Source organism: Oribacterium sp. oral taxon 102 (assembly GCF_013394775.1).
In the GTDB taxonomy this organism is placed as follows: Bacteria; Bacillota; Clostridia; order Lachnospirales; family Lachnospiraceae; genus Oribacterium.
The window spans coordinates 1,933,536-1,982,500 of record NZ_JABXYT010000001.1 but is presented as its reverse complement, the minus strand read 5'-3'; the positions used below and the strand labels follow the sequence as shown (position 1 = coordinate 1,982,500).

The window sequence follows — 48,965 nt, the reverse complement described above, 5'->3', positions numbered from 1 at the left end:
ACTGTGAAGGAAAGGTGAAAAGAACCGAGGGATCGGAGTGAAAGAGAACCTGAAACCCTATGTTTACAAGCTGTGGAACACCGAAAGGTGAACCGCGTACTTTTTGTAGAACGGTCCGGCGAGTTATATATACTGGCAAGGTTAAGGGCTTAAGGCCTGAAGCCGAAGCGAGAGCAAGTCTTAAGAGGGCGTAAAGTCAGTAGGTATAGACCCGAAACCGGGTGACCTATCCATGTCCAGGATGAAGCTAAAGTAAAATTTGGTGGAGGTCCGAACACACATCCGTTGAAAAGGGTGGTGATGAGGTGTGGATAGCGGAGAAATTCCAATCGAACCCGGAGATAGCTGGTTCTCCTCGAAATAGCTTTAGGGCTAGCCTCGTGGTAAAGTCTTATGCAGGTAGAGCACTGAATTCTTGAGGGGGCGTCAAAGTCTACCAATAGATATCAAACTGCGAATGGCATGAAGATATACACGGGAGTCAGACTGCGGGATATAAATTCCGTAGTCAAAAGGGAAACAGCCCAGATCTACAGCTAAGGTCCCCAAGTGCATGTTAAGTGGTAAAGGATGTGGGATTTCACAGACAACTAGGATGTTGGCTCAGAAGCAGCCACACATTCAAAGAGTGCGTAATAGCTCACTAGTCGAGAGGTCCTGCGCCGAAAATTAACGGGGCTGAAACATGACACCGAAGCTTAGGGATGACGAAAGTCATCGGTAGAGGAGCATTGAAAGCTCACAGAAGCGGTACCGGAAGGAGCCGTGGAGGGCTTTGAAGAGAGAATGCCGGAATGAGTAGCGAGATGGAGGTGGGAATCCTCCAGGCCGAATATCTAAGGTTTCCAGGGTAAAGCTGATCTGCCCTGGGTAAGTCGGGGCCTAAGGCGAGGCTGAGAAGCGTAGCCGATGGACAACTGGTTTAGATTCCAGTACCTTACTGTATCAGAACTGTGGGGACACATGGAGGAGGAGAGAGCCGGGAAAGAAAAGACCGGTGCAAGCGTGGGAGGAGCCAGGCAGGAAAAGCCGTCTGGCAATCCGAGGACGCGATGCGGAGCGAAGAAAAGTAGCGAAGCTCTCAGAGTCCGTGGCGAGAAAAGCCGCTATTGTGTACAGTAAGCCCGTACCGCAAACCGACACAGGCAGATGAGGAGAGAATCCTAAGGCCGGCGGGAGAAGCATTGTTAAGGAACTCGGCAAAATGACCCCGTAACTTCGGGAGAAGGGGCGCCCACGAGAGTGGGCCGCAGAGAAAAGGCTCAAGCAACTGTTTAGCAAAAACACAGGTCTATGCGAAACCGTAAGGTAAAGTATATGGGCTGACGCCTGCCCGGTGCTGGAAGGTTAAGAGGAGAGGTTAGCGAAAGCGAAGCTTTGAATTGAAGCCCCAGTAAACGGCGGCCGTAACTATAACGGTCCTAAGGTAGCGAAATTCCTTGTCGGGTAAGTTCCGACCCGCACGAAAGGCGTAATGATTTGAGCGCTGTCTCAACAATGCACCCGGTGAAATTGAAGTGCCAGTGAAGATGCTGGTTACCCGCGCCAGGACGGAAAGACCCCATGGAGCTTTACTCCAGCTTGACACTGGGATTCGGTAGTGAATGCACAGGATAGGTGGGAGACTAAGAAGGAAGAACTTCGGTTTTTCCGGAGTCGCTGTTGGGATACCACCCTTTTGCTATTGGATTTCTAACCGGGAGCCGTGAACCGGCACCGGGACACTGTCAGGCGGGGAGTTTGACTGGGGCGGTCGCCTCCGAAAGGGTATCGGAGGCGCTCAAAGGTTCCCTCATAATGGTTGGAAACCATTAGAAGAGTGCAAAGGCAGAAGGGAGCCTGACTGCGAGGGTGACGGCCCGAGCAGAGTAGAAATACGGACTTAGTGATCCGGTGGTATGAAAGTGGGATTGCCATCGCTCAACGGATAAAAGCTACCCTGGGGATAACAGGCTGATCTCCCCCAAGAGTTCACATCGACGGGGAGGTTTGGCACCTCGATGTCGGCTCATCGCATCCTGGGGCTGAAGTCGGTCCCAAGGGTTGGGCTGTTCGCCCATTAAAGCGGTACGCGAGCTGGGTTCAGAACGTCGTGAGACAGTTCGGTCCCTATCCGGCGCGGGCGCAGGAGATTTGAGAGGAGCTGTCCTTAGTACGAGAGGACCGGGATGGACTGACCTCTGGTGGACCTGTTGGGAATCAATCCCATAGCAGGGTAGCCAAGTCGGGGAAGGATAAACGCTGAAGGCATCTAAGCGTGAAGCCTGCCTCAAGATGAGATCTCCCATCGAAAGAGTAAGACCCCTTAGAGAGAATGAGGTAGATAGGGCTGAGGTGTAAGTGCTGCAAAGCATTCAGCTGACAGCTACTAATAGGTCGAGGGCTTATCCAATGTGGAGATGTTTCGCTGGATACAGGATGAATATGCAGGTATGTGGTTTTCAAGGCACGAAAATAAGGCCTGGTGGCTCAGTTGGTTAGAGCGCCGCCCTGTCACGGCGGAGGTCGTCGGTTCGAACCCGATCCGGGTCGTAAAGAAAGAGTGCAGTGGTTTCCGTCAGGGAGCTGCCGCACTTTTTTCTATTTTCTAATATCCCGACGGGAATAGGATTCAGAGAATAACAAGATTGGCGAAGCACGGATCCTCCAGCTCATAGACTGTCCCGGAACGGAGACCGAGCACGGTCGGGCGCAGCTTAAAATGCGCTCCCTGTGCGATCACCCGCGCATATTCTCCGTTGCTCAGCTCGACGACGGTATCGACCGGGTAGAGCAGCATGGAATCGATAAAGGCGTTCATGATTTCAACATCCAGCTCCTCATACATGGACATCAGGATTTCGACGCATTCTCGGGGCGTCTTGGCATTTTTGTAGGGACGGCTCGTGGCGAGCGCGTCATAGACGTCTGCGACGCCGAGAATCCGTGAATAGGGGAAGATGTCAGACTGTGAAATTCCGTAGGGATAACCGGTTCCGTTCAGCTTTTCGTGATGCTGGAGCACGGCGACCGCAGAAGCAATCGGTATATCAGGGTTGTCCTTTATCATTTCGAAGCCGTAAAGCGGGTGTTTCTTTATGATTTCGAACTCCTCCGGTGTGAGTCGGGAAGGCTTGTTCAGGATGGAATCCGGAATCCTGATCTTGCCGAGATCATGCAGAAGTCCGGCGGCTCCGAGCTCGTGGAGCTCCCGTGCCGTCATTCCCAGCTTCTTTCCGATTACCATGGAGAGCGTGGCAACATCAACGCTGTGCTTGTAGGTATACTCGTCGGAGACCTTCAGCGCGCTGATGTCCACCAGCATGGATTCATGCTCCTCTACTGCCTGCAGGAGTACGTCTGCGATGCTGCTTGTCGTGGAAGCGAGCTCCCTCGGATCCGGCGTATGATAGATGTTCTGGATGCCGGTGAGGATATGCTCCCGCATACTGTCGGTGAATTCCACTCTGGCAGGATCCGAACGATAGAGCCGCTCTGCCGTTCGTGCCTTAGCGGAATTCGGTCTTGCGCCTGAGGGAGGGGCTTCTCGTTTCTCGCCCTCCTTCTTCGGCTGTGCTCTTCGGATATAGACGACAGTGATGCCCTTTCGGAGCAGACCGTTGATAATGAAGCTGCTGAGGATGGTGCCGGGCTCAAGCAGAGCCCTGCCATACTGATCGAGAATCGGGCTGTCTGTCATCATGCCCGGCTTCAGCGAACGAGTAGCGATCTGCTCCATTTGCTTCATCTCCGTACCCTTTCCATATATTGAATGGAATATGCGCTGAAACGGCATATACTGCATAGACACTGCGCTGCTTTGTTTCCTAGCGCTTCCTGTAGCATCAATAAGAATCTTATGTATCAAATTTTAAATGAATCAATAAGATTCGTCAATATAAAATGAGAATAATTCTTAAAATTTTTGCAATGTAAATGGGAATTCTATCTCCGTGAGCCTGTACAATATGACGAAAGAGACGGAACTCGTGCAGGGATAATTCTTACAGACAGGAGGAAAGTTCTTTTACCATTCGTCCTGTTTTCTGCTATGATAGGAAACGGCGGAGGGGCAATACCGTTCTGTGAAACGTACGAATCCCCGCCGGCGGATTATCGCGGGCATGGAACTGCGGTTATCTGCGCGGCTTCTGCGGTCAATGATCGCAGGCAGGTTAGGAAACGACAGGTGGGAAAGAGCCTGCAAAGGAGATTGCATGGGTGGATTTTTCGGCGTAGCTTCAAAGGAAGATTGTGTGTTTGATCTGTTTTTCGGGACGGATTACCATTCCCACCTGGGAACGCGACGAGGGGGGCTGGCGACCTACTCGCGGGAAACAGGCTTTGATCGTACGATTCACAATATTGAGAATTCTCCGTTTCGTACGAAATTCGAAAAGGAGATCAATGGGATGAGGGGAAATCTGGGGATCGGCTGTATCTCAGACTATGACCCGCAGCCGCTGCTGATCCGTTCTCATCACGGCACCTATGCTCTGACCACTGTGGGCAGAATCAACAATATCGAGGTGCTCCTCAAGCAGGTGTTCCGGGAGAATCGGATGCACTTTTTCGAGATGACCAGCGGCGAAATCAACCAGACGGAGCTGGTCGCGGCGCTCATCAACCAGAAGGATAATCTGATCGAGGGGATTCGCTATGCGCAGGAGCTCGTCGACGGCTCCCTGTCATTGCTCTTACTGACACCGAAATGCGTCTATGCTGCGAGAGATCCGCTAGGGAGAACGCCGGTCGTGATCGGAGAGAAGGAGGAGGGGTACTGTGCGTCCTTCGAGGCATTTGCTTATCTGAATCTCGGGTATCACGATTATAAGGAGCTGGGGCCGGGAGAGATCGTGGCGATGCGTCCGGAGGGGGTCGTGACGCTGCATGCACCGGGAAAGAAAATGAAGATCTGCACCTTTCTCTGGGTTTATTACGGCTACCCCTCCTCGAAGTATGAGGGAGTTTCCGTCGAGGAGATGCGCTATCGCTGCGGAGAAAATATGGCGAAGCGTGATGGCATGACGAGAGAGGAGATCGACATTGTCGCCGGTGTGCCGGATTCCGGTACGGCGCATGCCGTCGGATATGCCAATGCCTCCGGCGTGCCGTTTTCGAGACCCTTCATCAAATACACCCCGACATGGCCGCGTTCCTTCATGCCGCCGACGCAGAAGAAGCGGGATATGATCGCAAGAATGAAGCTGATACCGGTGCATGAGCTGATTAACGGACGCCGCATCCTGCTGATCGACGATTCTATCGTCCGCGGGACGCAGCTTCGGGAAACCACGGAGTATCTCTATGATACCGGCGCGACGGAGGTACACGCCCGCCCGGCGTGTCCGCCGATTCTTTTCGGCTGCAGGTATCTGAATTTTTCCCGCTCTACGGGCGAAATGGAGCTGATTGCCCGCCGTGTTATCGCGGAGGCGGAGGGAGAGAAGGTGGAACGGGTTTTGCTTGAGGACTATGCCGCTCCGGATTCCGATCGTTACCGGAGGATGCTGGAGGGGATCTGCAGGAAGATGAAATTCAGCTCACTGAAATTTAACCGTCTTGACGATATGCTGGATGCCGTCGGGATTGACAGGGAGAAGCTCTGCACCTACTGCTGGGATGGAAGAGAGTAAGATTTGGTGCAGATGAAAAAAACATGTAAAGTGAAACAGGAGCTGATTTTCTCCGATGTGCTGCTTCGCTGGTATCAGGAGAACCGCCGTATCCTGCCGTGGCGGGAGGATCCGACACCTTATCATGTCTGGATCTCGGAGATCATGCTGCAGCAGACGCGGGTGGAGGCGGTGAAGTCCTATTATGCGCGATTCCTCGCGGAGCTGCCTGATATCGCATCCCTTGCCGCATCGGAGGAGGATCATTATCTCAAGCTCTGGGAGGGACTGGGCTATTACAGCCGCGTGCGGAACCTTCACAGAGCGGCGGGGCAGCTTATGGCAGAGCATCAGGGCAGGATGCCGGATACCGCGGAGCAGCTCCTTCGGATTGCCGGCATCGGCCCCTATACTGCGGCGGCGGTCGCATCCATGTCCTTCGGAGAGCGGATTCCGGCGATAGACGGGAATCTGCTGCGCTGCTTTTCCCGTCTCAGCGCTTATTCCGGAAGCCTGCGGGATCGGAGCGGACGGCAGGCGGCATACCGTTTCTTTTTGGACAGAATGCCGCCGGAGAGCCGCGGCGGGATGCCGCGCAGGAATGAGGACGGTATACTGCAGGATGCGCTCTGGAATCCCTGCGGTGCGTTCAATCAGGCAATGATGGATCTCGGCGCGATGATCTGTCTTCCGAACGGACAGCCGAAGTGCGGGGCTTGCCCATTGGCGGTTTTTTGCATCGCGCATCGGCTCGGTCAGGAGGGGGATTTTCCCGTAAAGGAGGAAAAGAAGCCGAGAAGGGTCGAAAAAAGAACGGTCTTTCTGCTCCGGCGGGGAGAGGAAATCGCGCTTCGGAAGCGTCCGGCGCGGGGGCTTCTGGCAGGGCTTTATGAGCTCCCGAATACGGAGGGAACGCTGACGGAGACGGAAGCCCTGCAGTACCTTTCGGGGCTGGGGATCGCTCCGCTCCGCCTGCGGCGGCTCCCCCCGGCAAGGCATATCTTCACGCATAAGGAATGGGATATGAGCGGCTACGAGGTATTCATAGATGAGCTCGCGCCGCTGGGCGCTCCGGGGAAGGGGGAGGTGCGGTGCGAGGACAGTGCGGCATGGGCAGACAGAAAGAAGCAATCACAGGCGATTGCTCTGAACCGCTCAAAGCCGCGTGTCTCCCCTGCTCAAAGATCGGGGGCAGAGGAGACGGCGGGCGGGATTTTCTTCGCCCCGCGCGCGGCAATACGGGAGCGGTATCCCGTTCCCTCCGCCTTTTCCGCATATACGGTATTGTTCTAGGAATGTACCTGGATAAGTCCCCCGTCAAGAGCACGAAGCGATGCGTAAACATCGCAAGAATGATTCGGAGGCTTCTTTATGGTATACTGAAAAAGAGACGGATGAGCATGGGAAAGGAAGGAAACAATGGCAGAGAACCGGGAGGGGCTCCCGCGGTATCTCGAGATCTACCGGCGGCTCCGGCAGGATATCACAGAGGGGCGCTACCGCTTCGGGGAGCGGCTTCCGTCCAAGCGGCTGCTCGCGTCGGAGAATGCTGTCTCCGTTATTACTGTGGAGCACAGCTATGACCTCCTGCTGGAGGAGGGCTATGTCGAATCAAGGGAACGGAGCGGCTATTTCGTCTGTTATCGGGAGGACTTTTCCTTTCCGGTGGCAGAGTACGGCGGAGCTGCCTGCTTCGGGGCGGCAAAGCCGGAGAGCGGATCGGAATGGGATCGTATGGATATGGAGCGTCCGGAGGAGGAAAGCACAGAAAATGCAGAGGGAATCCCATTTACGATCCTCGCGAAGACGATCCGCCGCGTGCTTTCCGAGTACGGGGAACGGATCTGTCTGCGCTCTCCGGGCAACGGCGTGACAGAGCTTCGGGAGGCGATCTCGGAGTATCTCCGCCGCAGCCGCGGCATCAGCGTAGCATCGGAGCAGATCCTGATCGGCGCCGGCGCGGAATATTTGTACGGTCTGCTCGTGCAGATGCTGGGACGGGAGCGGATCTATGGACTGGAGCATCCGTCCTATGAGAAGATCGAGCGGATTTACCGGAGTATGGGCGCGGTCTGCGAAAGGCTCGCGCTGGGAAAGGACGGGATACTTTCGGAGGAGCTGAAGCGGACGAGGGCGGGAGTGCTCCATGTGACACCCTTTAACAGCTTCCCGAGCGGAATCACGGCGAGCGCCTCGAAGCGGAGGGAATACATCCGCTGGGCAGAGTCCAGGGGGGCGCTGCTTGTGGAGGATGATTTCGATTCCGAGTTTTCGATGTCCAGCAAGGCGGAGGACACGCTTTTCTCGCTGGAGCCGGAGCATACGGTGCTGTATATGAACAGCTTCACGAAAACGATCGCGCCCTCTTTCCGAATGGCATATCTGCTGCTCCCGAAGGCACTGCTCAGGGAGCTTCGGGAGCGGATCAATTTTTATTCCTGCACGGTGCCCGTTTTTGAACAGTTCCTGCTGGCGGAGCTGATACGAAACGGGGATTTCGAGCGGCACATCAATCGGGTTCGAAGACGCCGCCGGCAGAGAAGGGAAGGAGAATAGTATGAAATGGAAGCAATGGATACGGACGCTGGCGGCGCTTCGCCTGGTTTTCAGCTGCGCCGGAGAGTTTTCCCGTCTCCTGGGGGGCGCAAGCGTTGTCTTTCTCTGGGATCAGCTCTTCAAGCATTCGATCGATGCGGAGCCGGAAGAGAATTTCCCGCGGGAGCTCCCTCTCGGCAGGGGCAGGGTCGGTATTGTCCGCGCACATAACAGGGGCTTCTCCCAGGGGCGGCTGGAGCACTTTCCGGAGTTTGTGCGCCTCTTCTCTTTCGGACTGACTGCATTTCTGGCAGGGGTCATGCAGGCCTACTGCATGGTATTCCCGCGGAAGCATCGGATCGAGAAGCTGGGCGCTATGCTCCTTCTCGGCGGAGCGATCTCCAATACCTATGACCGCATTGCACACGGCTTCGTGACAGACTACCTGCATATTCGTGTCGGCGCGCTGAAGAAGTCTATTGTGAATCTCGGAGATATCGCCATTACGGGCGGTATGGCGGTCTACCTGCTCGGCACGCTTCTGTCGCTTCTCCGCGGAGAGGATCATGGAGAAGCGTAGGGCTTTCCCTTGTATCCTTTGGACGGCTATGCTAAAATACTATGCGCCTGTGCTTTATGCTCTGAGAGCGGCACAGAATTCAGAGAAAAAGGAAGTATGAGATGAACAGGAAAGTAAAAGGGCTTCTGGGGCTGCTCGTCCTGCTGGCGGTCACCGCAGGCTTCTGCCTGCTCGGCTATCGCGGGGCGAAGGACATCAAGCTGGGCCTCGACCTGAACGGCGGCGTATCCATCACCTATCAGACGGTGGAGGAGAACCCTACCAACGAGCAGATGTCGGATACGGTGTATAAGCTCCAGCTGAAGGCGCAGAGCTATTCCACGGAGGCGCAGGTCTATCAGGAGGGCGCAAACCGGATCAATATCGACATTCCGGGCGTGACGGACGCGAATAAGATTCTCGCCGAGCTCGGGGAGCCGGGCACGCTTCAGTTTATGGACAGCGCGGGAACCGTGCTTCTGACCGGTGACGATGTGAAGAACGCGCAGCCGCGGATGTCGAATGGGAATGGCACGAAGGAGTATTCCATCTCGCTGACCTTTACAGAGGCGGGAGCCGCGAAGTTCGCCTCCGCAACAGAGGCGAATCTCGGCAAGCCGATCTATATCGTATACAACAACCAGCTGGTTTCCGCACCGACTGTACAGGCGGTGATCACCGGAGGCGAGGCGAGCATCACCGGGATTCAGGGCTATGAGGAGGCGACGACGATCGCATCTACAATCCGTATCGGCGCGCTGCCGGTACAGCTCACGGAGCTCCGTTCCAATGTAATCGGAGCGACCCTCGGCCAGGAGGCGATCTCGACCTCCTTAAAGGCTGCGGCGGTCGGTATCGCGTTGGTAATGCTTTTTATGCTGCTGCTATACCGGCTTCCGGGGCTTGCGGCGTCAATTGCGCTGCTGCTCTATATCGGGCTGGAGCTCGTGCTGCTGCAGGCGTTTGAGATCACGCTGACGCTACCGGGGATTGCCGGTATTATCCTCTCTATCGGAATGGCAGTGGATGCGAACGTCATCATCTTCACTCGCATCAAGGAGGAGATCGGTCTCGGCAGCAATGTAGAGGATGCGGTTAAGGCGGGCTACAGTAAGGCGCTCTCCGCGATTCTGGACGGAAATATCACGACCCTGATTGCAGCGGCGGTGCTCTACATAAGAGGCTCCGGCACCGTCAAGGGCTTCGCCTCGACGCTGGCGATCGGTATCGTGATTTCTCTGATTACCGCGCTCTTTGTGACCCGCGGCATCATGAACGCTTTCTTCGCGATGGGCGCGGACAAGCCGCTTTTCTACGGCAGCAAGGGCAAGAGCAGGGTCTTTGACTTCATTGCATTCCGTAAGCTCGCGTATACGATCTCCGCGATCGTTATTCTCGGCGGCTTTGTGTTCATGGGCATGAACCGGCAGAGAATCGGAAGCGTATTCAACTTTGATCTTGATTTTCAGGGCGGTTCCAGCACGAATATCACCTTCAATGAAGATATGCCGATGGCCGCGATCGACAGCGACGTCATTCCGGTCTTCACAGAGGTGACCGGCGGAGATTCCTCCACGCAGGCATCCAAGGTGGCGGGCACCAACGAGGTCATCATTAAGACCCGTACGATGACGACGGAGGAACGGACGGCGCTCTACCAGAAGCTGGTGGACAGGTTCTCGGTGGATGCGGAGAAGATCACGACGGAGAATATCTCCGGTGCGGTTTCCGCGGAAATGAAGAAGGATGCTGTTTGGGCGCTGCTGCTCTCGATGGTATTCATGCTTCTGTATATCTGGATTCGCTTCAAGGATCTCAAGTTTGCAGGGGCGTCCGTCTTTGCCCTTTGCCATGACGTATTGGTGACGGTCGCGTTTTATGCGGCGCTTCGCTGGGCGGTCGGCTCTACCTTCATTGCCTGCATCCTGACAATCGTCGGCTATTCGATCAATGCGACCATCGTCATATTCGATCGGATACGTGAGAATCTTGCGAAGCCGAACGGGCGGAGGGATCTGAAGCTCGCGGTCAATGATGCCGTTTCGACGACACTGACCCGCTCTGTCAATACCTCGCTCACGACCTTTGCAACAGTGCTGATGCTCTATCTCTTCGGCGTGAGCTCCATCCGGGACTTCACGCTCCCGCTGATGGTGGGCATTATTTCCGGAGCATGGTCCTCCGTATTCATTGCGGGGCCGCTCTGGTATGATCTCGTACAGCTTGCCGGGAAAAGAAGCGCCGCAAAAAAGGCGGCGGCGAAGTCCCCGGCGAAGAAAAAGCAGTAAATGTACATGCCGTCCGGAGAACGGGCGGCATGCCTTTTTGACAGGCGGACAGCCTGCCTGAATGCCTGCGCAGCAGGGCAGTGCAGGATCGGATACGGATGCCCCGGGAAGCCTTGACAGGAGAAGAGAATGAAATACGAAATTGTTGCCGAAGCGGGACGGGCGAAGTCGGCGCACATGGAGACGGTGCACGGCAGTATCGAGACGCCGGTCTTCATGAATGTCGGGACGGCAGCGGCGATTAAGGGCGGCGTCTCTACGGATGACCTCTATCAGATCCGGACGCAGGTAGAGCTGTCCAATACCTACCATCTTCATGTGCGGACGGGAGACAGGCTGATCCGCGAGTTCGGCGGGCTGCATCGCTTCATGAACTGGAATCGTCCGATCCTTACGGACTCCGGCGGCTTTCAGGTTTTCAGTCTGGCAGGAACCGGCAGGAAGATCCGGGAAGAGGGCGTGACCTTCCGCTCGCACATCGATGGACAGAGGATTTTCATGGGGCCTGAGGAATCGATGCGGATTCAATCGAATCTGGGCTCGACGATCGCGATGGCGTTCGATGAGTGCCCGCCGGCATTGGCAGATCGGGACTATATCGTTCCCTCCGTCGAGCGGACGACTCGCTGGCTGAGACGCTGCCAGACAGAGCTTCGGCATCTGAACTCGCTTCCGGACACGGTGAACCGGCAGCAGCTGCTCTTCGGCATCAATCAGGGCGGCATACTCGAGGATGTGCGGATCCGCCATGCGGAGGAGATCTCCGCACTGGAGCTGGACGGATATGCGGTCGGCGGACTCGCGGTCGGGGAGTCGCATGAGGAGATGTATCGGATACTGGATGCGGTTGTACCGCATCTTCCGCGAAAAAAGCCCACTTACCTGATGGGGGTCGGGACACCGGCGAACATCATTGAGGCGGTGGATCGCGGTATCGATTTCTTCGACTGCGTCTATCCGTCCCGGAACGGCAGACATGGACATGTCTATACGCACAGCGGGAAGCTGAACCTCTTCAACCAGAAGCATGCGCTCTGGCATGGGCCGATCGAGGAGGGCTGCGGCTGTCCCGCCTGCGCAGGGCTTCGCCGTCCGGACGGAAGCGTCTCCGGCGGCTACTCCAGAGCTTATATCCGTCATCTCCTGAAGGCGAAGGAGATTCTCGGGATGCGTCTCTGCGTACTGCATAACCTCTATTTCTACAATCATCTGATGGAGGAGATCCGCGCGCACATCCGAGATGGGAGCTGGGACAGATGGAAGACGGAGGCGCTTCGCGCGCTCCGTGCAGAGGAGCGGCTGTGATAGGAATATCTTCCGGAAGCACTGGAAATCCGGCGTCTAATGTGATAAACTTCACAAAGTAATCAGACAGATCGAGGAGGGTTCTATGCAGAATATTGGGATTATTGTCGTGTATGTGCTCATGCTGGGGGGATTGTATTTCCTGTTCATGCGCCCGCAGCAGAAGGAGAAGAAGAAGCACGAGGAGATGCTTAGGAGCGTCGCGGTCGGAGATACCGTTCTGACGAGCTCCGGCTTCTATGGGGTAATCATCGATATCACAGAGGATACGGTGATCGTGGAGTTCGGGAGCAATAAGAACTGCCGCATTCCGATGCAGAAGTCTGCGATCGCACAGATTGAGAAGCCAAATGCTTAACTGGGACCGCCTCGAGGCTCTGCTTCGGGGCGCTTCTCATGCTGCCTGAAACCCGGGGGAAAGGTGAGAAAATGAAACAGACGGTGCTGGCGATTTTCGGCGGGAATTCCACAGAACATGAGGTCTCCTGCAGATCCGTGGTGAATATCGTGAAGAATATTGATACAGAGCGCTATGAGATCCTCCTTGTGGGGATCACGAAGGCAGGGGAGTGGCTTCTGGTGAGGAGCCTCTCGGAGATCGAGAGCGGCGTGTGGCTGCATTCGAAGACTCGTGCCTGTCTGCTTCCGGACAGCGGGCTTCGCGCGCTCTGGATCGAGGAGGAGGGCTGCAGCAGATTGCGGCGGATCGACGTGATCTTCCCCGCACTGCACGGCAAGAACGGAGAGGACGGCACGATACAGGGACTCTTCGAGCTTGCCCGAATTCCGTATGTGGGCTGTGGTGTGCTTGCCTCCGCGGTTTCCATGGACAAGCTCTATACCAAGCTTGTCGCGGAGAAGCCGCTCCGGGAGCTCGGCGTGCGGCAGGCGCGCTATGTTTCTGTTGTCGGGGCGGAGATCGAGCAGGAAGAGGAAAATGTCGCGCGGGTGGAGGCGGCGTTTTCCTACCCGGTCTTCGTGAAGCCGAGCAATGCGGGCTCCTCCTGCGGGGTCACGAAGGCGCATGACAGAGAGGAGCTCCGGGAAGCGATTCGGAGGGCGTACCGCGTGGATCGTAAGGTTTTGATCGAGGAAACCATCTATGGAAGAGAGGTGGAGTGCGCGGTTTTCCGCGGACAGGATCTCCGGATCGAGGCGAGCGGGGTCGGAGAGATCAAGGCGGCGGCGGACTTCTATGACTATGACGCGAAGTACAATAACCCACAGTCCGAGACGGATGTACATCCGCTAATGGCAGAGGAGGACAGGGAGAAGATTCGTGAGGCGGCAAAGGCGGTATTTGCGGCGGTAGACGGCTACGGGCTGTCCCGGGTAGACTTCTTCCTGACAGAGGAGGGACCCGTCTTCAATGAGATCAATACGCTTCCGGGCTTCACGGCGATTTCGATGTATCCGATGCTCTGGGAAGCGGAGGGCATTTCGAAGCGGGTGCTCGTACAGAAGCTTCTGGACGCGGCAGTTGGCAGACCGGGCTTCGGGGAGAACTGAATGAAGGCGGAGATCAGACTGCGGACGCTCCAGCGGGTAGACGGGAAGACAGAGGAGCTTGTCCACAGTGCGAGAGGCATCGTTCGGAGAGAGGGCGGGGTGCTGCTTGTGACCTATCTTCTGGACGGTATACATCATGAGATGCGGATTGACAGCGTGAGGGCTTCCGTGAGCGTGGTGCGGAATTGGCAGGAGAAGGGGCAGCTCTTCTATCAGGAGGGACGGAGGCATACGGTGCTTTATGAGACACCGGTGGGAGAGCTGGAGCTCTCCTTTGATACGAAGCGGCTGCTCCTCTTCGTGCCGGAGGAGGAGACGGAGCGCTCTGTGATAGAGCTTCGCTACGAGGTCTTCCAGTACGGAAGCAGCATTATGGACTGTGAACTCAGGATTGAAATTTCTCCTGTAAAATAGTAAGATAAAGCCTATACGAAGAGAGAAAGACGAGGATTTGTTATGTTACTTGCGTTTAACTGGAGCATTGTGGGAACCGTGCTTTTGCTGATTGCCGTCATTCTGCTGATCGTCATGGCAGTGCTCTACTTTCTCGGCAGGAGGATGCAGGGGCAGCAGGCGGAGCAGCAGGCGATGATTGAGGCGAATACAATGGAGGCATCCATTCTCATCATCGACAAGAAGAAAATGAGCATCAAGGATGCGGTTAAGGCAGGGCTTCCGACGCAGGTGCAGGAGAATACCCCGTTTTACCTCCGCTTCTCCAAGCTCCCGATCGTGAAGGCGAAGGTGGGGCCGAGGATGGTTGCAATGATCGCCGATCCGTCTGTGTTTGACCTGCTTCCCTTGAAGAGGGAGGTGAAGGTCGCGGTTTCAGGCCTTTATATCCGCTCGATCAAGTCGGTTCGCGGCGGAACGGTACCGGTACAGCCAAAGAAGAAGGGCTTCTGGGCGGGGCTTCGAGAGAAGGCGCAGGAAGCGGTCAGGAAAGATCAGGCGAAGAAGTAAACAGGTATTATAAAGATATCTGCAAGAGATAAACAGACCCGGAGGGATGGCATTTCGAGACGGAATGCCATCCCTTTTGCAGGATAGTCCGGAAGAAAAGCGCTTGACAGACACTTCCGGAAATGGTAGCATGAAATTTGCTATTTTGGGCTCCTAGGCGTATTGTGCCCTTTTTTGGGGAAAGAGGGGGCTCTTTAAAATAGGTGCAGCATGGAAATTGGTTCGTAAACCCACATGTGATGAATCACATTATACTGGATGGGTCTCGTCAAATGTCCGGACACCTGTGCAGGTAAGCTTGCCTCGCGTTCGTCCACTTGACAGGGATTTATACAGTGAATTTCGTGGCTTTTTATGAATCCTAGGCATACGGACGGGTGACCGTCCCATAGCAGGGGTGAACAGTCAATGAAAAAAAGCAAAATGCGTCCGGTGAAGGCCGGGAAGAACGTCAGGATGTCGTTTTCGGAGCGGAAAGAAGTTCTGGAGATGCCAAATCTGATTGAGATTCAGAAGGATTCCTATGATTGGTTCCTGAAGGAGGGGCTCAAGGAGGCGTTTGACGATATTTCTCCGATTCAAGACTTTGCAGGCCACATGAGCCTCGAGTTCGTGAATTTCAGACTGTGTGAGGATGAAAAGAAGTACACCATCGAAGAGTGTAAGGAGAGGGATGCGACCTATTCCGCGCCGCTTAAGGTGAAGGTACGACTCATCAACAAGGATAAGGATGAGATCAATGAGCATGAGATCTTCATGGGTGATCTCCCGCTGATGACGGATACCGGCTCCTTCGTCGTGAATGGAGCGGAGCGCGTCATTGTTTCACAGCTCGTTCGTTCCCCCGGCATTTACTATGGCGTAGACCATGATAAAATCGGTAAGGAGCTCTATTCCGCGACCGTCATTCCGAACCGTGGTGCGTGGATCGAGTACGAAACCGATTCCAATGATGTGTTTTTCGTAAGAGTCGACAGAACCCGCAAGGTTCCTGTGTCGGTGTTTATTCGTGCGCTTGGCGTCGGCTCCAATGCGGAGATTATCGACCTTTTCGGAGAGGAGCCGAAGCTGCTCGCTTCCTTCGAGAAGGATTCCTCCGATAACTATCAGGACGGGCTGCTGGAGCTCTACAAGAAGATCCGCCCGGGCGAGCCACTTTCCGTAGATTCCGCCGAGTCCCTCCTGCATTCAATGTTCTTCGATCCGCGGAGATATGACCTCGCGAAGGTGGGACGTTATAAATTCAATAAGAAGCTTCATTTCAAGAACCGGATCAAAGGGCATACGCTGGCAGAGGATGTCGTCAATGAGAGCACCGGCGAGCTGATCGCGGAGGCAGGAGAGGTCGTCAGCTATGAGAAGGCGGTGGAGATTCAGGATGCCGGCGTACCGTTTGTATACCTTGACGGTGCGGAGCGCAGCGAGAAGGTGCTTTCCAATCTGCAGGTAGATGCCGCGAAGTGGCTGCCGGAGGGCTGGGATCTTGCGGAGCTTGGTATTCATGAGCTGGTTTTCTATCCGGAGCTCCGGAGGATTCTCGACGAGAATGAGGGCGCCTCGGAGGATGAGCTGAAGAGCGTGATCAGGAAGAGCATTTCCGCATTGATTCCAAAGCATATCACGAGAGAGGATATCTTCGCTTCCATCAACTACTGCATGCACATCGAGCAGGAGATCGGGCAGGCGGACGACATTGACCATCTGGGCAACCGCCGTATCCGTGCGGTCGGAGAGCTGCTGCAGAACCAGTACCGTATCGGGCTTTCCCGTATGGAGAGAGTGGTGCGGGAGAGGATGTCCACACAGGATATCGAGGAGATCACGCCGCAGTCTCTGATCAATATCAAGCCGGTGACCGCTTCGGTGAAGGAGTTCTTCGGCTCCTCCCAGCTGTCGCAGTTCATGGATCAGAACAATCCTCTCTCCGAGCTGACGCATAAGAGAAGACTTTCCGCACTGGGGCCGGGCGGACTCTCCAGAGACCGTGCCGGATTCGAGGTGCGCGATGTACATTATACGCACTACGGCAGGATGTGCCCGGTAGAGACGCCGGAGGGCCCGAACATCGGACTGATCAATTCCCTTGCGTCCTACGCGCGCATCAACGAGTACGGCTTCATCGAGGCGCCGTATCGTTTGGTGGACAAGCGCGATGCAGCGAACCCGGTCGTCACCGATCAGGTGGTCTACATTGCGGCGGACGAGGAGGACAATTATGTGGTCGCGCAGGCGAACGAGCCGCTGGATGACGAGGGGCATTTCCTGAACAACAGCGTCACCGGCCGTTTCCGCGAGGAGACCGCTTCTTTCCCGCGGGCAAGCATCGATATGATGGATGTGTCTCCGCGGATGGTCTTCTCCGTGGCGACCTCCATGATCCCCTTCCTGCAAAACGACGACGCGAACCGTGCGCTGATGGGCTCCAACATGCAGAGACAGGCGGTGCCGCTTCTGACCACAGAGGCGGCAGTGGTGGATACCGGCATCGCGGCGAAGGCGGCGGTGGATTCCGGCGCCTGCGTGACGGCGAAAAATGCCGGAGAGGTCATCCTTTCCGCTTCCAATAAGATCGTCATCCGGAGAGATAAGGACGGCGTGCTGGACGAATACAGGCTGATGAAGTTCATGCGTTCCAACCCGTCAAACTGCTACAATCAGAAGCCGATCGTCTTTGCCCATGATCATGTGGAGGCAGGTGATGTGATTGCGGACGGGCCGTCTACCAGCAACGGAGAAATCGCGCTCGGCAAGAATCCGCTGATCGGCTTTATGACATGGGAGGGCTATAACTACGAGGATGCCGTGCTGCTCTCCGAGCGTCTCGTGCAGAATGATGTATATACCTCGGTGCATATCGAGGAGTATGAGTGCGAGGCGAGAGACACGAAGCTCGGACCGGAGGAGATCACCTCTGACGTGCCGGGCGTCGGCGACGACGCACTGAAGAACCTCGACGAGAGAGGCATCATCCGGATCGGCGCGGAGGTACGCGCCGGCGATATCCTCGTCGGCAAGGTGACGCCGAAGGGAGAGACGGAGCTGACTGCCGAGGAACGGCTGCTCCGCGCGATTTTCGGCGAGAAGGCGCGTGAGGTCAGGGATACCTCTCTGAAGGTGCCGCACGGCGCATACGGGACTGTCATTAACACGATGGTATTCACGAGGGAAAATTCTGACGAGCTGTCTCCGGGCGTTTCCGAGTCCGTGAGAATTTACATCGCCCAGAAGAGAAAGATCGGTGTCGGCGACAAGATGGCGGGGCGCCATGGAAACAAGGGTGTCGTTTCCCGCGTGCTGCCGGTCGAGGATATGCCGTATCTTCCGAACGGCCGTCCGCTCGATATCGTGCTGAACCCGCTCGGTGTGCCGTCCCGAATGAACATCGGGCAGGTACTGGAGCTGCATCTCTCGCTTGCCTCCCGCGCGCTCGGCATTGACGTATCCACGCCGATCTTCGACGGAGCAGATGAGAATGATATCCAGCAGACCCTGATCCTTGCCAATGATTATGTGAATCTTTCCTGGGAGGAATTCTCCGCGAAGCACAAAGAGGAGCTGAGCCCGGAGGTTTACGACTATCTCGGCGCGCACCTCGAGCACAGAGAAGAGTGGAGGGGTGTGCCGATCGGTGCCGACGGCAAGGTACAGCTCCGCGACGGGCGTACCGGCGAGAACTTCGACAGCCCGACCGCGATCGGCTTCATGCATTATCTGAAGCTGCACCATCTGGTAGACGATAAGATCCATGCGCGTTCCACAGGCCCGTATTCTCTCGTGACGCAGCAGCCGCTCGGCGGCAAGGCGCAGTTCGGCGGACAGCGTTTCGGAGAGATGGAGGTCTGGGCGCTGGAGGCGTATGGCGCAGCCTATACGCTGCAGGAGATCCTGACCATGAAGTCCGATGATGTGGCGGGCAGAGTCAAGACCTACGAGGCGATCATCAAGGGACAGAATATCCCGGCGCCGGGCGTGCCGGAGTCCTTCAAGGTGCTCCTGAAGGAGATGCAGGCGCTCTGTCTCGATATGCGTGTGCTTGACGAGAATCAGAATGAGGTGGAGATCACAGAGGATCTCTATGATGCAAATCAGGATATGCACAGGCTGCTTTCCGGCGGAGAAAACCGCTATGAGCGCAAGGAGGATTATGGCTCCTACGGCTATACGCAGCAGGAATTCAAGGGCGGAGAGCTGGTGGATTCCGATGACGGAGAGTCTGCGGAAGAGCCGGATGAGGCGCTTTCGGAGGAGCTCGACGAGGAGCTTTCGGAGGCGCTTCCGGAGGACGAGTTCGAGGATGAGGAGCTTTTCGACACTTCCGCACTTCTTGAGGGCGACGCGGCGGACGACTACGATAATGACGAAAATTGACATAGGAGGATTAGATGGCACAACTTGAGAATGTAAATGAGCCTGTTCAGTTCGATTCCATCAAGATTGGCTTGGCCTCACCGGAAAAGATTATGGAGTGGTCCTTCGGCGAGGTGAAGAAGCCGGAGACCATCAACTACAGGACGCTGAAGCCGGAGAAGGACGGCCTTTTCTGCGAGCGGATCTTCGGGCCGGTGAAGGACTGGGAGTGCCACTGCGGCAAGTACAAGAAGATCCGCTACAAGGGCGTGATCTGTGACCGCTGTGGAGTAGAGGTCACGAAATCCTCCGTTCGGCGTGAGAGAATGGGACACATCGCTCTCGCTGCGCCGGTATCCCATATCTGGTACTTCAAAGGAATCCCGTCCCGGATGGGACTGATCCTCGACATCAGCCCGCGTACGCTGGAGCGCGTGCTCTATTTCGCCTCCTATGTGGTGCTGGATGCGAAGGACACGGGACTCAGCTACAAGCAGGTGCTCTCCGAGAAGGAATACCGGGACGCCGTGGAGCAGTACGGCTACGGCACTTTCCGTGCCGGTATGGGTGCGGAGGCGGTACTGGAGCTGCTTCGGGCTATCGATCTGGAGAAGGAGTACAGGGAGCTCCGCACCGAGCTGGATGAGTCCTCGGGACAGAAGAGAACCCGTATTGTCAAGCGGCTCGAGGTAGTCGAGGCGTTCCGTTCCTCCGGCAACCGTCCGGAGTGGATGATTCTCACGAATCTCCCGGTCATTCCGCCGGATCTTCGTCCGATGGTGCAGCTGGACGGCGGCCGCTTCGCGACCTCGGATCTGAATGACCTTTACCGCCGCATTATCAACAGAAACAACCGTCTGGCACGGCTCCTCGAACTCGGTGCGCCGGAGATCATCGTCCGGAATGAGAAGAGAATGCTGCAGGAGGCGGTAGATGCCCTGATCGACAATGGAAGGCGCGGACGCCCGGTCACCGGACCGGGGAACAGGGCGCTGAAGTCCCTTTCCGACATGCTGAAGGGAAAGCAGGGACGTTTCCGTCAGAACCTGCTCGGCAAGCGGGTAGACTATTCCGGACGTTCCGTTATCGTCGTAGGTCCGGAGCTGAAGATTTATCAGTGCGGCGTGCCGAAGGAGATGGCGATCGAGCTTTTCAAGCCCTTCGTAATGAAGGAGCTCGTCGCGACCGGTAAGGCGCACAATATCAAGAACGCCAAGAAAATGGTGGAGCGTCTCGATCCGCAGGTCTGGGATATCCTTGAGGATGTGATCAAGGAGCATCCGGTCATGCTGAACCGTGCTCCCACGCTGCACAGACTCGGTATTCAGGCGTTTGAACCGATCCTCGTAGAGGGTAAGGCGATCAAGCTGCATCCGCTCGTATGCGCCGCCTTCAATGCGGATTTCGACGGGGATCAGATGGCGATCCATCTTCCGCTGACGCAGGAGGCACAGGCAGAGTGCCGCTTCATGCTGCTCTCTCCGAACAACCTTCTGAAGCCGTCGGACGGAGGCGTGGTTGCCGTTCCGTCGCAGGATATGGTGCTGGGCGTATACTACCTTACGCAGGATCGAGACGGCGACCGCGGAGAGGGGATGAGCTTCCGCTCGATCAACGAGGCAATCCTTGCCTATGAGAACGGCTTTGTGACGCTGCATGCGAAGGTCAAGTGCCGCGTGGAGCGCAGCATCTGCTGTGAGGATGGAACGGTGGAGCATAGGGAGGGACTCGTGGAAACGACGGTCGGGAGACTGCTTTTCAATGAGATCATCCCGCAGGATCTCGGCTTCGTGGACAGATCGGTTCCGGGCAATGCACTGCTCCCGGAGATTAACTTCCTCGTGAAGAAGAAGAATCTGAAGCAGATCCTTGAGAGGGTCATGGATGTACACGGTGCGACGCAAACGGCGCTGACGCTGGATGATATCAAGGCGATCGGCTACAAGTATTCCACCAAGGCGGCGATGACCGTATCCATCAACGATATGACGGTGCCGGAGAGCAAGCAGACACTCCTGCAGGAGGCGCAGAACACTGTGGACAAGATCGCACGGAACTTCCGGAGAGGTCTGATCACGGAGGAGGAGCGCTACAAGGAGGTCATCGAGACCTGGAAGGATACCGACGAGCAGCTGACGCAGGATCTTCTGAATGGGCTCGATAAATACAATAACATTTACATGATGGCGGATTCCGGGGCGCGAGGCTCCGACAAGCAGATCAAGCAGCTTGCGGGAATGCGCGGACTCATGGCGGATACGACGGGGCGTACCATCGAACTCCCGATCAAGTCCAATTTCCGTGAGGGGCTGGACGTGCTGGAGTACTTTATTTCTGCACACGGCGCGCGGAAGGGAATGTCCGATACGGCGCTGCGTACCGCCGATTCCGGATATCTGACCAGACGTCTCGTGGATGTCACGCAGGATCTGATCGTCCGCGATCTGGACTGCGCGGCGGAGCGGGATACGATCCCTTCTCTGGAGATCACGGAGCTCTCTGACGGACAGGAGAAGATCGAGTCCCTCGAGGAGAGAATCACGGGACGCTATCTCGCCGAGACCGTTACGGATCCGGATACCGGAGCCATCGTCATCAAGGCGGATCACATGGTGACGCCGAAGAGAGCGCCGAAGATTATCGCGGCGCTGAACAAGGCGGGCAAGAAATCCGTCCGCATCAGGAGCGTGCTGACCTGCCGTTCCAAGAACGGGATCTGCGCGAAGTGCTACGGTGCAAACCTCGCGACCGGGCAGCCGGTACAGGTCGGAGAGGCTGTCGGCATCATCGCGGCACAGTCCATCGGTGAGCCGGGCACGCAGCTGACCATGCGTACCTTCCACTCCGGCGGCGTAGCGGGCGGAGATATCACGCAGGGTCTCCCGCGAGTAGAGGAGCTGTTCGAGGCGAGGAGACCGAAGGGACTTGCGATCCTGACCGAGATTTCCGGCACTGTGAAGATTGAGAGCAAGGAGAACAAGCGCGAGGTTATCGTGACCGACAATGAGAACCAGCAGTCCAAGACCTACCTGATTCCCTACGGCAGCCGCCTGAAGGTACAGGACGGACAGCTGCTCGAGGCGGGCGATGTCCTGACCGAGGGCTCCATCAATCCGCATGACCTCCTGAAGGTAAAGGGGGTCAAGGCGGTGCAGGAGTACATGATCTCCGAGGTGCAGCGCGTGTATCGTCTGCAGGGCGTAGAGATCAACGATAAGCATATCGAGATGATCGTACACCAGATGATGAAGAAGGAGCGGATCAACGAAGCGAATGACTCTGACTTCATTCCGGGGACTGCGGTAGACCGTCTGGAATTCGAGGATGAGAATGAGCGGCTCGTGAAGGAGGGCAAGACGCCGGCAGAGGGCACCAGAACCATGCTCGGCATCACCAAGGCGTCCCTCGCCACCGACTCCTTCATGTCCGCCGCCTCCTTCCAGGAGACGACCAAGGTGCTGACCGAGGCGGCGATCAACGGCAAGGTGGATCACCTCGTCGGCCTCAAGGAGAATGTCATCATCGGTAAGCTGATCCCGGCGGGAACCGGCATGCGGAGATACCGGAACATCAAGCTCTCGACGGACACGGCAGAGCTTTTGGACAGCGGCGAGCTCCTCACGGCGGATGAAGCATTCGATGTCGATGCCGAGTCTGTGGAGAACACGGCGGAGGCGGAGAAGCTGGAGAGAGAGCTTCAAAATGAGCTCTGAGCGCGGCAGTGCTTCGAAGAAACAGATTGACAAGATACAGGGGATGAGATATATTATTTGGGCGTGCGATTTTCGCACGCCTTTCTTCGTGAAGAGGAAGCGGAGAAAAGGAAATTTTGACGAAAGGAGACCAAAATGCCAACATTTAACCAGTTAGTCAGAAAGGGCAGAGAGACATCTAAGAAGAAGTCTGCTGCACCAGCGCTTCAGAGAGGATTCAATTCCCTCAGGAAGAAGGCGACTACGAACAATGCTCCGCAGAAGCGCGGCGTATGTACCGCAGTGAAGACTGCTACGCCGAAGAAGCCGAACTCGGCGCTTCGTAAGATCGCCAGAGTACGTCTGTCCAACGGAATCGAGGTTACATCCTACATTCCGGGCGAGGGACACAATCTTCAGGAGCACTCTGTTGTTATGATCCGCGGCGGCCGTGTGAAGGATCTGCCGGGTACCAGATATCATATCATCAGAGGAACGCTGGATACCGCCGGCGTTGCCAAGAGAATGCAGGCGCGCTCCAAGTACGGCGCGAAGCGTCCGAAGGCCGCTAAGAAGTAATCGTCTTAGAGGGCAGCAGCGCAGGAAGTTTTTAGACATGGTTATGACGGATAGCATTGGTCACTTAATATACAGAGGTGTCCATGATCCGCATGAACTCGTAAGACGCAGACCTGTCTGTGCTTACGCAGAGTACCGATGATCTAAATTGTATATTTAAGGAGGGAAGTAACGTGCCACGTAAAGGACATACTCTACACAGAGAAGTTCTGGCAGACCCGGTGTATAATTCCAAGCTCGTTACGAAGCTTGTGAATTCCATCATGCTGGATGGCAAGAAGGGTGTTGCACAGAAGATCGTTTATGGCGCCTTCGAGCAGGTGAAGGAAAAGGCCGGCAAGGACGCGCTCGAGGTTTTCGAGGAGGCAATGAACAACATCATGCCTGTTCTCGAGGTAAAGGCAAAGCGTGTCGGCGGCGCTACCTATCAGGTGCCGATGGAGGTGAAGCCGGAGAGAAGGCAGACCCTTGCTCTCAGATGGCTGAAGGAATTCTCGAGAAAGAGATCCGAGAAGACGCAGGCAGACCGGCTTGCGAATGAGATTATGGATGCTGCGAACAACACCGGCGCAGCAGTAAAGCGTAAAGAGGAGATGCACAGGATGGCTGAGGCCAATAAGGCATTTGCTCATTACAGATTCTAATTAGGAGGGACGACATTGGCTGAGAGACAGTATTCACTTGAGCATACAAGAAATATTGGTATTATGGCGCACATCGACGCCGGTAAGACCACTCTTTCAGAGCGTATCCTCTTCTATACCGGTGTAAACCACAAGATCGGTGAGACCCACGAGGGCTCTGCCACCATGGACTGGATGGCGCAGGAGCAGGAGAGAGGCATCACGATCACTTCAGCCGCTACGACCTGTCACTGGACACCGGAGTTTGAGCACAAGAAGATCGCCGGCGCACCGGAGTACCGCATCAATATCATTGATACCCCGGGGCACGTGGACTTCACGGTTGAGGTGGAGCGTTCCCTGAGGGTTCTCGACGGTGCTGTCGGCGTTTTCGACGCGAAGAGCGGCGTAGAGCCTCAGTCTGAGAACGTATGGCGGCAGGCGGACACCTATCATGTCCCGCGTATCGCGTTCATTAACAAGATGGATATCGTAGGCGCGGATTTCTTCCATTCCGTACAGACGATCGTAGACCGTCTCGGGAAGAACTGCGTCATCACGCAGGTTCCGATGGGCGCGGAGGACAGCTTCGTGGGCGTCATCGACCTCTTCGAGATGAGAGCCTACCATTATCTGGATGACAAGGGAGAGCAGATCGACATCCGGGACATTTCCGACGAGTACAAGGATATCGCCGAGGAATATCACGAGAAGATGGTGGAGCAGATCTCCGAGCTGGATGATGAGCTGATGGAGAAGTATCTGGAGGGTGAGGAGATCACCGTTCCCGAGCTCAAGGCAGCGCTTCGCAAGGGCACCATTGCCGGCGATGCGGTTCCCTGTCTCTGCGGAACGGCTTACCGCAACAAGGGCGTACAGAAGCTTCTGGATGCCGTGATCGATTTCCTTCCGGCACCGACAGATGTTCCGGATATTACCGGTACCGATCTGGACGGCAATCCGGACAGCAGACCGTCCTCGGACAATGCGCCGTTCGCAGCGCTTGCTTTCAAGATCATGACCGACCCGTTCGTCGGAAAGCTGGCATACTTCCGCGTATATTCCGGCGTGCTGAAGACCGGCTCCTATGTCCTGAACTCTACGAAGGAGAAGAAGGAGAGAGTCGGCAGACTTCTGCAGATGCATGCCAACAAGAGAACCGAGCTGGACGAGGTTTTCTCCGGAGATATCGCTGCAGCAGTCGGCTTCAAGATGACGACGACAGGCGATACGATCTGCGATGAGCAGCATCCGATCATCCTCGAGTCCATGGAATTCCCGGAGCCGGTTATCTCGGTCGCTATCGAGCCGAAGACCAAGGTGTCGCAGGGCAAGATGTCCGATGCGCTTGCGAAGCTCGCCGAGGAGGATCCGACCTTCCGTGTGCGGACCAACGAGGAGACCGGGCAGACCATCATCTCCGGTATGGGAGAGCTTCATCTCGAGATCATCGTAGACAGACTGCTGCGTGAGTTCAAGGTCGAGGCAAACGTAGGTGCGCCCGAGGTTGCGTACAAGGAGACCTTCACCAAGTCTGTGGATGTCGAAGGAAAGTACGTTCACCAGTCCGGCGGGTCCGGTATGTACGGACACTGTAAGGTCAAGTTCGAGCCGATGGATGCGAACGGCGAGGAGCTCTTCAAGTTCGAGTCCACTGTTGTCGGCGGCTCGATTCCGAAGGAGTATATCCCGGCGATCGAGAAGGGCATCCGGAACGCTTCCATGTCCGGCGTGCTCGCGGGCTTCCCGGTACTCGGCGTTCACGCCAATGTATACGACGGCTCCTACCACGAGGTCGATTCCAATGAGCGTGCCTTCGAGTTCGCCGGTTCCATGGCGTTCAAGGCGGCTATGGCGAAGGCGGATCCGATCCTCCTCGAGCCGATCATGAAGGTGGAGATCACGACGCCGGAGGAGTACATGGGGAATGTCATCGGCGATGTGAATTCCCGCCGCGGCAGGATCGAGTCCATGGAGGATATTCCGTCCGGAAAGCAGATCAACGGATACGTTCCGCTCTCCGAGATGTTCGGATATTCCACGGATCTTCGTTCCAAGACACAGGGACGCGCGAACTACTCCATGTTCTTCGACCACTATGAGAAGTGCCCGAAGAATATTCAGGATAAGGTGCTTTCCAACCTGAAGAAGTAAGAGCAGGGGAGAAAGTACTGCTTGCGAAATATCGTAAGTGATGATAAAATTATATAGATTGAAGTGATAGAGAAATCTATCACTTCGGTTATGTACTGCACGGAGCATGCGAAGCATGCGTTAGTGCTTGACATGATTTTCGTTGTATTACATTTCTAGGAGGAATTGAAAATGGCAAAGGCACATTTTGACCGCACGAAGCCGCATTGCAACATCGGTACCATCGGGCACGTTGACCATGGCAAGACGACCCTTACGGCTGCAATTACCAAGGTTCTTGCAGAGCGTGTAGAGGGGAACTCCGCTACGGATTTCGCCAACATCGATAAGGCACCGGAGGAGAGAGAGCGTGGAATCACGATCAATACCTCTCACGTTGAGTATTCTACGAAGGCAAGACATTATGCGCACGTTGACTGCCCGGGGCATGCCGACTACGTTAAGAACATGATCACCGGTGCTGCACAGATGGACGGTGCAATTCTCGTCGTAGCTGCAACCGACGGTGTTATGGCGCAGACCAGAGAGCACATTCTGCTTGCGCGTCAGGTAGGCGTTCCGGCTATCGTTGTATTCATGAACAAGTGCGATATGGTTGACGATCCGGAGCTTCTCGAGCTCGTTGAGATGGAGGTCAGAGACCTGCTTACCGAGTACGATTTCCCGGGCGATGAGGTTCCGGTTATCAAGGGCTCTGCTCTGCAGGCGCTGAACGACCCGTCCTCTGAGTGGGGTGATAAGATCATGGAGCTCATGGATGCCGTAGATACCTACATTCCGGAGCCGCAGCGTGAGACCGACAAGCCGTTCCTGATGCCTGTCGAGGATATCTTCACCATCACCGGTCGTGGCACCGTAGCAACCGGAAGAGTAGAGCGTGGTACGCTTCACGTTTCCGACGAGGTTGAGATCGTTGGTATCCACGAGGATACGCTGAAGTCCGTTATCACCGGTATCGAGATGTTCCGTAAGCAGCTCGACGAGGCAATGGCAGGTGATAATGTAGGTCTTCTCCTCAGAGGTATCAACCGTGACCAGATTGAGAGAGGACAGGTTCTCTGCAAGCCGGGTACGGTAAAGTGCCACACGAAGTTCACGGCACAGGTTTACGTCCTGACCAAGGACGAGGGCGGACGTCATACTCCGTTCTTCACCAACTACCGTCCGCAGTTCTACTTCAGAACGACTGACGTTACCGGCGTTTGCCATCTCCCGGAGGGCACGGAGATGTGCATGCCCGGAGATAACACCGAGATGAGCGTCGAGCTGATCCACCCGATCGCCATGGAGGAGGGACTTCGTTTCGCCATCCGTGAGGGCGGCAGAACCGTTGGTTCCGGAAGAGTTGTAAAGATCGTTGAGTAATTGACGAGCGCATATATTCAGGGCTCCCGAGAGAAAAGTCTCAGGGGCTCTGTTTTTGATAGGATGCATAACGAATGTTCGCTCGTGCAGGCACGGCATCCGCATGCTTGCCGTCCGGGGACTTATACAGTATATTGACGAAGAATTAAAAATGGGATAGGATACAGCTGTTGCGTATTGGCGGTGAAGCACCGCAGGCTGTATTGGAGGAGACAGATGTCGAGGAGAGGAAAGGCGGCAGGGCTGCTGCTTACGCTTACGGCATTTTTTTTAATATGCGGCTTTGCGAAGCCGAATCAGGGCTATCTGAAATCCGCGACCTACTATTCGGACGACTGGATGGTCAATTTCTGGAACGGCGAGTCGGACGATATGGACGCGGAGCTTCGGCAGATCGCGGGAGACGGTTTTAATAATATCATACTGGTGCTGCCATGGCGGGAGTTCCAGCCGGAGAATGGAAGCTTTAACAGCTACGCGATAGAGCGGCTGCATAAGGTCATGAATGCCGCGGAGGCGCAGCAGCTTTCTGTGATGCTGCGTGTCGGCTATACATGGGACTATTATCCGGAAGGGAAATCCGCGGTGGTCCGCGTTAACGAGCTGCCCTACAGCAGCTTTACGAGAAAGCAGTGGTTCAGCTATCTTTCCCGGATCTACAGTGAGGCGAGCGCCCATGCAAATTTCGCGGGCGGTTTTGCGACATGGGAGGATTTCTGGACCTTCACATCTACTGCGACGAGCTATGGAAAGAATAAAAAAGGAATAGAGAATGCGGAAAAATCGGGCTTCCGGGATTATGCGCTCGCGCATTACAGCATAGAGGAGCTGCGGGAAATCTATAAGGATCAGGGACTGACGGAGGACACGATCTATTTTCCGTCCAAGGCGAACTATGCCCTGAAAATTTTCTATGATTGGTACGATGCATTTCTGATGGAGCTGATTGCCGACTCGCAGCAGTTTTTTCCGGATCTTTCCTTCGAGATACGTCTGGACGGAGACAGGGTGCTTCGAAATGACGGCAGTACAGAGTGGTATATGCACCAGAACAGCTTCCGCAGCCTCCGTTCCAGCTATGCCTCCGCGATGTATGGCGTCCCGATGTTTATCGGCGGCGGCAGGGTCAGCGCGGGGAGAGCGCTGCAGGGAACACAGCAGGCGCTCGCATTTGCGGCGTCCTCCGGGAAGCCGGTGTATGTCGAGCAGCTCCTGTTCACGGAGAGCACACCCGGCTATGAGGATATGGCGAAGATCCATCCGGAGGAGGAGCCGGCATACCTTCTTTCCCTGCCCGGTCTGCTCCGCAGCATGACGAACGGCTATGGGATCTGGGTTTACCGCGACTACGGAAATAACAAGCTTTTCAATCCGCAGTTTGGACTTCGTGAGCGTGGCTGGAAGCTGGAGAACAATGCACGGGTCGAGCAGAGGGCGGGCTCCAATGCGGCTCGGCTCGCAAAAGGAGGGAAGCTTTCCCAGCAGCTTGAGGCAAGCGCGGGGACGCAGAACGGAAGGGACACGACGGTGCGCTTCCGGCTCTCCGGAGACGGGAAGGTGACGGTGCGGCTCGGCAGCGCCGCATACAGCTTCCCGGCAAAGAGCAGAGAATGGGAGACGGTACAGCATCTTTTCTCCGGCAACAGCGGAGTGCTCAGCTTCGAGTGCACAGACGGCTATGTGTATATCGACAATGTGAACGCCTATAATCTCGTGACGGAGGGACATCTCTATCATCTGGATGGAAGCGAGGATTACTGCATACCGGCGATCCGCACGCTGAACAGCCAGCTCGGGTAAGGAGATGAAAAGGTGAAGCCGACGTCTTTTGATTTATGGAACGTTTTCGGCTTGCCTCGGACGAAAGAAGCCTTTCGTCCGAGGCTTTCTTTTGGTGGAGATATAGTGTAGAATAGGCTGTACAAATGATGGAGGTAGAGATGAAGAAGATTGTTGCGGGCGTATTTCTGACCATATTTCTGCTTGCCGGCACGTTTTCTGCATTGGCAGCCGGGAGCAGCACGAAAACAGCGCCGCGAATCGTTTCGGTGTCGGGAAACGGCGCGGACATCAGTGTGAGCTGGACGGTGCCGGAATGGAGCGGGCTGGACAGCTATGAGGTGCAGCTCGGCAGGACGAATGAAAACGGGACGAGCTTCCGCGCGGTGAAAACCGCGAGGACGGACAGCTCGGAGACTGTCTATGATTTTACTGCGACGCAGAGGGGCTATTATACTGCACGTGTGCGGGCGCGGGATGTGGACGGCAAGGATACGGCATGGTCCGGAAACGGCACCGTCGTGGTCGTGAATTCAGAGGATGTTTCCGGGGGCGGCGGTCCATTCCATACGGACAGCAGCCGGGGACCGGGTGTGAAGAGAAGCGAAGGCGCTGCGAACGGAAGTGAAAACGGCGGGCCGGGTGTGAGCGGCGCCTACAGCAGCTCCGCCGCAGGTGAAACCAGAAGAAGGGTGAGGGTTAATACCTATACCGCAAATGGCTGGCAGAGCGACAACGTGGGACGCTGGTATCTCTTTCCGGACGGAAGCTATCCTGTGAACTGCTGGGAGAAGCTGGATGGGAAATTCTATCATTTCGACGGCAGCGGCTATATGGAATGGAACCGCTGGGTGAAGGAGAGCGACGGCAGCTGGCGCTTCTGTGTGGCGAGCGGCGAGATGGCAGTCGGCTGGAACGATATCAGCGGGAAGTGGTACTATATGGAACCGGCAAATGGCGTGATGCTGGGCGGCGGGGAGCATGCCATCGGCGGAAGGCTTTATTATATGAATGCCGGAGGCGACAGGGTGCAGAGTGCGTGGGCAGGCGGGCATTATTACGGCAGCGACGGCGCGAGAGCCTGAATGGAGAGCTTTGGTAAGGTATGGATAAAAGGATAGAGGATCTGGATGACGTGGACAAGCTCCTCCGGGAAAGACCGAGGAATCGCGTCATTACAAAGAGAAGAAACAGGGAGCGGTACAGAGCGCGGCAGGCGCGGGCGCTCCGGGAGCTCCGGATCGAGCGGGGGATCGTAACGATCCCTGCGCTGATTATCGCGCTGATCTGCATCGTGCTGATTCTGGAGCCGTTTTTCGGGGAGAAGGAGAATATGCCGCAAGCTGCGAGCCCTTCGGAGATCTCGGAGAGCAGAGAGAGTACGGAGACGGCGGAGGAGACAGGGGGAAGCGTACAGCCGTTGTCGGATGAGACGCTGAAAAACTTTTTCACACGCTATTTCGAAGCGAAGCTCGCGGCGGACGTAGATACGCTGGACAGCATGAGCGGGATCAGCAACCGAAGCGAGGAGCAGAGGAGGCAGCTTGCCGCACAGCTCAAGGCGCAGGCGGGCTATATCGAGGCATATCAGGATCTGAATCTGTACGGCGTACCGGGACTCGGAGAGAACGAGCTGCTCGTATTTCTGAGCTATGACGTGAAGTTCCGGCGCGCGGAGACGGTCGCGCCGGCGATCATGTACTGCTATATGATGCGTCTTCCGGACGGGGGCTATCAGCTGATCGAGAACCGCAGTCCGGAGCAGGTCCGTTTCGTGAACAGCTATACGACGGAGCACGGCGAGGTACAGGAGCTCATCAACTCCGTGAACTCGAGACTGCTCGCTGCGTTGTCCTCGGATTCCAGGCTGGCTGTGATCTATGACGCATTTCAGACAGGCAGGATCTATACGGAGGATCAGGCATCCATCGATTCCGAGGTTTCTCTGATCTCGGTGGAGACTGAGGCGGAGAGCAGTACGGAGAGCAGTACGGGGAGCAGCTCTGCTGCGGAGACGAGACGGGAAACGACAAGAGCGGCGGGAACGACGGCTGCTGCTTCCGCACAGCAGTCGGAGCATGTCGTGGAGGCAGTGGATCCTATGCAGCAGAGCACGGAGTCCGCGGCGGCAGCCGAGGGAGGCGCAGTCGCGCCTGCGGGGGATGTTATCGAAGCCGCCGGAGGGCCGCAGTAGCGGAGCGTTACGGCAGCAGGCGAGGCTTTGCTGCCTTGCAGAGCGGTTCTGACCGCATCCCGGACGGAAATACAGAAAGGACAGCATTCCGTGCCTTTTGGTATCGGACAGGAAACAGAACATTTATGAATACAAAGGACTTTTGGTTTGATCTGCCGGAGGAGCTGATCGCGCAGGATCCGCTGGAGGAGCGTTCGAGCTCGCGTCTTCTGGTCATGGACAGGGAGAGCGGCGGGATCCGGCACCGGCATTTCTATGATATACCGGAATATCTCAGAGCGGGAGACTGCCTCGTCATCAATGATACGAAGGTAATCCCGGCGCGGCTTCACGGCGTGAAGGCGGAGACCGGAGCGCATGCGGAGATCCTCCTCCTGAAACGAAGGACGAAGGATGAGTGGGAATGTCTGGTGAAGCCGGGAAAGAAGCTCCGGAACGGTGCATGCATTGTATTCGGAGAGGGGCTGCTGATGGGAGAGATCGTCGATACCATCGACGACGGGAACCGCATTATCCGCTTCCGCTATGAGGGGATATTCGAGGAGGTGCTGGACCGGCTCGGGGAGATGCCGCTGCCTCCCTATATCCACAGGCAGCTTTCGGACAAGACGCGCTACAATACCGTCTATGCGGAGCATGACGGCTCGGCGGCGGCGCCTACGGCGGGGCTGCATTGGACGAAGGAGCTGCTGGAAAAGGTGCGGGAAAAGGGCGTGGAAATCGCTCATGTCACACTGCACGTCGGGCTGGGCACCTTCCGTCCGGTGAAGTCCGATACTGTCGAGGCGCATCACATGCACTCGGAGTTCTTCATCATCGACGAGGAGAATGCCGCGAAGATGAATGCCTGCAGGGCAGGGGGCGGACGGCTGATCTGCACTGGTACGACCTCGTGCCGGACGATCGAGTCCGCGGCGCTGCCGGATGGAACGATTCCGGCGAAGAGCGGCTGGACGCAGATCTTCATCTATCCGGGCTATCGCTTCAAGGCGATGGACGGACTGATCACGAATTTCCATCTGCCGGAATCGACGCTTATCATGCTGGTTTCTGCATTTGCGGGAAGAGAGCATGTGCTGAACGCGTACCGGGCAGCGGTGCAGGAGCACTACCGCTTCTTCTCATTCGGAGATGCCTGTTTGTTCCTGTAGCACCGCAGGCTTCGGGGGCTGTTCCGTCATACAGCCAAAGGTTTCGAAAAGGTTGCCTGCATAAGGGGAGACGAATGCTATGTGCTGTGCTGCAGCACATAAGGATACGCTGATTAAACCGGGAAAGTTACGTGCCAATGGGCGTGATGCCGCAAAAGCGTGCGGAACGCCGGTACTTCATGAACACGAGTGCAACGAAGTGTGAATTTAGTACCGTTGCGTGGAGCCCCGAACGAGAGTGTCTTTTGCGGCACACGCCCATGGCACGTGAGTCCATGAATAAATCAGTGCTTCTATAATGTTTATTTGATAAGGGGAAAAGAGGATGAAGGGTTTTCTGAAGGAATTTAAGGAATTCGCATTTAAGGGGAATATGATCGATCTCGCGGTAGGTATGATCATCGGCTCCGCGTTCACCGCGCTGGTCAAGGATCTGGTGGATGATCTCGTGATGCCGCTGATTTCTCTGGTCACGGGGAAGATCGATTTCGAGAATATGTTCATTCCGCTCGCAGGACAGACCACGAGAGTCTATGCGGAGGCGGCGGCAGAGGGCTCCGTGCTCGCCTATGGCTCCTTCCTCACGGCGATCATCAATTTCCTGATCATGGCAATGGTGGTTTTTCTCTTCGTGAAGCAGATGAACCGGCTGCGTAAGCTCAATGAGAAGACGGAGGCTCCGGCGGAGCCGAAGGAGAAGGAGTGCCCGTATTGCAGGACAATGATCCCGATTGCCGCCAGCAGATGTCCGCACTGCACCTCTGAATTAACGAAGAGCTGATTTATTCATGACGCACGCCCGCCGGCATGAGGCGGCTTCGACTTAACCAGCATTTCCTTAAAGGCGCAGAAACCTGCCGACGGAGAATAAAGAGCTGCCTGTGAGGACTCAGGAAAGGAGCGCAGAATGAACGGAAGAACCGGAAATACGGAAAGAACGAGGGTCGCGGTTCAGGCAGGCTGCATAGGGATACTATGCAACCTGCTTCTTTTTGGCGGTAAGCTCGCGCTCGGCCTCTGGGGAAACTCGATCTCAATCATGGCGGATGCCTTCAACAATCTCTCCGATGCCGGAAGCTCCGTCATCGCGCTGCTCGGCTCCAGAATGGCAGGGCGGGAAGCGGATGCGGAGCATCCCTTCGGGCATGGCAGGATCGAATATATCGCTGCCTTTCTTGTCGCTTTTCTGCTTACCGAGGTCGGACTGAAGACGCTGGAGAGCTCGGTCAGGAAGCTTATGCACCGGGAAGCACTGCATTTCAGCGGGATCACATTGCTTCTGCTTTTTATGTCGATCGCCGTGAAGCTGGGACTCGCGCTTTACTATCGAACGGTGGCGCGGCGTATCGATTCCTCCGTATTTCGCGCTTCGGCATCGGATTCCTTTCAGGATATGGCGATCACAGCGGCGACTGTGCTGAGCCTCGGCGTCTTCCGCCTGACCGGATGGAATATCGACGCGGCAGTCGGGCTCCTGCTCTCCCTCTTCGTCATCTGGAATGGCATTTCCATCCTGCGGGAGACGGTCGCGCCGCTGATCGGGGAGAGCAATGATCCGAAGCTCTCCTGTGAGATCCGGGAGATCGTGGAGAAGCACCGCGGCGTATATGGGAGCCATGATCTGGTGCTGCACCAGTACGGACCGGAGCGCTATATGGGGAGCATCCATGTCGAGCTGGACGGGGCGCAGAGCCTGCGGAGGGCGCATGCGCTGGCGGATCATATCGAGCGGCAGATCCGGGAGGAGACCGGCGTCATGCTGGTGATCCATACGGATCCGGTGCAGACTGACGCGGAGGCACGGGACTGCCGTAAGCGGACCGAGCGGCTTCTTCGGGCGATCCGTGGAGATGCGAGTCTTCATGATTTCCGGCTCCGGCACACAGAGGACGGACGGGAGTTTGAGTTCGATATTTTACTGCCCTGGGGTCTGGAAAAGGAGGAGGAGCAGAGAATCACGCGGGAGCTGGAGAAGGGACTCGCGGAGAGCCTGCAGGAAAAGCTGCGTCTCCGGCTGCATATAGACCACCCCTACACCTCTGCCCGCTCCGATGCGGAGAGCGTGGAGGCGGAGAGAGCATCTGCAGGGATAGAGAACAGGAGGGAATGATGTACGAATTTCAGGATCGGGTGCGTTATTCGGAAACCGATGAGGACGGCGACATGAAGGTCGTCGCGATGGTGAATTATTTGCAGGACTGCTCAACCTTTCATTCCACGGATGTCGGACTGACGGTGGAGCGGCTCAGGGCGCTGCAGCGCGCATGGCTGCTCAGCTACTGGGACATATATATAGAGCGTCTGCCGCGGCTCTGTGAGAGGCTCGTGATCGGGACGAGCCCCCACAGCTTCAGGGGGGTGATTGCCCACCGGAACTTCTGGATCCGGGACGCGGAGGGAAGGGATATCCTGCGGGCGGACAGCCAGTGGTTTTCCTTTGATACTGAGAAGCAGCGCCCGGTGAAGATCTCGGAGGAAGTCCTGCTCCCCTTCGGAGAGAGAAGGGATGTGCTGGGGCTGCCGGAGAGCCCGCGGCGAATCACGCTGCCGGAGAAGCTGGAGCGGCTTTCGCCGGTGCTGGTGCAGCGGCACCATATCGACAGTAATCATCATGTGAACAATGCGCAGTATATCGAGATGGCGGCGGAGGCGCTGCTCCGTGCGTTTCCGGAGCATCGGAAGTGGACGGGCGGACGCATCCGTGCGGAATATCAGAGAGCGGCGCTGCTGAATGCGCAGATTATCCCGATGCTCGGGAGGAACGAGGACGGGCTCGTGCTCAGTCTGCAAAATGAAAGAGGAGAGGTATACGCAAATGTTGAAATTAGGTGAGATGCAGGAGCTGAGAATTGCACGGGAGAAGGACTTCGGAGTCTATCTCGAGGACAGAGAGGGAGAGGCGGTGCTGCTACCGGAGAAGCAGGTTCCGAATGGAAAGGGCGTCGGGGATCTCGTTACGGTTTTTGTTTACAAGGATTCGAAGGATCGCTTCATTGCGACGACGCGGAAGCCGCTTTTGCAGGTCGGAGAGGTCGCGCGTGTCATGGTCAGCGACGTGAACCGGATCGGCGCCTTCATTGACATAGGGCTGGAGAAGGATGTCCTGATTCCGCACAGGGAGATGCGTTATGAGCTGAAGAAGGGAGACAGCGTCGAGGTCTATCTCTATGTGGATCGCTCGAACCGTCTTGCAGCGACGACCTATACGAAGAAGCACGAGGAGGCGCGGCACATCGACACAAATGCAGTCAAGACCTACCGGTATGAGAAGGGGGCGGAGGAGCTGCTCCGCCTCCTCACGGAGAAGTTCGAGGGGCACGTCCCGTATACGGACAAAACCGTGACAGCAGAGCAGGTGCTCGCAGATTTCGGAATGTCGAAGGCCGCCTTCAAGCGTGCGGTCGGCAAGCTTCTGAAGGAGGGACGGATCAAGATCACGAAGAGTGCAATTTTCTGCATCTATTGAGATTTCCATGCCGGAAGTACCGGTGCTGACAGGCATTCGCACCTGAGAGTGTATGGACAGCGAATTCATACAGAAAGGGAGAGAGATGGAAATTTGCAAAAGAGTGAACGGCCATGAGAGGCTCGGCGCGGCGTATCTGCTCCATACCGACAGCGCGGATATCAAGCTGTGCTTTCTGACGGACGAGCTGCTCCGGCTCAGAGTCTCCTTTACACGGGAATTTCCGGAGGAGTCTTATGTACTGATGAAGACTGCATGGGAGGATCGGCTGGATCCGCTCTTTACGGGGGAGCGGGAGAGAGTTTCTCCGATCGAGCCGGCATTCACGGAAAAGGAAGGGACATTATGTTTCGAGACGGAGAAGCTCCAGCTCGTGATTGAAAGAGAGCCGATCGCCATCGTGCTTTCGGACAGAGAAGGGAATGTGCTTTTCAGCACGGAGAAGCTCGCACCGTTCATGCTGGACAGTAACCGCCGCATCACCTCCTGCTTCCGGATGAAGGAGGAGGACTGCTTCTACGGCTTCGGGGAGAAGGCGGGAGAGCTGAACAAGAACAAGAAATTCCTGCGGGAGCGCGCGACAGACGCGATGGGGTATGACGCGGAGAAGACGGATACGCTCTATAAGCATATCCCGTTTTTCATTCGTCTGGACAGAGATACGCAGCGCGCCGTCGGGGTGTTCTATCACAATTTTTATGAGTCGGTCTTCAATATGGGCTGCGAGAAGTCGAATTACTGGCCTCGCTATGCCTACTGGCAGGCGGACGGCGGAGACATCGACCTCTTTCTGCTCGCGGAGGGGAGCATCCCCGGGATTGTCGGGCAGTATACCTGGCTGACAGGGCGTCCGGCGCTGCTTCCGAAACGTGCGCTGGGATATCAGGGCTCCTCCATGTATTATTCGGAGCTGGAGAAGGACAGCGACGAGGCGGTGCTTCGCTTTATTGACACGGTGCATGAGGAGGGCTTCCCGATCGACGGCTTCCATCTGTCCTCGGGCTACACCAGTTATCAGGGAAAGCGCTGCGTCTTCACCTGGAATACGGAGCGCTTCCGGGATCCCGCCGCGTATTTCGCGGCGATGAATGAGAGAGGCGCGCAGAATGTCCCGAATGTTAAGCCGGGTATCCTGCTGACGCACCCGCGTTTCGCGGAATTTGCAGAGAGCGGCGTTTTTGTCAGGGATGCAAAGGAAGCAGAGAAGCCTGCCATTGGTATGTGGTGGGGCGGCGAGGGCGCTTTCTGGGATTTCACCAGACCTGTGGCGAGGGAGCTCTGGAAGAAATGTATGAAGGAGTCGCTGCTCGCGCTCGGTACCGAATCGATCTGGAATGACAACTGTGAGTATGACAGCCTGCTGGACAAGGATGCGCGCGTGGATTTCGACGGCAAGGGCAGTGTCATCGGGGCATTGAAGCCGATTATGAGCACGCTGATGAGCAAGCTTTCCAATGACGCCGTCACCGAGCACAATGCGGACGCGCGCCCATATGCCGTCTGCCGCTCCGGCAGTGCCGGAATCCAGCGCTATGCGCAGACCTGGTGCGGAGATAATTACACGAGCTGGGAGACGCTTCGCTACAATATCCCGATCATTACGGGGATGGGACTCAGCGGACAGCCGAACGAGGGGGCGGATATCGGAGGCTTCGCCGGACCGGCTCCGGAGGAGGAGCTGTTTCTCCGATGGGTGCAGCAGGGTATTTTCCAGCCGAGATTTTCGATCCATTCCGCTTCGAATGACAATACAGTGACAGAGCCTTGGATGTTCCGTGCCGTCAAGCCGCTGCTGCGGGAGGCGATCCTGCTTCGCTACCGCTTCCTGCCGTATCTTTATTCGCTGGAATATGAGGCCTCCCGGACTGGCGCGCCGATCATGCGTGCGCTGGTCTATGAGTTTCAGAATGATCCGGCGGTCTATGAGGAGAGCTTCGACTATCTGTTCGGGCGGGATATCTTGCTTGCGAATGTGCTCGAAAAGGGCGCGAAAACCCGGCGGGTTTATCTGCCGAAGGGAAGCCGCTGGTATCATTGGGAGGATAAGCTCCGCTGCTATCCCGGCGGACAGACGATAGAGATCCCGGTCACGCTGGAGTCGATCCCGATGTTCCTCCGGGAGGGCGCAATCGTACCCATGGCGGAGAATCAGCCTCTCTCCATGGAGCGGGATAAGGTGACAGCACTGCGGCTCACCGTCGTGCCGGGGGGAGCAGAGCGGAGCTTCTGCCTCTATGACGACGACGGCATCAGCAACAACTACCGGAAGGGCTGTTTCCTGAAGACGGAGATCCGTATGTGCGGCGACAGTATCGTGAGGCTCTGCGTTCATCGAAGCGGAAGCTATGAGGACAGCATCCGCAGTGTACGGGTCGATATGGTGAAGAAGGAGAGGAGCCCCTTCCGGGTGCTCCTCTCCGGAAGACGCCTGCCGCATTTCCTGAACCGACGGCACTTCGAGAGTGCGGAGGAGGGCTGGTATTACAGCCAGAGCAAGCGGAGCGTAGAGGTGAAGTACCCGAATCCGCCGGAGGACTATGAGCTGCAGGTTTCCTTTGAGGACTTCGATCTGACTGGAATGTAAGGAGAAACGGATACGCTGCCCGGGACATAGCGGACGTGCATCGCGGCACTGCGGCTGCCCTGTGAGGAAACGAAGAGGGAGCTTGTATTCCGGACGGCTTTATCATTATAATCGGATGGATCGGGAAAGGATTTATTTCTAAGGCTTTGGAGAGAAGGCCAGACATCTCGAAACTGAAATATATACAGGTTGGAAGAGGGTTTTATGGCTAAATTTACCCAAAAGGCAATTCGGTACAGTATGCTTAAATTACTGCAAAAAAAGGAAATAGATAAAATTTCCGTTAAAGATATCTGTGAGTTATGTGAGATCACCAGAAATACATTTTATTATTATTACAGTGACATCTATCAGGTACTTGAGGAATTACTTAAGACAGAAGCCAATAATATTATTATGGAAAACCGAGAATATGATAGTTTTTATGAGGAATTTTTGCAAAGATATCATCTTATTTTAGAATACAGGCAAGCGGTTTTGCACTTGTATAACTCTAAAAACAGGGAGCTGATATTAAAGTATTTTTATGATGTCACAGAGGATTTTGTAGAAAAATATGTCAGGGAAGAAGCCGGTGAAACAAAGCTTTCAGAGGAGAATATCGATTTTGTCACATATTTTTACACGAATTCTATTATCGGAACAATGTTCAGATGGCTGCAGAATGGAATGCCGGGGTCGCAGGAGCAGCTGATTCATAGATTGTCTTTATCCTATCAGGTCACAATCAAACCACTTATATCAGAATTAGGTCAAAAAGAATAAAAAACCATACACATTTACAACAGTGCCCAAAAATAGGACACTGTTATTTTTTTGTATGTTTCATATAGGTGATGGTTGGATTACTATTTATTTATATCCGTAGGGCGGTTCATTCGATGAAGAAATTAAATTTAACAAAAAATACATATATTGCTTTGACAATGATTTGCATTGTCGGAGGTGCTTTGCTGCTATTTTGGCCGAAGCCGGGAATAAACGTCTTGTGTAAAATATCGGGTATTTTCCTGCTGATATATGGCATAGCAAAAATATCAGCTTACTTTACAAAAGATCTTTTTCAATTAGCGTTTCAATTTGATTTTGGATTGGGAATCGTTGCTTTGATTTTGGGAATTTTGATTTTTTTTCGAACGGGACATATTGTAAGCTTTTTTGATTTTTACATAGGAATATTTCTTTTTGTGGATTCGGCATTAAAGATACAAACATCTTTAGAAGCAAAGAAATTCGGAATTGAAAGATGCTACTGGATATTTATAACAGCCGTGGCATCGGGAATAATTGGTATTTGTTTGTTATTTTCGTCTTTAAAGGCAATAGATCTAATTGTCAGAATGGCTGGGCTTGGCATATGTCTTAATGGTGCAATGAATCTTATAGTAGTGTTAAATACAGTAAGAGCCGTTAGAAAAACGGAAGATGATTTTTTGGAAAAAAATATATAGGCAGCAGGAGCAGGCATTACAATTGATACAAATTAAAAATAACAAAATATCAGGAGGAAACAATAATGAGATCAATTTGTCATGCAGCAGAAAGAAAGGCTTTTGAGGTAGCGCTTGATTCGTTAATGAAAAAAGCGGAGAAAAACCGCGCAGAGGGCTATGTGGAAATTATCAATATGATTGAAAGAGTATTGAAGGATGGATGGCAGCCGGAAGCATATGAGCGACTTCGGGCAGCATTCAGCAAGGATGGAAAATGGACACAGTATTTTAATAATCTGTTGGATAACTGTGATACAGCTTATTTAAAGGGACTTATGATGGCCTTTGGATATGAAGGCGGATTCAGGGGGTTCAGAGAGACACAGAAGAATGCAAAGAAGCTTGGCGTAAAGCACATACCATGGATTATTCTTTTTGATCCGACCAGTGCCTGCAATTTGAAATGTACAGGCTGCTGGGCAGCAGAATATAAGAATACACTTAATCTGTCTTACGATGATATGGATAGTATTGTCACACAGGGAAAAGAACTTGGAATCCATGAATATGTCATGACAGGCGGGGAACCGATGGTTCGAAAGAAGGATATTATCACACTTGCAAAGAAGCATAGTGATTGCGGCTTCATGATTTTTACAAACGGAACACTCATTGACCGGCAGTTTTGTGATGATATGAAGGAATGCAAGAACATTATCCTTTCCATGAGCGTAGAAGGTTTTGATGAGGCAACGGACGCCAGAAGAGGAAAAGGCACCTTTAAGAAGGTGATGGATGCCATGGATCTTTTGAGGAAAAACGGCATTCCATATGGAACTTCAATCTGCTATACGCGTGCAAACTGTGAAGCAGTGACAAGTGATGAATTTTTAGATTTCTTAATCGAAAAGGGAGTGGCTTTTTCATGGTTCTTCCATTATATGCCGGTGGGAAATGACGCAGTACCTGATCTGATCCCTACAACAGAGCAAAGGGAATATATGTATCACAGAATTCGTGAGATTCGCGGATACGAGGGCGGTAAGCCGATTTTTTTGATGGATTTCCAAAATGATGGAGAGTTTGTAAGCGGCTGTGTGGCTGGTGGTAAATACTATTGCCATATCAATCCGAATGGAGATGTAGAGCCTTGTGTCTTTATTCATTATTCGAGCGAAAATATTCATGAGAAATCATTGAAGGAATGCCTGGCCCAGCCGTTGTTTAAGGCATATCAGGATGCGCAGCCATTTAATGATAATTTATTGCAGCCTTGTCCAATGCTTGAAAATCCGGAAATCCTACGAAAACTGGTATCACAGACAGATGCACACAGCACCGATATGATGAGTCCGGAAGAATGCAATCATCTATGTGTAAAGTGTGATAATTATGCGAGGGAATGGCAGCCTGTGGCAGATCGGCTATGGGCATTAAATCATCCGAATCATATGAAGCAATAAATATTTTTAAAGTAAGGATGCAGCCTGCATGAAGATTCATGCAGGCTGCATTTTTGATTCTTTTTCCTGATGTCTGTGCTATAATAAAATTTAGTTTGTGCCGGAGATCGGTACAGAGCGGATCGAGGATACAGCTGCGCCATGCCAATACGCGGTCATGGTATCGGGAGGCATATTTATGACAGATTACGGACTATTGACGGCGCAGCTTCGTGCCTTTGCAGAGGAGGAGGGGAATTTCGTGCCGCTGCTGAGCAATGCCTCGGCGCTCCTCTACAGCTCTCTGGAGCGGCTGAACTGGGCGGGCTTTTATCTCGTGCGGGATGGAGAGCTGCTGCTCGGACCCTTCCAAGGCAGGACAGCGTGCATCCGAATCGCAAGAGGGAAGGGCGTCTGCGGGAGCGCGTGGGAAAGGGATCGCATCGAGATAGTGGAGGATGTGCATGCGTTCGCCGGGCACATCGCCTGTGACAGCACCTCCAATTCGGAGATCGTCGTGCCGATTCATGGTACGGCGGGGCAGGTCGTCGGCGTGCTGGATATAGACAGTCCCGAAGTCGGGAGGTTCACAGAGGAGGATCGTGCCGGGCTGGCAGATTTTGTGAAGGAGCTGGAGCGCTGGCTGCGCTTCTGAGAGAAGAGGCGCGGCCATACCGGATGCCGGGAGGCGGGATGGCTGTCTTCCGGAGGCAGGGCAGCACAGCTATGGAAAAGAGAAAGGATAGGATACCAGAATGAAATTTTCAGAGATGCCCTATGAGAGGATTGATTTTGAAAAGCTGAAGGAGAGCTTCCGGGAGCTGTCCGATCGGTTCGAGCGGGCGGAGTCCGGCGAGGAGCAGTTTCAGGTACATCAGGACTATTATCGGATCACGGAGCATGTAATGACGGAGATGACAATTGCGATGATCCGGAATGATATCGATATGACGGACGCATTCTACTCGGAGGAGCAGAAGCATTATGACCGGAATATGCCTGTCTTTCAGAGCCTTGTCGTCGATTACAAGAAGAAGCTTTTTTCCTCCCGCTTCCGTCCGTATCTGGAGGAGAAGATCGGAAAGGTCGCATTCCGGAATATGGAGCTCGCGATGCAGGCGATGGATGAGAAGCTGATTCCGCTGATGCAGGAGGAAAACCGGCTCTCCACGGACTACAATAAGCTCCTCGCAGGGGCGAAGATCGACTGGAATGGGGAGACACTGAACCTTTCCCTTTTGCAGCCGTACCTGAACCACAGGGATCGGAGCATCCGGAGGACAGCGTGGGAGAAATACACGGCATTCTTCGCGGCGCATCAGGAGGAGCTGGACGAATTCTATGAGCGGCTCGTGAAGAACCGGACGCAGCAGGGCGTCCTGATGGGCCACAGGAACTATCTGCCGCTCGGCTATGCGCGGATGAACCGAAACTGCTATACGGCGTCGGATATCGCCGCGTTCCGGCAGCAGGTGAAGCGGGATCTCGTCCCGTTTGCAGAGAAGCTTCATGAGCGGCGGAGGCAGCGTCTCGGCCTGTCGAAGCTCTCTTACATCGACGAGGGCGTCTATTTCACGGAGGGGAACCCGCAGCCGACAGGGAGTCCGGAGCAGATTCTCCGCGCCGGACAAAGGATGTACAGTGCGCTCTCGCCGGAGACTGCGGAATTTATGAATACGATGATGGAGGGAGAGCTCTTCGATGTGCTCGGCAGGAAGACCAAGAAAACCGGCGGCTACATGACGATGCTTCCGGACTATCATGTTCCGTTTATCTTCGCGAATTTCAACGGCACCTCCGGAGACGCGGATGTCATTACGCATGAATGCGGGCACGCCTTCCAGGGCTACTTAACGGCGCACGATCCGATTCAGGAGCACAATGACATCACGATGGAGACGGCGGAGACGCATTCCATGTCCATGGAATTCTTTACCGAGCCGTGGATGCCGCTGCTCTTCGGAAGCCGCGCAGGGGACTACATTGCTATGCACTTCGAGGATGCGGTGACCTTCATTCCGTACGGGACGATGGTGGATGAGTTCCAGCATATCGTCTATGAGGATCCGGGGCTCAGTCCGAAGGATCGGAGAGCGCTCTGGAGGGATCTGGAGCGGCAGTACAAGCCGCACCTCGACTACGAGGGGAATGCATACATGGAGCAGGGCGGCTTCTGGCAGAAGCAGCATCATATCTATGACAGCCCGCTCTACTATATCGATTACTGCATCGCCGGTACGAATGCCCTGCAATACAAGACGAGGATGGATCAGGACTACAGGGCGGCATGGGAGAGCTATCTCCGTCTCTGCCGTCTCTCCGCCTCTGACTTCTTCGACGGGCTGATGCAGAAGGCAGGACTGGACAATCCGTTCGAGGACGGCTGTCTGCGCAGCATGGTTTCGAAGCTGGAGAGGAATCTCTGAGACAGGGAGCGGGTAATGGGGAGATTGGAGCGGCAGCTGCGGGACTATCTTCGGGAGGGGAGGTATCCCTTTCATATGCCGGGGCATAAGCGGCGGAACGTGACCGGCGCAGCCCTCCCGTATGAGCTGGATTTGACGGAGCTTCCGGCGACAGACGATCTGCATGCGGCGGAGGGGATACTGCGCGAGGCAATGGCACGGACGGCGGCGCTGTATCGTGTGAGGCGCTGCTGGTACCTCGTGAACGGGAGCACCTGCGGCAACCTCGCGGGGATATTTGCCGTGACACGGCAGGGCGGAGAGATCCTCTGCGCGAGAAACTGCCACCGGAGCGTCTTTCATGCGATTCAGCTCAGGGGGCTGCGGGTACACTGGCTGCTGCCGGAATATGAGGAGGCGTTCGGAATCTTCGGCAGTATTCTTCCGGCGCGCGTTTCGGAGCTGCTCCGGCAGTACCCGGGGACGGAGGCAGTAGTGCTGACCAGTCCGACCTACGAGGGTGTGGTCTCCGACATCCGGGAGATCGCGGCGCGCTGCCATGCGGCAGGCGTACCGCTTCTGGTGGACGAGGCGCATGGCGCGCATTTTTCTCTGGAGGGCTTTCTCTCGAGGGAAATGCCGGCAGAGACGGCGGAGAAGAACGGGGAGCCTCGTCGATTTCCCGGATCGGCAGCGGAGCTGGGAGCGGATCTCGTGATACAGAGCCCGCATAAGACCCTTCCCAGCCTGACGCAGACAGGGTGGCTTCATTTATGCACAGAGCGGGTGGAGGCGAAGCGGGTGGAGGAAATGCTGGGGATTTTTGAGAGCTCCTCGCCCTCCTACCCGCTGCTGCTTTCTCTGGACAGCTGCACGGAGCTCCTGCTGGAGGAGGGAAGCGCATATTTTCGGCGCTGGCAGAAGCAGCTCGGAGAATTCTACCGAAAGCTTCGGGGACTTCGGCATTTTCGTCTCCTCTATCCGTTTTTTCTGCGGGAAAAGGGGCGCGCCGCGGGTGCGCGCGCGATTTTCGACTGTGATGCCTCGAAGATTCTGGTGAATGCGGGAGACAGCGGATGGTACGGGGAGGAGCTGCTAAGGATGCTCCGGGAGCGCTTCTCGCTGGAGCTCGAGATGAGCGCCGGCAGCAATGTGCTCGCCATGAGTGCCATGACGGACGATAGGGAGGGGTATCAGAGACTGGCGGCGGCGCTGCTCGCTCTGGACAGAGAGGCAGAAAAGAGGAAGCGGGAAGCAGGGGCGGACGACGAACAGGCGGAACGCAGAGAGGCAGGGGAGGAGCCTGTCCGGGAGCTGCTTCGGACGATCGGCGCCAGTCTCCCGGAGAGCTGCCTCCGTCTCTCCGAGGCAGCGGAAAAGGAACGGCGGTCTGTCCGGCTCATGGAGGCAGCGGGGCGGATCGCGGGGGAATATGTCTACCTCTATCCGCCCGGGATCCCGCTGCTGCTCCCCGGAGAGCGGATTCGTCCGGTGCAGCTCCATTATATGGAAGCGCTGCGGGAGCGGAGCGTCACCCTTCATTTCTCGGAATCCGGACGGGACAGTCGGACGATCTCTGTACTGCTTTAGCGAAACGCTGGTTAAATCGGAAAAGGCACACGTCCATGGCATGTAAGTCATGAATAGATCAGTATTTCTTCAGCGCATTTCCGTGGGATTTCCGGCTTTCGTATCGCATCAGACAGTACGGCACAGCTCCCGCGGCGTAAGCATCTTATGGGCAATTTCTATGAGAGAAGCGCAGGAAATGGGAGAAATGCCGAAAAGTAATGGGGATTTCGCTTGACGAATCTCCAAATCCCTTTATAATGAGGATAATATGAGACATAAATATCGGACTCAAATATAAAGTCTCTATTCGAGCCCGAGCGGAAGAAGGGAGAAATGGTATGAGCGAGAAAAGGAAAAACAGCGGGGCGCTGCTGGGGGCGGCATTTCTGATGGCGACCTCGGCGATCGGGCCGGGCTTTCTGACCCAGACGGCGAAGTTTACCAACGACTATCAGGCCAGCTTCGGCTTCGTCATTCTTTCCTCTGTGCTGCTGGCAGCGATCGCCCAGCTTAACATCTGGAAGGTGCTCTGCACCACAGGGCTTCGGGGACAGGAGGTGGCGAATCGGGTGCTTCCCGGACTGGGCTATATCGTCTCCGCGCTGATCGTGCTGGGAGGACTGGTGTTCAATATCGGAAATGTCGGCGGCGGTGCGCTGGGCTTCAATACTCTGCTGGGCATTCCCACCATGGCGGGGTACTTCCTCGCCGGCGGCATCGCGATCCTGATCTTCCTCTCGAAGGATGCCAAGGGGATCATGGATAAGCTGGTGAAGGTGCTGGGCGCAGTCATGATCGTCGTGATTCTGGCAGTGATTTTCGTAGTGCAGCCGCCGGCAGGGGAGGCGCTCAAAAACAGCTTTGTGCCGGAGGCGGGCTATGGAACGCTCTTCACGCCGATCCTGACCCTGCTGGGCGGTACGGTAGGCGGCTACATTACCTTCTCGGGCGCGCACCGACTGATCGATGCCGGCATTACCGGAGAGGAAAATGAGGGCAAGATCCTGTACAGCTCTGTTATCGGTATTTTCGTAGCGGCGCTGGTGAGAATCCTGCTCTTCCTCGCAGTACTGGGCGTCGTGGCGAAGGGCGTAACGCTGGATAAGTCCAATCCTGCGGCGGACGCCTTCCTGCGGGGAGCAGGACAGCTGGGCTACCGCTTTGCGGGACTGGTGCTGCTCTGCGCGGCGATCACCTCCATCATCGGAGCTGCCTATACCTCCGTATCCTTCCTGAAGACCTTCCATTCCTCCATTGCGAAGAATGAGAACTACTGGATCATCGGCTTTATCGCGTTCTCTACCCTCATCATGGCAGTGTCCGGCAGTCCGGCGGCTCTCCTCGTGGTAGCCGGCGCGCTGAATGGGCTGATCCTGCCGGTGACGCTGGGGATTTCCCTGATCGCCTCGCAGAAGAAGAGCATCATGGGAGAGAATTACCGGCATCCTGTGTGGCTTTTGCTGCTGGGAGGACTGGTGGTGCTGCTGTCCGCCTATGTGGGCGTCCGCTCTCTCGGGAATCTCGCGAGCCTTTTCGCATAAGGGGCTGAGGAAACGAAGATGCAGAATATCAAGGTTTTAGCAGAGGGAGATTCCTCCCTCTTGATTGTATTTGAACAGACGATCCGCCCGGAGGTGAACCGGAGGATCGCGGCGGTGGTGAAGCTGATCCGCCAGCAGCAGATCGAGGGAATCGTAGACATGATCCCCACCTACTGCGCACTCCTCATCAACTATAATCCCCTGGTGATCTCCTATTCGGAGATCTATCGCAGGATCGGCAGCATTGTCCGGATGGATACGCAGGTGGACAGCCTGCACCGCAGGATCTATGAGATTCCGGTGGTTTACGGCGGGGAATACGGTCCGGATCTCGGCAGCATCGCAGCCCATGCGGGGCTCTCCGAGGAGGAGGTCGTCTCTCTTCACAGCTCCCGCGATTACCTCATTTATATGCTGGGCTTCCTGCCGGGCTTCACGTATCTCGGCGGGCTGGACGAGCGGCTTCACACGCCGCGCCTTGCCAATCCCAGAGTGCGCATCCCTGCGGGCTCCGTGGGGATCGGCGGCTCCCAGACCGGTATTTATCCGCTGGACTCTCCCGGCGGCTGGCAGCTCATGGGCATGACGCCGGTCAGAACCTATGATCCCGGGAGAGAGAAGCCGATTCTGGTGGAGGCGGGAGACTATATCCGCTTCCTGCCGATTTCCCCGGAGGAGTACCGGGAGCTGCAGCGCGCGGTGGAGACAGGAAACTATCAATGCAGGGTATATGAGGGGGAGGACGAATGGGATTCCGAGTGATAAAGGGCGGCATGCTGACCACGGTGCAGGATCTGGGACGCAGCGGCTACCAGAGCCAGGGCTTCAATGTGGGCGGCGTGATGGACGTCCGCTCCTTCCGCATCGCGAATCTCCTTCTGGACAATCCGGAGAATGAAGCTGTGCTGGAGTGTACCCTCATCGGGCCGACGCTGGAGTTTACCGCGGCGCAGATCATCGCCATTACGGGAGGCGATTTCCGTCCGGAGCTGAATGACGAGCCCGTTCCCATGTATACGGCGATTTATGTCAACAAGGGAGATGTGCTGAAGCTGGGGAGCGCGAGGACGGGGCGCAGCTGCTACATTGCCTTCTCCAATTATTTGCAGGCTCCGGTGGTGATGGGCTCCCGCTCCACCAACCTGAAATGCGGGATCGGCGGCTTCAAGGGAAGAAAGCTCATGGACGGCGATTTCCTGGATATGCGGATCAAGCGGAGAGTATACCTGCCCTATTTCCTTTCCCGCACGCTTCCGATCCGGGAATACGAGGATAGTGCGGTGACGCTCCGGGTGATTATGGGACCGCAGGAGCAGATGTTTACCCACCGCGGCATAGACCGCTTCCTGAACAGCGAGTTCACGGTATCCGGCAATTTCGACCGTATGGGCGTCCGGCTGGACGGGAGCTTCATTGAGACGAAGCGGGGCTCGGATATCATTTCCGACGGTATTGCGCTGGGAGCGGTGCAGGTGCCCGCCCACGGCAAGCCGATCATTTTGCTCGCCGACCGGCAGACTACGGGGGGATATGCGAAGATCGCTACGGTAGCCAGCGTGGATCTGCCGAAGCTGGCGCAGTGCCGGACGGACGACCGGATTCGTTTCCGGAGGATCACGGTGGAGGAGGCACAGGCGCTGCTTCGGGAGGAGGAGAACAGCCTGCAGGAGATGCGGAATCAGATCCACAAACCCTGCAGGGAGGTGCTGGCGGTTCGGCTCACGGCGAAGCGTCTGGAGCAGCTCTTCCCGGCATAGCGCCGGATACGGAAACGGAGGGCAGCCGAGGGGAAGACCCCGAGGGCGGCCTGCGGTGTACGGAAGGGAATAAGACGGAGGAGAAGACAGATGGATCTGGAGAAAATTGAGGGACTGGTGAGAATCAT

At 55.6% G+C, this 48,965-nt stretch carries 36 protein-coding genes, 1 tRNA gene and 1 rRNA gene (2 of these 38 cut by a window edge); 37 read left to right on the top strand and 1 reads right to left on the bottom strand.

The annotated features are described in order from the left end of the window. Both HW273_RS08900 and HW273_RS08895 read left to right on the top strand, forming a co-directional pair. Window positions 1-2,393: ribosomal RNA gene (locus HW273_RS08900) — 23S ribosomal RNA — on the top strand (it extends 488 nt beyond the left edge of the window). A 65-nt stretch (window positions 2,394-2,458) separates the two neighbouring features. After that, a tRNA-Asp gene (locus tag HW273_RS08895) sits at window positions 2,459-2,532 on the top strand. A gap of 79 nt (window positions 2,533-2,611) precedes the next feature. On the opposite strand, the gene HW273_RS08890 is transcribed toward HW273_RS08895, so the two are convergent. Then, a complete protein-coding gene (locus tag HW273_RS08890) occupies window positions 2,612-3,718 on the bottom strand; it encodes an HD-GYP domain-containing protein (protein ID WP_179011647.1) in 1,107 nt (368 codons plus the stop codon). A 478-nt stretch (window positions 3,719-4,196) separates the two neighbouring features. Here HW273_RS08890 and HW273_RS08885 point away from each other — a divergent pair, with 478 nt between their 5' ends. The 35 genes from HW273_RS08885 to accB form a co-directional block, all read left to right on the top strand. Beyond that, a complete protein-coding gene (locus HW273_RS08885; protein ID WP_179011645.1) occupies window positions 4,197-5,615 on the top strand; it encodes an amidophosphoribosyltransferase in 1,419 nt (472 codons plus the stop codon). A gap of 12 nt (window positions 5,616-5,627) precedes the next feature. After that, window positions 5,628-6,887: an A/G-specific adenine glycosylase gene (locus HW273_RS08880; protein ID WP_179011643.1), complete on the top strand. Its 1,260-nt coding sequence runs from the start codon at window positions 5,628-5,630 to the stop codon at window positions 6,885-6,887. 126 nt (window positions 6,888-7,013) lie between these two features. After that, window positions 7,014-8,150 (top strand): MocR-like pyridoxine biosynthesis transcription factor PdxR, encoded by a 1,137-nt coding sequence (gene pdxR, locus HW273_RS08875; protein WP_179011641.1) that lies wholly within the window; start codon window positions 7,014-7,016, stop codon window positions 8,148-8,150. Window position 8,151: 1 nt separating this feature from the next. Further along, the gene (locus HW273_RS08870; RefSeq protein ID WP_179011640.1) at window positions 8,152-8,709 is read left to right on the top strand and encodes a signal peptidase II; all 558 of its coding nucleotides are present in this window, start codon (window positions 8,152-8,154) and stop codon (window positions 8,707-8,709) included. A gap of 101 nt (window positions 8,710-8,810) precedes the next feature. Continuing rightward, entirely contained in the window at window positions 8,811-10,976 is a 2,166-nt protein-coding gene (gene secD, locus HW273_RS08865; RefSeq protein WP_179011638.1) for a protein translocase subunit SecD, read from the top strand. A 129-nt stretch (window positions 10,977-11,105) separates the two neighbouring features. Beyond that, a complete protein-coding gene (tgt, locus tag HW273_RS08860) occupies window positions 11,106-12,281 on the top strand; it encodes a tRNA guanosine(34) transglycosylase Tgt (RefSeq protein WP_179011636.1) in 1,176 nt (391 codons plus the stop codon). A gap of 85 nt (window positions 12,282-12,366) precedes the next feature. Continuing rightward, entirely contained in the window at window positions 12,367-12,639 is a 273-nt protein-coding gene (yajC, locus tag HW273_RS08855) for a preprotein translocase subunit YajC (RefSeq protein ID WP_179011634.1), read from the top strand. Window positions 12,640-12,710: 71 nt separating this feature from the next. Next, window positions 12,711-13,790, top strand: a complete 1,080-nt coding sequence (locus HW273_RS08850) for a D-alanine--D-alanine ligase family protein (protein ID WP_179011632.1) — start codon at window positions 12,711-12,713, stop codon at window positions 13,788-13,790. Then, the gene (locus HW273_RS08845) at window positions 13,791-14,204 is read left to right on the top strand and encodes a DUF1934 domain-containing protein (RefSeq protein ID WP_179011630.1); all 414 of its coding nucleotides are present in this window, start codon (window positions 13,791-13,793) and stop codon (window positions 14,202-14,204) included. Between the two features lie 42 nt (window positions 14,205-14,246). Continuing rightward, window positions 14,247-14,753 (top strand): hypothetical protein, encoded by a 507-nt coding sequence (locus HW273_RS08840; RefSeq protein WP_179011628.1) that lies wholly within the window; start codon window positions 14,247-14,249, stop codon window positions 14,751-14,753. Between the two features lie 408 nt (window positions 14,754-15,161). Then, window positions 15,162-19,121, top strand: a complete 3,960-nt coding sequence (gene rpoB, locus HW273_RS08835; RefSeq protein ID WP_179011626.1) for a DNA-directed RNA polymerase subunit beta — start codon at window positions 15,162-15,164, stop codon at window positions 19,119-19,121. 14 nt (window positions 19,122-19,135) lie between these two features. Beyond that, window positions 19,136-22,813, top strand: coding sequence for a DNA-directed RNA polymerase subunit beta' (rpoC, locus tag HW273_RS08830; RefSeq protein ID WP_179011624.1), 3,678 nt, complete (start codon window positions 19,136-19,138; stop codon window positions 22,811-22,813). Between the two features lie 135 nt (window positions 22,814-22,948). Beyond that, window positions 22,949-23,371 (top strand): 30S ribosomal protein S12, encoded by a 423-nt coding sequence (gene rpsL, locus HW273_RS08825; RefSeq protein ID WP_179011622.1) that lies wholly within the window; start codon window positions 22,949-22,951, stop codon window positions 23,369-23,371. A 173-nt stretch (window positions 23,372-23,544) separates the two neighbouring features. Then, window positions 23,545-24,015 carry a 30S ribosomal protein S7 gene (gene rpsG, locus HW273_RS08820; RefSeq protein WP_179011620.1) on the top strand — a complete coding sequence of 157 codons (471 nt, stop codon included), beginning with the start codon at window positions 23,545-23,547 and terminating at the stop codon, window positions 24,013-24,015. A gap of 15 nt (window positions 24,016-24,030) precedes the next feature. Continuing rightward, complete coding sequence (fusA, locus tag HW273_RS08815) at window positions 24,031-26,148, top strand: elongation factor G (RefSeq protein ID WP_179011618.1); 2,118 nt, start codon at window positions 24,031-24,033, stop codon at window positions 26,146-26,148. Between the two features lie 171 nt (window positions 26,149-26,319). Beyond that, on the top strand, window positions 26,320-27,513 hold the full coding sequence (gene tuf, locus HW273_RS08810; RefSeq protein WP_179011616.1) for an elongation factor Tu: 1,194 nt from the start codon (window positions 26,320-26,322) through the stop codon (window positions 27,511-27,513). Between the two features lie 216 nt (window positions 27,514-27,729). After that, window positions 27,730-29,313 (top strand): hypothetical protein, encoded by a 1,584-nt coding sequence (locus HW273_RS08805; RefSeq protein WP_179011614.1) that lies wholly within the window; start codon window positions 27,730-27,732, stop codon window positions 29,311-29,313. A gap of 140 nt (window positions 29,314-29,453) precedes the next feature. Further along, complete coding sequence (locus HW273_RS08800) at window positions 29,454-30,377, top strand: hypothetical protein (RefSeq protein WP_179011612.1); 924 nt, start codon at window positions 29,454-29,456, stop codon at window positions 30,375-30,377. A gap of 20 nt (window positions 30,378-30,397) precedes the next feature. Next, window positions 30,398-31,486 (top strand): hypothetical protein, encoded by a 1,089-nt coding sequence (locus tag HW273_RS08795; protein ID WP_179011610.1) that lies wholly within the window; start codon window positions 30,398-30,400, stop codon window positions 31,484-31,486. Between the two features lie 125 nt (window positions 31,487-31,611). Next, entirely contained in the window at window positions 31,612-32,637 is a 1,026-nt protein-coding gene (queA, locus tag HW273_RS08790) for a tRNA preQ1(34) S-adenosylmethionine ribosyltransferase-isomerase QueA (protein WP_179011608.1), read from the top strand. A gap of 325 nt (window positions 32,638-32,962) precedes the next feature. Then, on the top strand, window positions 32,963-33,418 hold the full coding sequence (gene mscL / locus HW273_RS08785; RefSeq protein WP_179011606.1) for a large conductance mechanosensitive channel protein MscL: 456 nt from the start codon (window positions 32,963-32,965) through the stop codon (window positions 33,416-33,418). A 126-nt stretch (window positions 33,419-33,544) separates the two neighbouring features. Next, window positions 33,545-34,747 (top strand): cation diffusion facilitator family transporter, encoded by a 1,203-nt coding sequence (locus HW273_RS08780; protein WP_179011604.1) that lies wholly within the window; start codon window positions 33,545-33,547, stop codon window positions 34,745-34,747. Beyond that, on the top strand, window positions 34,747-35,469 hold the full coding sequence (locus HW273_RS08775; RefSeq protein WP_243206775.1) for an acyl-[acyl-carrier-protein] thioesterase: 723 nt from the start codon (window positions 34,747-34,749) through the stop codon (window positions 35,467-35,469). Before HW273_RS08780 ends, HW273_RS08775 begins: the two co-directional genes overlap by 1 nt. Beyond that, a complete protein-coding gene (locus HW273_RS08770) occupies window positions 35,453-36,103 on the top strand; it encodes a S1-like domain-containing RNA-binding protein (protein ID WP_179011600.1) in 651 nt (216 codons plus the stop codon). Before HW273_RS08775 ends, HW273_RS08770 begins: the two co-directional genes overlap by 17 nt. Window positions 36,104-36,188: 85 nt before the next feature. Beyond that, the gene (locus HW273_RS08765) at window positions 36,189-38,687 is read left to right on the top strand and encodes a glycoside hydrolase family 31 protein (protein WP_179011597.1); all 2,499 of its coding nucleotides are present in this window, start codon (window positions 36,189-36,191) and stop codon (window positions 38,685-38,687) included. Between the two features lie 204 nt (window positions 38,688-38,891). Further along, complete coding sequence (locus HW273_RS08760; RefSeq protein WP_179011595.1) at window positions 38,892-39,452, top strand: TetR-like C-terminal domain-containing protein; 561 nt, start codon at window positions 38,892-38,894, stop codon at window positions 39,450-39,452. A gap of 116 nt (window positions 39,453-39,568) precedes the next feature. Further along, a complete protein-coding gene (locus HW273_RS08755; RefSeq protein ID WP_179011593.1) occupies window positions 39,569-40,138 on the top strand; it encodes an HdeD family acid-resistance protein in 570 nt (189 codons plus the stop codon). A gap of 65 nt (window positions 40,139-40,203) precedes the next feature. Further along, window positions 40,204-41,583: a radical SAM protein gene (locus HW273_RS08750; protein WP_179011591.1), complete on the top strand. Its 1,380-nt coding sequence runs from the start codon at window positions 40,204-40,206 to the stop codon at window positions 41,581-41,583. Window positions 41,584-41,761: 178 nt separating this feature from the next. Then, window positions 41,762-42,217 carry a GAF domain-containing protein gene (locus HW273_RS08745; protein ID WP_179011589.1) on the top strand — a complete coding sequence of 152 codons (456 nt, stop codon included), beginning with the start codon at window positions 41,762-41,764 and terminating at the stop codon, window positions 42,215-42,217. Window positions 42,218-42,317: 100 nt separating this feature from the next. After that, window positions 42,318-43,988 carry a M3 family oligoendopeptidase gene (locus HW273_RS08740; protein ID WP_179011587.1) on the top strand — a complete coding sequence of 557 codons (1,671 nt, stop codon included), beginning with the start codon at window positions 42,318-42,320 and terminating at the stop codon, window positions 43,986-43,988. 15 nt (window positions 43,989-44,003) lie between these two features. Continuing rightward, window positions 44,004-45,557, top strand: coding sequence for an aminotransferase class I/II-fold pyridoxal phosphate-dependent enzyme (locus HW273_RS08735; RefSeq protein ID WP_179011585.1), 1,554 nt, complete (start codon window positions 44,004-44,006; stop codon window positions 45,555-45,557). Window positions 45,558-45,877: 320 nt separating this feature from the next. Further along, window positions 45,878-47,080 (top strand): NRAMP family divalent metal transporter, encoded by a 1,203-nt coding sequence (locus HW273_RS08730; protein ID WP_179011583.1) that lies wholly within the window; start codon window positions 45,878-45,880, stop codon window positions 47,078-47,080. Window positions 47,081-47,098: 18 nt separating this feature from the next. Then, entirely contained in the window at window positions 47,099-47,842 is a 744-nt protein-coding gene (gene pxpB, locus HW273_RS08725) for a 5-oxoprolinase subunit PxpB (protein WP_179011581.1), read from the top strand. Next, on the top strand, window positions 47,827-48,837 hold the full coding sequence (locus HW273_RS08720; protein ID WP_179011579.1) for a biotin-dependent carboxyltransferase family protein: 1,011 nt from the start codon (window positions 47,827-47,829) through the stop codon (window positions 48,835-48,837). The genes pxpB and HW273_RS08720 overlap by 16 nt, the downstream gene beginning before the upstream one ends. Window positions 48,838-48,927: 90 nt before the next feature. Further along, on the top strand, window positions 48,928-48,965 hold the 5' portion of the coding sequence (gene accB, locus HW273_RS08715) for an acetyl-CoA carboxylase biotin carboxyl carrier protein (RefSeq protein ID WP_179011577.1). The gene runs 427 nt beyond the window's last position; the window shows 38 of its 465 coding nt (coding positions 1-38); it begins with the start codon at window positions 48,928-48,930; its stop codon lies beyond the right edge, outside the window.

Coding starts and splice junctions, on each gene's coding strand:
- HW273_RS08870 (WP_179011640.1), top strand. CDS start 8,152: ATGAAATGGAAGCAATGGATACGGACGCTGGCGGCGCTTCGCCTGGTT.
- tuf (WP_179011616.1), top strand. CDS start 26,320: ATGGCAAAGGCACATTTTGACCGCACGAAGCCGCATTGCAACATCGGT.
- HW273_RS08890 (WP_179011647.1), bottom strand. CDS start 3,718: ATGGAGCAGATCGCTACTCGTTCGCTGAAGCCGGGCATGATGACAGAC.
- HW273_RS08845 (WP_179011630.1), top strand. CDS start 13,791: ATGAAGGCGGAGATCAGACTGCGGACGCTCCAGCGGGTAGACGGGAAG.
- secD (WP_179011638.1), top strand. CDS start 8,811: ATGAACAGGAAAGTAAAAGGGCTTCTGGGGCTGCTCGTCCTGCTGGCG.
- HW273_RS08775 (WP_243206775.1), top strand. CDS start 34,747: ATGTACGAATTTCAGGATCGGGTGCGTTATTCGGAAACCGATGAGGAC.
- pdxR (WP_179011641.1), top strand. CDS start 7,014: ATGGCAGAGAACCGGGAGGGGCTCCCGCGGTATCTCGAGATCTACCGG.
- HW273_RS08850 (WP_179011632.1), top strand. CDS start 12,711: ATGAAACAGACGGTGCTGGCGATTTTCGGCGGGAATTCCACAGAACAT.
- HW273_RS08885 (WP_179011645.1), top strand. CDS start 4,197: ATGGGTGGATTTTTCGGCGTAGCTTCAAAGGAAGATTGTGTGTTTGAT.
- HW273_RS08750 (WP_179011591.1), top strand. CDS start 40,204: ATGAGATCAATTTGTCATGCAGCAGAAAGAAAGGCTTTTGAGGTAGCG.
- yajC (WP_179011634.1), top strand. CDS start 12,367: ATGCAGAATATTGGGATTATTGTCGTGTATGTGCTCATGCTGGGGGGA.
- HW273_RS08760 (WP_179011595.1), top strand. CDS start 38,892: ATGGCTAAATTTACCCAAAAGGCAATTCGGTACAGTATGCTTAAATTA.
- rpoC (WP_179011624.1), top strand. CDS start 19,136: ATGGCACAACTTGAGAATGTAAATGAGCCTGTTCAGTTCGATTCCATC.
- queA (WP_179011608.1), top strand. CDS start 31,612: ATGAATACAAAGGACTTTTGGTTTGATCTGCCGGAGGAGCTGATCGCG.
- HW273_RS08840 (WP_179011628.1), top strand. CDS start 14,247: ATGTTACTTGCGTTTAACTGGAGCATTGTGGGAACCGTGCTTTTGCTG.
- HW273_RS08730 (WP_179011583.1), top strand. CDS start 45,878: ATGAGCGAGAAAAGGAAAAACAGCGGGGCGCTGCTGGGGGCGGCATTT.
- HW273_RS08755 (WP_179011593.1), top strand. CDS start 39,569: ATGAAGAAATTAAATTTAACAAAAAATACATATATTGCTTTGACAATG.
- HW273_RS08765 (WP_179011597.1), top strand. CDS start 36,189: ATGGAAATTTGCAAAAGAGTGAACGGCCATGAGAGGCTCGGCGCGGCG.
- pxpB (WP_179011581.1), top strand. CDS start 47,099: ATGCAGAATATCAAGGTTTTAGCAGAGGGAGATTCCTCCCTCTTGATT.
- HW273_RS08735 (WP_179011585.1), top strand. CDS start 44,004: ATGGGGAGATTGGAGCGGCAGCTGCGGGACTATCTTCGGGAGGGGAGG.
- HW273_RS08795 (WP_179011610.1), top strand. CDS start 30,398: ATGGATAAAAGGATAGAGGATCTGGATGACGTGGACAAGCTCCTCCGG.
- HW273_RS08720 (WP_179011579.1), top strand. CDS start 47,827: ATGGGATTCCGAGTGATAAAGGGCGGCATGCTGACCACGGTGCAGGAT.
- mscL (WP_179011606.1), top strand. CDS start 32,963: ATGAAGGGTTTTCTGAAGGAATTTAAGGAATTCGCATTTAAGGGGAAT.
- HW273_RS08805 (WP_179011614.1), top strand. CDS start 27,730: ATGTCGAGGAGAGGAAAGGCGGCAGGGCTGCTGCTTACGCTTACGGCA.
- HW273_RS08745 (WP_179011589.1), top strand. CDS start 41,762: ATGACAGATTACGGACTATTGACGGCGCAGCTTCGTGCCTTTGCAGAG.
- HW273_RS08800 (WP_179011612.1), top strand. CDS start 29,454: ATGAAGAAGATTGTTGCGGGCGTATTTCTGACCATATTTCTGCTTGCC.
- tgt (WP_179011636.1), top strand. CDS start 11,106: ATGAAATACGAAATTGTTGCCGAAGCGGGACGGGCGAAGTCGGCGCAC.
- HW273_RS08740 (WP_179011587.1), top strand. CDS start 42,318: ATGAAATTTTCAGAGATGCCCTATGAGAGGATTGATTTTGAAAAGCTG.
- HW273_RS08780 (WP_179011604.1), top strand. CDS start 33,545: ATGAACGGAAGAACCGGAAATACGGAAAGAACGAGGGTCGCGGTTCAG.
- rpsL (WP_179011622.1), top strand. CDS start 22,949: ATGCCAACATTTAACCAGTTAGTCAGAAAGGGCAGAGAGACATCTAAG.
- rpoB (WP_179011626.1), top strand. CDS start 15,162: ATGAAAAAAAGCAAAATGCGTCCGGTGAAGGCCGGGAAGAACGTCAGG.
- HW273_RS08880 (WP_179011643.1), top strand. CDS start 5,628: ATGAAAAAAACATGTAAAGTGAAACAGGAGCTGATTTTCTCCGATGTG.
- HW273_RS08770 (WP_179011600.1), top strand. CDS start 35,453: ATGTTGAAATTAGGTGAGATGCAGGAGCTGAGAATTGCACGGGAGAAG.